The following is a 57671-nucleotide window of genomic DNA, read 5'->3' on the forward strand; positions in this document are numbered from 1 at the left end:
CCGCTGCCGCTCGACTTGCATGTGTTAGGCCTGCCGCCAGCGTTCAATCTGAGCCATGATCAAACTCTTCAATTAAAGTTTTTTGAACCACTCTTTGTTACAAGAGAAGTTCGGCTCAACGAATTCTGTTCGAATCAATCTTGCGATTGACTCTTTGTACATATTGCTATGAACACTCATCACTCTCGTGAAAGAATTGGTTGATTTAAATTTTGATTGTCTCGTGAGAGACAATTTCGATTAACTCAACACCTGTGAGTGTCCACACAGATTTGCTTGATAAATTGTTAAAGAGCGTTGACCTTATTCACTGCGTGGCAATGGGTCGGGGCTGATGCTTCATCAGCTCAGGGTCGTGCATTTTACGCATTTCCCGGTTGGCGTCAAGGAGTTTTTTCAACTTCTTTTCCGCCCATCTACTTGATATACATCAGTCGATGAACTGTCACTGCTATTTGCTTAACGCCTCGCGTTTCGCTGTCTGCCGTGTCAGTGGATGCGCATTATAGGGAGTTCCAGCGGCCGCGCAAGGGCTTTTTCTCAATGAAAAGCTCGGACGTCCAATTTTCAGGCATAACGAACATTTTTTGGCTCACCCGACGCCAAACGAGTTGTCAAAATTACGCTTTAAGTCAAAATAACACCGTTGAAGTTCATTTTTTCGTCAGCGCTCTGGTTTAAAAGTAAATAATTCATTACCATATAAGCTGCCATTAACAGTTAATTATCAATTTTCATTTCATTAGAGATCATCTTATGCAGAAGTCATTCCTTATAATATTGATTGTCACCATACTCGGAGCCTTTGCGATCTTTCAGTTCGCCCCAAGCCTGCCCGCCTATGTTGGATTCATCCTTGGCGCAGTGATAGCCAGCTTGGTCTTTGCATTCACGCCTGCCAAGACGGCAGATGATGAGGAAGAAGAATATGTCGGTCCAACCATGACCTTATATGTAGGTAACTTGCCTTATAAGGTACATGAAGGAGAAGTTAAGGATTTATTCCATGAATTCGGTCCGGTGAATTCGGTGCGTCTGGTGCGGGATCGTAAGACAGGGCGTCGTAAAGGTTTCGGCTTTGTCGAAATGTCTGAGGCCGGCGCGCAAAAAGCCATGTCCAAACTCAACGACTACAACTTCCAGGAAAGAACCCTTAAAGTCAGGGAAGCCAAGACCCAGGATTCTGATGCCGACCGAAACGGCGACAATTAATCTAATCGACTAGACGACATTGGCCCTGGTGGCAGCCGCTCAATTGTAGTGAAGCCATGAGAAGCCAATGTCGTTGTCAGTCCCTGGGTGAGTGCCTCACTGGTATGAAACGCCTGCAATAAGGGACCTTCCCCACTCAAGGCCGCTTCGGCCGGCAATAAATGACTCACCCTATTGGCTATCGCCTCCCCCGAATCCAGCAGGGTCACCTTGTTACCCAGATAGTCCTGTAATTCTGTCCTGAGCAGGGGAAAGTGGGTACAGCCCAATACCAAGACATCAATTTCTGTGGCAGCTATCGGCTGCAACACTCGGCCCAGCTCAACAGGATCCAGACGTTCCCTGGCGGCCTTGCGCTCGGCCATCAACACCAGCTCCGCCGAACCAAACAGCTCCACCCGACAATCATGAGCGAAACGCCTTATCAAGTCATGGGTATAGGCACGCTTGACCGTGGCAGGGGTTGCCAACAGGCCTATATGCTTGGATTGAGACAACAGAGCCGCGGGCTTGATCGCCGGCACCACGCCGACGATAGGCATGCTCAGTCTCTGCCTGAGCGCCGGCAGGACCAAGGTACTGGCGGTGTTGCAGGCGATGACGACGACAGCCGCATCTAGGCGCGTCGCCAACTCACAGACCAGCGCCACGCAACCGGCGATCAGCTCCTGCTCTTCGAGTGCACCATAGGGCAACCTGGCATTGTCGAACAGATAACAGTAGTCCTTGCCGGGAAGTTGCTTGCGGATCTCCTGCAACACAGACAGGCCACCTATACCTGAGTCAAACACGAGAATGGGACGCGACAAATGATCTCTCCATTAAAAAACGGCTACGACTCATAACAGCCGGACTGCGGCCGATTTTCCCATAGCTCAAGCCAAACCGCAAAAGCTAAGGTACTGGACATCTGCGTCACCTGGTATAATATTTGCGCCCCAATTTCCGGTCAAAGTGGATCAACTAATGAATTTAGCAGCAATGGACCCTCAAACCTACGACGCGCAATTGCAACAGAAGCGCATTAAGCTTGAGCAAGCCTTTGCCCAGTTTGAGCCCCCTGAGATTGAAGTGTTTGCATCCGAGCCTGCGCATTACCGTATGCGGGCCGAGTTCAGGGTCTGGCACGAAGGTGACGACCTGTACTACTACATGTTCGACAAAGTGCTCAACGCCAAGGTGCGTTGCGAACAATATCTGCCGGCGAGCGAATTGATCAACAAGATGATGTTGGCGCTGATGGCCGAGCTCAGACCCAATCCAACGCTGCGTCACAAGTTGTTTCAAGTCGACTTCCTATCCACCCTCAGTGGCGAAATCCTGGTGTCCTTACTGTATCACAGACAGCTGGATGACGATTGGCGCGCACAGGCCAATGCCCTGAAGCAGAGATTATCGGCCGAATTCAAGGTCAATCTGATTGGCCGTGCCCGTAAGCAAAAAATTGATCTAGATAAGGATTTCGTCGTCGAGTCACTCGAGGTCAATAACAAGACCTTCTTATATAAGCAGATAGAAAACAGTTTCACCCAGCCCAATGCCAAGGTTTCGGTCAAGATGCTCGAATGGGCTCTGGATGTTACCCAAGACAGCCGGGGAGATCTGTTGGAACTCTATTGTGGCAACGGTAACTTTTCGATTGCGCTGGCACAAAATTTCGAGCGGGTGCTGGCGACCGAATTGGCCAAGCCGTCGGTCGATGCGGCGCAATACAATATCGAAGTGAATGGCATAGAGAATCTGCAGATCATTCGCATGTCGGCGGAAGACTTCAGCGATGCCATGGCGAAGAAGCGCAGCTTCAGGCGCCTGGATGGCATAGATCTGGACAGCTATGTGTGTAATACCATCTTCGTCGATCCCCCGAGGGCCGGCATAGATCCCGACACTCTGGCGCTGGTACAAGGCTATGAACGGATACTGTACATTTCCTGCAATCCGACAACCCTGCAGCATAACCTCGAGGTGCTGAGCGCAACTCACAGAGTGGTCCGCTTCGCCCTGTTCGACCAATTCCCCTACACAGAACATATGGAGTCAGGGGTGTTGCTCGAACGACACCCATGCTGACCCGGCAACCGACTCAAGAATAAAGAAGGCGCATCGAGCGCCTTTTTTATTGGGTATGGATCCGCTAGCGAGTATGGCTATCTATGCTCCAGCTTGCGCTGCAAGGCTTCGGCGCCCGTGGCGACCATACGCAATTGCATCACCAGGTTATCGGCCAGCACTTTCCGGTCGGCACGCTTCATGTCCAATGCCGCCGCGCCGGCATTGAATACCAAGGTGACCAAAGCTTCGGCCTGCGCCCTGGCGAGCACCGGCGAGCGGTTGGCACTGGCTTCGGTATAGTGGGCCAGCTCGGAGATAAAGTGCTCTATTTCACGCTCGACTGCGGCCCGAAACGCCGCCGAGGTCCCGGAGCGCTCGTGCAACAGAATGCGAAACACATTGGGATTTGAGTCCAGTACTTCCATGAAGGTATCGACCGAGATACGGATCACACTGCCGCCGGCCTCTGCCCGCTGGCGGCCCTTGCGCATCATCTGCCTCAGGGTCAGCCCGCCCTCATCGACCATGGTCAGCCCAAGTTCATTCATGTCCTTGAAATGACGATAGAAAGACGTAGGTGCTATGTTGGCTTCCCGGGCAACTTCACGCAGACTCAGACTGGAAAAACTCCGCTCGGCACTCAACTGGTTAAAAGCAGCATCGACGAGTGCCCGCCGTGTTTTCTCTTTCTGCTGTGCCCTTATCCCCATGCCCATAACAAAAATCCATAACTGAATGTAATCCAGGGATAATAGCGCTTTTGCCCCGGAAACACATCTCCAACGCGCTTGACCCCATGCTGTTGCTGATATAGATTAGCTTACAGCTGTACGCTCAATGCGATATTTGGAACTCATAAATGAAAAAACCCCCTTTGATTTGGCTGAACGTCATACTCTTTGCCGTGACGTTTCTCGGCACCCTGGTCCTCATACCCTGGCGCGGGATGACCGACGGCTACGATGCAGTCGAATGGCTGGCCTTCATAGGCTTGGCCTACGCCAGCGGCCTGTCCATTACCGCAGGCTACCATAGACTCTGGTCACACAAGGCCTACAAGGCCAGTGCACCGGTGCGCTTCCTGTTCGCCCTCGGCGGTGCCCTGGCGTTGCAAAACAGCGCCTTGCATTGGGCTTCGGATCATAGAATTCATCACAAGCATGTCGACGACAACGACAAAGATCCCTATTCGGCGAACATGGGTTTCTGGTACAGCCACATAGGTTGGATGCTGCGCGAGTATCAGGCTCAGCGCTATCATGATTATAAAAATGTCCGCGACATGCAGAGCGACAAGATAGTCATGTGGCAGCATAAGCACTACCTGGCGCTGGCGCTGCTGATGAACATAGGCCTGCCGGCATTCCTCGGCTGGCTCAATGGCGATATCATCTCCATGTTGCTTATGGGTGGCCTGCTGCGTTTGGTGGTAGTACATCACTGCACCTTCTTCATCAATTCGCTGGCACACATCTGGGGCAAACAACCCTACACGGATAAGAATACCGCCCGTGACAATGGCATTCTGGCACTGTTTACCTATGGTGAGGGTTATCATAACTTCCACCATATCTTCGAAAACGATTATCGCAACGGCATCAAATGGTGGCATTACGATCCAACCAAATGGTTGATCAAGAGTTTATCCTGGCTGGGCTTGGCCAAGGATTTACGCACCAGTCCCCAGGAGCGCATTGAGAGCGCCAGGTTGCAGATGCAATTGCTGCATGCCAAGAATCAGATTGCCCATCTGCATAATTATGATGAGCTGCTCGAGCGTATTCATGCCGAATATGAGCTGATGAAGACCCACCTGCTGGAGTACTATCAGGCCAAGAAAACCCTGCTCGAGGCCAAGCGGCAGCAGCTGGTCGACACCCAGCTCAAGACCCAGGTCGAAGAGCTGAAGGCCCGCTTCCTGGCCCAGCAGAAAAACTGGAAACTGCTGACGGCGAGCTATTGCTGATCCGGGTTTTCAGCTAAAGTCCCACGGCCAGCTTGCATGGTGGCCGTATCTGACTATCATGATGTCCTACTATTCCAGATACAGGCCGTCGAGATCATGTCAGAGTCCAGCATTAAACTTACCGAGTACAGCCACGGCGCGGGTTGTGGCTGTAAAATATCCCCCAAGGTGCTGAGCACTATCCTGGCATCACAACTGCCCGTCTTTACCGATCCCGACCTGCTGGTAGGCAATCAGAGCCGCGACGACGCCGCCGTCTACAGACTCAACGACCAAACCGGCATCATCAGTACCACAGACTTCTTCATGCCGATAGTCGACGATCCTTTCACCTTCGGCCGCATCGCCGCCACCAATGCCATCAGCGATATCTACGCCATGGGCGGTAGCCCCATGATGGCGATCGCCATCTTGGGCTGGCCCGTGAGTAAGCTGCCGCCGGAAGTGGCGCAACGAGTGGTGGATGGCGGCCGTCAGGCCTGCGCCGATGCCGGCATCATGCTCGCAGGCGGACATAGCATAGATGCACCCGAGCCCATCTTCGGCTTGGCGGTGACGGGGCAAATCCCGCTCGGCGAATTGAAGCAGAACGATACCGCCAAGGCAGGTGACAGGCTGTACCTCACCAAGCCTATCGGCATAGGGATACTCACCACGGCGCAGAAACAGAAGAAGCTGCTGGATGAAGATGCCCATATCGCCATAGACGCCATGTGCCGACTCAATACCATAGGCACCAGCATTGCCAAGATAAAGGGCGTGAACGCCATGACGGATGTCACTGGCTTTGGCCTCGCCGGCCACTTGCTGGAAGTCTGCCACGGCGCCGGCCTGCAGGCCCGGCTGGCACTGGGCAGCATTCCGTTGTTGCCGAAGGCGGAAGCCTATCTGGCCATGGGCTGTGTCCCGGGTGGTACCCATAGAAATTACGACAGCTATGGCGAGCACTTACCCAAGTTAACCGATGAGCAGAAGGCGCTGCTATGCGATCCCCAAACCAGCGGCGGCCTGTTGGTGGCCGTCTCTGCCGACGCCGAAGCCGAACTGATCGCATTGCTGCAACAACATGACATAGCACCTGTCTGTATAGGCAGCTTGGTCGAAGGCACAGCTGCCAGCACCCTGGAACTCATCTGATGACACGCAACATCATTCCGGCCAGCGAGTACCGTCAGCTCCTGGTGAGCGACCACCCCATGATGGATGTCAGGGCACCGATCGAATTCGTCAAAGGCGCCTTTCCCGGCTCGACCAATCTGCCGCTGATGGTCGACAGTGAAAGGCAAAAGGTAGGCACCTGCTACAAGGAGCAAGGCCAGCAAGCCGCTATCGAACTGGGACACTCACTGGTATGCGGCAAGATAAAGCAACAGAGGATAGATGCCTGGCTGGGCTATTTTGCCGCCAATCCACGGGCCTATCTCTACTGTTTTCGCGGCGGCCTGCGCTCTCAGCTGACCCAGCAATGGCTCGCAGAGGCGGGCATGGCCATCCCCTACATCCAGGGAGGCTACAAGGCGATGCGCCAATACCTGATAGAGGTGATCGACGCGGCGCCCAGGCAAAAGCCCATCTGTATTCTCAGCGGCATCACAGGCAGCGGCAAGACAGAGCTGCTGCAACAACGCAGCGAAGCCGTAGATCTCGAAGGCATAGCCAACCACAGGGGCTCGAGTTTTGGCAAGAATGTCACCCCACAGCCGTCACAGATCAACTTCGAAAACCGCTTGGCCGTGGCACTGCTCAAGCATCAGGACAGAAACGGGCATTGCCTGCTGCTGGAGGATGAGAGCTTCCTCATCGGCCGCAATGCCATACCCAAGCCCTTCTATGAGAGCATGCAAGAGGCGCCCATTCTGGTATTGGAAGAGTCTGACGAGCTCAGGCTGCCGAGATTGTTGCGCGACTATGTTCAGCGGATGCATGCGGATCATGTCGCGCGTCTGGGAGAAGAGGCAGGTTTCGAGGCCTTCAGCCAATACCTGCTGCAGAGTATCGATGGGGTGAAGAAGCGTCTCGGTGGCAAGTTACATGGCGAGTTTCAGCAATTGATCGCCAGGGCTTTGGCGGCACAGTTGCAGCGCAATGATATCAGCCTGCATCTGGAGTGGATCTCCCTGTTGCTGGAGAAATACTACGATCCCATGTACCTCTACCAGCTGCAACAGAAACACCCCAGGGTCATTTTCAGCGGCGACCGTCGGGCCATCCATGAATGGTTGGATGAAAGGGCCAACAGCTGAATCCTGAGCCAAGGAGGCGCCTGCACTGCTAGCGACCCGGCTCGGCGCCAAGCGTGCCGGGTTTGATGTTCAGCCGAATCTTAGCGCCGAAGGCGAGCCCTGGGCCTCGCCCCTGGGTATCCGTCTCCCCGGCCATGAGCAGCGACAGAGAGATCACAGGCACAGACTCCCGCGCCAGCATGTCGGCGATCCCGGGACAGAGCTCATCTGGCCCGGCGCTCGCATCTGTACCGCCCGCAAACAAGAGACATACCAGCTCGCCCCGGGCTAAGACCTGGCGGATGGACTCAAGCGCCCTATGCTCTTCATCCTTTACCGACGAGCGAATGACGAGGGCAGCGCCACGGCGCAGAAGCGACGCACACCACAGGCGCTCCTCTCCAGCAGCATCGCCGGCATCAAGCTTGGCAGCACGCTCCAGTCTGGACCCGGGGATCACGAAACCTATCTTGCGGGCGGACGCCCGTAAAACCAACAAGGCAGCGGCCCCATCCCGACTATTGCAAATCATCACCCCCGCAGTCCCTTTGCTTGGGAGCCACTCGCGGCCCTCGACGCCGACCCTATACCAGAGGTGGCTGACAAGATAACCGATAAACCTCAGGGCAAACTCGGGCATCCTGGCATAGACAAACAGAGCCACCAGGGCATTGGCCAGCGCCAGCGCCAGAAATAGCTCGGGAATGCTCCAGCCCACCACCCCGAGCAGCAACATGGATAAGATGGCGGAACACACCATGAAGAAGGCATTGACTATGTTGTTGGCCGCTATCGCCTGGGCACACTCGCCTGCGGCGGCACGGGCCTGAATGAAGGCATACAGAGGCACTATGAACAGGCCGCCACTGACGCCGACCATCAGCAGATCCAGCATCAGCCGCCAATGTCCGGCCGTAGCAACAAACTCCAGCAGTCCGAAAAGCTGTCCGGCAACGGGTTCAGGGGTCGCCCAATAGACATCGCCACCGAAGAGACTCAATCCCAGGGCGCCGAACGGCACTAAACCGAGTTCCACCTGACCGGCGGAGAGACGGCTGCACAGCAGCGACCCCAGGGCTATGCCGATGGAAAACAAGGCCAGCAACACGGAAACCACTTCGGCCCCCGCCTGCAGATGCAACCTGGTAAAGTTGGGAAATTGCGTCAGGTAAGTGGCTCCCAGCAACCAGAACCAACTGATGGCGAAAATCGCCATCCAGATTTCCGGCGTGTTGCGGGCCTGCTTCAGGGTACGCCAGGTGCCGGCGAGAGGAGTGAAAGTTAGCCTCTGTGCCGAGCCTGGCGGCGGCAAGGATGGAATGCCACGGCTGGCCAGGTACCCGATCAATGCCAGCGACACCACAGTCAGCGCCGACCAGAGGGTCGCCCGCTCGCTGGCGACGATGAAACCGGCACTCAGGGTGCCGAGCAATATCGACAGGAAGGTCCCCAGCTCGACCCAGGCATTGCCGCCGACCAGTTCGTCTTCGGCCAGCGCCTGGGGCAGCAAGGAGTATTTCACCGGACCGAAATAGGCCGACTGGGTCCCCATCAGGAACAAGAGCAACAACATCTGCAGGTAGTCGTGATTGACTATGGCGATGGCGGCGCAGGACATGATCACCAGCTCGAGCAGCTTAAGGGAGCGGATCAGCTTGGCCTTATCCCGGTTGTCGGCAACCAGACCGGCATGAGCGGAAAACAGGAAGAAGGGCAGGATAAAGACCCCGGCGGCGAGATTGACGAAGACATCGACGCCCATGGGCAGAGCCCCCACCTGGGAATAGGTCACCATCAACAGCAACACATTCTTGTAGATGTTGTCGTTCAACGCCCCCAGACACTGAGTCACGAAATAGGGTAAAAAACGTTTACTCAGTAGCATATCGCTGCCTTATGACCTGATCTCGCGCCATGCCCTGGGCCAACACCCGCCCTGGGGCATGCCTGCCATTAACCCAAATCTTGGGCATGGAGACTCATGCTGCACAGTCCAGCCTATGGGTCATCACCAGCCTGGGCTCACCTTCACCGAAGTAATCGGCTTCGAAACCTGTTTCAACAAAACCCAGCCTGAGGTACAGATGCACCGCCGGATTGGCGGGATCCACTGTCAGCAGGATCTGGGTCGCGCCGGCGGGCACGGCCTGGAGCAGCGCCCGCACCAGGGCGGCGCCTATGCCTCGGCCGCGCATTTCCGGGCTGACGGCCACAGACAAGATCCACAACTGCCCCTGCCGCTCGGACGTCACGGCCAACAGATAACCCAACAGCCGTTGCTCGGCATCCAAGGCCACCAACAAGCCCGCAGGCCAGCAATCCAGTGATTGGCGAAAGAAAAAATCCGGGTAGCAGTGCTCGCCAAATACGACGCATTCGAGCCGATAGATCTGCGCCAATTCATCCCGGGTGGCGGGACGCACGCAAACGCACGGGGATGAGAGTATGACCGCCGACAAAATTACTCCCCTCTCAGTATCTTATCCCACTCCAGGTTCGGCGCGCCGACCACTATGAAGTTGGGATTTTCCAGGGTTTCACGCTCGTTGTAGGTCAGGGGCTGGAGCTCGATATCCATCAATTGCCCCCCCGCCTCTTCGACTATGATCTGCGCCGCGCCCGTATCCCACTCCCCGGTCGGACCTATCCGCACATAACAATCGGCGCGGCCTTCGGCCACCAGGCAACTCTTGAGTGCGGCACCGCCCATGACCACCAGCTCACAATATTTCGGCTGGTTGAATAACTTGAGCACAGACTGAGGGTCCTGCCGACGGCTGACGGCGAGTCTCAGAGACGCCTCTTCCCCTGTGGCTATCTGCCGACTGCTGATGCGCACTTCCTGCTTATCCATGCGCTTATAGGCTCCCAGGCCCGCAATCGCATAGTAGCAAACCTGAGTCATGGGCACATAGACTACCCCGGCAACGGGTCTGTTATGTTCGACTAGGGCGATGATCACCGAGAAGTCGCCGCTGCCGGCAATAAACTCTCCCGTGCCGTCGAGCGGATCCACCAGCCAATAACGTTTCCAGGTGGCACGCTCATCCAGGGGGATATCGGCCGCTTCCTCGGACAGCACCGGGATGTCCGGCGTCAATGCCGACAGGCCGCGATAGATGATGTCATGGGCGGCGAGATCGGCCGAGGTCACGGGGGTATTGTCGGCCTTGATTTCCCGCTCGAAACTGCCCTCCAGGTAAATATCACGAATGCGCTGACCGGCTTCGGTCGCTATATCTATGACTCGGTCGATTATATCTTCTGGCTTCATAACAACTCCAATCGCTGTACCGCTAACGCAGCTCCGGACGGTATCCCTCAGGACGCCAGAGAGTAAGGCATTACTTAAGTTCTAGATGTTTCTGCGCTAAAAACAACGCACTGACGCTCCTGGATTCGGAGAAATCCACCTCATCGAGCAGGGTTCGCCATTCGGACAGAGACCAGGGCACCACTTCTATGGGTTCGGGTTCATCGCCCTCGAGACGGCTCTCGTAGAGGTCCTCGGCGAGAAAGATCTGCATCTTGCTGGCAAAATACCCGGGGGCCAGGCTCAACTCCTTCAGCAGGGTCAGGCTGCGGGCGCCGAAACCTATTTCTTCCTGCAGTTCGCGATTGGCGGCATCACTGGGTAACTCGCCCGGATCTATCAGGCCCTTGGGGAAACCCAGCTCATAATTATGGGTTCCGGCGGCGTATTCCCGGGCCAGCAACAACTGCCCCTCATGCACGGGCACTATCATCACGGCACCACGGCCGCCGCCCTTCATCCGCTCGTAATAGCGTTCGACGTCATTGGAGAATCTGAGGTGAACCTGCTCTATCTGAAACAACCGGCTCTTGGCGACGATTTCTGTATGCAAGATTTCCGGCTTTTTCTGCCGCTGTGCCATAACAGCCCCTGATAAGATGAGGATAAGTGAGTGTTGATAAGTGACAATCTTACTACCCTGTTGTTAATCTACAACCTGAATTTACAAGTTTCAGCCCTGTGACGCCAGCCGTGCCACTCGGTCACTTTAACCCGCTTGGGCATCTTGCTTCCCCCTCCGTGCCTGAGCCGGCGCCTCAGGCATAAAAAAAGCGCATCGCTGCGCTTTTTTCTGTGATGCGGCTCATAAGCCGGGAATGCGTCCCGAATACTTGATGGGGTAATAGCCCTGACTGTCCTTGGTGCCCAAGAAGGCCAGCGACTGCTTGAGATCTTCCGGCTGCGCCGCCGTTTCCCTCACCTTGGCCGTGACTCTGACCATCTTATTCTCATCCAGCTGTATGACCCCGGCGACCCCAAGTTGGTTATGGGCTTCATCCAGCGTCAGCTGTACCTTGCCATCGACACAACCCAGGCCGACTTCGATATCGCCCAATGGATACTCGCCGAACTGATTGTTGACCTGGGTCCGATTGAGGAACACTTTGCCTTTCAAGGCCTCACACCAGGGCTGTCCCTGGACCAGGGTCTCGACAAAGAGACTCAGCTCGCCACTCACCTGGGTCTGAAAGGGCAATTTGGCCCGGCCAAGAATGAAGCTATCCGGCGCCTCGAACCTCAGGTCAGTGGCGCTTAGCCCAGCCATGGACCAGGTGAGCAAACCCTTGCCCGTGACTGGGCTAGTTCTGTCGCCCAGCTGGACCTCGGCGCTGAGCTTGCCGAGCAACAGGCTCCAGGGGCTCAATTCCCAGCTGAGGCGTTCCAGCCTGCGCTGCGGCAGACTCAGGCTCTCGATACGGCCGGACCAGATACTGCCGGTCACGCCGGAAACGCCGACATTCGCGGGCAAGGGCGCCAGCGACAGGGCCAAATGAGCCGGGAAGAGAGCCAACATAAATACCCAGTAAATCAGCACGGCCAATATTATTTTTTTCAGTAAACTCACAGCAACTTCCTAACTTATAACGACAACTGGATACGCCTGACTTTGACATACCCCTGGGTATCTGCCTCGGCCAAGTCCACACTCTCGAGCGACAACCCTTGCTGCTGCACCAATTCATTCAAATAACCCAGCAAGGCGTCGAAGGGCACGTCATCCATCCATACCTGGATCTTGTCCCCCTGGGGCTGCATGCGGGTGATCTCCAAGCCAAACTTGCCGGCGGCCTGATTCACCAGGGTGCTCAGGCTGCCTGTTGCCGCAACCTTGCCGCCGGACTGTTTCAGGCCGGCAATTTTATTGGCCGTCTGCTTCACGTAATCGAGTGTCTGCTGTTGTGCCTTGAGATTCGCCAGCGCATCTGCCTCGGCGTTGACTATCGGGGTCCAGATCCCCCAGTAGAAGACAGCTATCAGCAGGAAGACTCCGCCGAAACCGAGCAGTTGCTGCTCACGGGAGGCCAAGCCTTCCCACCAGATGCGTAACTCAGTCATCTTACTTGCTCCTCAGGGTCAGGGTACTGGTCACCTGATCTTCGCTGCTGTTCATGGCTCCCGCCTCCAGTTGGAAACGTCGGCCGACCAGCTCTTTGAATTTCTCTATCTGGGCATAAGTCTTGGCCGTCACCTGCATACGCATCTCGTTGCGGGCGGCATCGAATCTCAAGGAGTTGGGCTTGAGTTCGGGCACTTGCTTGAAGGCAGTCTCCAGGCCCTGGAGCATGGTGAAGAACTCGGCACCATTGCCGGCGCCCTGCAGGCTGCGCAACTGGGAGTCGAGCAGGGAACGCATGAGCTCCGCACGGCCATTTGGCACCAGTTGATGAAAGATAGCCTCGCTCTGTGCCTTCAACTCGGCGGCCTGGCCATTGGCCTGGTACAGGTTGAGGCCCTTGTTGACCAGCGCCAACACCAGGGCCAGCGCCAACACGATAGCGGCATTTTTCCATATCAGCAGCTGTTTGCTGTATTCACGCTTGGGCGCATAGAGGCCGCTAAGCAGGTTTATCGGCGCCTGGAGTATTCCCTTGGCCAACACTAGCATGGGCAACTCCAACGGCTGAGGTTGCACCTGGGTGCCCTCGAGCGTCATCTCGCTGTAGCCCGCCACAGTCACCGGCTCATCGACGGGTAACAATTTTGGCAGGACCACAGGCAGCCAGCTTGTCGGCACACTCTGCCCGGCCCCAGGCCCCATGCGTAACAGGCAGTCGTCACCGAAGCGCATCGCGGCCCAGCGACACTGCTCCAAGGGCAACGCCAGGCAATCTGGCACCAGACGTTTCACCTTGAGCCCGGCCTCCGCCAGCCAGGATAGCCAGGACTGCATCTGCTGATGGGCGACCGCAACCACACTCAGGTCGCCGCCACTGCGCGGGCCGACAACGAAATGCATGTTGTCCACATCGTCCGCCAATGTCTCTTCCAGCATGAAGGGCAAGGCGCGCAGCGCCTGACGCTGGCCCTTCTCCGGCAGAGAAACCTGAGTGAGTGTCATGGCCGAGGCAGGCACCAGGACATCCACGGGACGGTTGCCCGCGCGCTCGGCCAGGCTCGACAAGGCATTGGCATCGGCCAATTCACCCGAAGCAATGATTTCCTGTTCCAGCTCAGACCAGACCAGCCAGGAGCATGCTTGCTCCGCGGTTCTGCCTAAACGGATAAATAGCCTTTCAGTCACTGTATTTCTCCACCAAACTCGGGCGTCATCGCTTACCGAGCTCGTCTGCTATTATTTTTGTCCGCCAAACTGACGGGTGATGACCTGCATCTGGTTGCCCTTACCGCGTTTGAGCACGCTTTCCATCCTGAAGACAGCCTCATCGACCTTGGCGCCGGCTTGCAGCAGAAAGTACTGGCTGTCGACCACCAAACTCGACTTCTGCTGTTCATCCAGCTTGAGACCCGACAGGGACGAAGCCTCAAAAAACGCCTCCGCCTTCTCGTAACCGCTGGCGGGGCGCTGATTGATGATGCTCTCGGCCTCTCCAACCGAAATCAGATTCTCCAGCATGCCCGCCAATAGGGCGGCCTGCTCGACTTCCAGGGTGTTGACATTCAACAGCTGCCGGTCGTCACCCGGAATGACGCACACATAGGGCAACAGCTTGAGGTATATGTCTTGGGTAAATCCCAACACAGCCCTGAGTTCACTGCGGTGATTCAGCAGGGTATTCGCCGCCCTGTAGGGCACATCTCGGGACTCATATTCGGCATCTTCGGCACCGAAGGCCCCGGCAGTGGTGTCCTCGTCTATGTAATCTTTCAGTGTATGAGTCAGATGCTCGGCGGCGAAATCATCCATCCCCATGGCGACCAACATGGCCTTAAACTGTCTCGCGGCCAGGGGCAGCTTGGGCAGGCCATTTTCGACCTCCTTGCCGGCAACCGACAGGGCGTTGAGGTTGAAGCAGGCGCGCATGTCGCCGATCTTACCGCTAATGACCCCATGCTCGGCCGGAAACTGCACATCGGCCAGCGCCCAGTATTGCTGTCTATGCACCACGCCTTCGGCATCGTCCAGATCTTGCTTCAGTACCTTCTTGGCCAACTCCTCGGAAGACATGGCATACCAGTAGGCCTGATCGTATTGGGCCAGATTCAGGGTGCGGCGCATGGACAACTGATTGCGACCCGTGATGTTGGTGGCGATGATCGCCACCATGGCCACGATCAGCAGTACCACGATCAACGCCACCCCGCGCTGTTTAGCCGCCATGGCGGTCACGGGAAGCATCAGCTACCGCCTCCATCATTCTTGCCTGAGCCCGTACCTGAGCCTGAACCATTGTTTGTGCCCGAACCATTGGTGCCAGATCCCTGACCCCTATTGGTGCCCGAACCTGAGCCATTGTTTGTGCCCGAGCCCTGACCCGCATTCGAGCCGTTGCCGGAGCCATTATTCTGATCCTCGCTCGCGGTCAAATTCGCGCCTACGGGCAAGAGAAACTTGCGTTGTATCTTACCCAAGCCTTCGATCTCCACTTCCATGGCGATGGCCTTGGGCAGCTGGGTCGCCTCGACTTTGCGCTCCCACTTATCGTCGATGAAGAAGGAGTACTCGACCGACACCACCTTATCCATGAGCAACGTCTTCAGAGGTTCGGCACCCAACTCGGGCTCGGGATAAGGGTAATACCAACGCTCCAGCCTGCCCTCCTGCACCACATAGGCCACCGACTGCAGGCTGCCCCTGGGCAAAATGCCGTCTGGATTCAACCAGCCGAGGCGATAGAACACCAGGGCCTCGGTCTCTGAACCCAGGATGTCATTGCCGCTCTGCAGCACAGTGCTGCCACGTCCGCCCTCCAGCAATCTTGGGGTGCGTGCCACCATTTGTCCCAGGTCCCGCTCCATGGCACCGAATCCCTGCTGCAAGCCTTTGAGTCTGGCAGAGAAAGCCCTGGTAACTTCGTCGTTGGCCAGCACAGTGCCGAGCACGGCATTGGCCGCCAACCCCAGCATGGCGAAGATGGCTATGGCGATCAGCATCTCCAGCAGGGTGAAGCCCGTCTGTGACCGGGAAGGGCTATGCTTGCCGGTTTGAGCCTGGCCGTTAGCCGGCGCCAGGCTATTCTGTCTTAAGCACATAACTGCTCACTTGGGCCACGATGCGTTGCAATCTCTCGTCATCGCTGACACTGATACGTATCATGCGAAAATTGTCATCCGTGGTCTTAACCACTTCCTTGCGCCAGTACCAATCCTTGCCCGCCAGCTCGCTGCGGCCCTCTTTCTTGCCGACATCGGGAAACTTGGGATCCAGTCTGGCGTCGACCATCTGGTTATCCGCTACCCACTGGGCCAGGGTGCGCTCTTCCAGGATCGGCATGTTGGCCATCTGTTCCCCCAAGCTCTTGGTGATGGAGACGGCGGCGATGGAAAACACCGCCAGCGCCACTATCACTTCCAGCAAGGTCATGCCTTGCGCCCGGCCCATGCCGCTAATCCTGCTCATTTGGCCTTCCCAGGGTCAATCGACCCAGCGCGTCGCCCACCACCAGCACTTCGGTCAGCCGGCCCTGGTCGTCCTTCATCCTGAAAGCCAGCTCGAAGGCACTCATCTCGCCGCTGGGGAACAGCAGCACCTGAGGTTCTGGGTGCAGCTTCTTCTCCTCCGCACTTGCCTCGATCAGCGGCTCGTCGAACCAGGAAGTCTTTTCTTCATCCTCCTGCACCAGAGGCAAGCCATCGAGCACCAGATCCAGCTCGACACCCGGCTTCATGGTTTTCTCGGCCAACAGCCTGTCCTGTTCCAGCGGTTGCCACTTGCCTTCGTCGTCATAGACAACAAATTTATAGCTGTCCTTCTCTACCACTATGCCGAGAAACAGGCCGCTCAGTACCGTCTCGTCGAGCACCATCCCGGTGGCGGCGATAAATTGCTGCGCCGACCGCTCCAGCAGCTGCTTGGGGCCTGAGTTGCCCATGGACATGGTGACGGCAGCCGCCGTCAACCCCATCAGCAGCACCACCAGCAGCACTTCCATCAGGGTAAAGCCTGCCTGGCGCGAATTATTCATCTTATTGGAAATTCTGCAGATTCCAGTTGCCTATGTCATCTTCGGTGCCCGGCTGGTTGTCGGGACCGGCACTGAAGATGTCTATCTTGCCGTTCTCGCCCGGGCTCAGCAGCAGATAGTCGTTGCGCCATGGATCCTGTGGCAAACGCTTCACATAGCCACCTTCGCGGTAATTACGTGGCTCGGGAGAGATGCTTGGCTTCTGCACCAGCGCCTCGAGTCCCTGCTCTGTGCTGGGGTAAATGCCATTATCCAACTTATACATGTCGAGCGAATTCTCCAAGGCCACTATGTCAGACACGGCCTTCTGCTGATCAGCCTTGTCTTTGTTGCCCATGAGGTTAGGGACGACCATGGAGGCCAGGATCCCCAGGATCACTATCACCACCATGACTTCCAACAGGGTAAAGCCTTTCTGTCTGTTTGCGTTTTGCATTTACTACTTCCTCAATAAAAATAATGTCTTACTCAGTTTGCGTGGCGCTTGGGCTGAGGCTTATGGCCTCAACCACTGATCAGGTTATTCAGCGCCAATATGGGTTGCAAGATAGCCATCACGATAAACAACACCACCGCCGCCATGCTCACCACCAGCATAGGCTCAAACACCCCGAGGGCGATAGTCACATTGGACTCGAACTCTCTGTCCTGGTTGTCGGCCGCCCGCTCGAGCATCTGCTCCAGCTGACCGCTTTTCTCGCCCGAGGCTATCATGTAGAGCATCATGGCAGGAAATAGCTTGGTATTGGTCAGTGCAGTTCCCAGGCTGGTCCCCTCCCTGACTCTGGCCGTCGCCTCATCCACAGCGCTTTTGACCCGGACATTCTGCAACACCTCGCTGGCGATACGCATGCCGTCGAGCAGAGGCACCGAACTTGCCGACAGTATGCTCAGGGTACGGGCGAAGCGCGCCGTGTTCAGCCCTTTACTGACTTTACCTATCACGGGCATGTTCAGCAATGCACCGTCATATTTCATCCTGAATGCAGGTTGCAACAGCATGCGTCTGAACAGGGCGAAGAAGATCACCAGGGCCGCCAGCACCAACAAGCCGTAGGACTGTACGAAGGCGGAGGCGGCGATCAGGAACTGAGTGCTGCCGGGCAGCTCGGCCCCCATGTGCTCGAACTGGCCGACCACCTTGGGCACCACGGCCGCCAGCAGTATGGAGATCACCCCTATGGCGACTGTGGTCAGCACTATCGGGTAAATCATCGCCTGGGTCAGCTTGCTCTTGAGCTGTTGGCGCCGCTCCGTATAGTCGGCGAGCCGGTTAAGCACCACTTCCAGATGACCGGATTTCTCGCCCGAGGCCACCATGGCACGATAGAGATCGTCGAAGATATGCGGGAATTCCGCCATGGAGTCGGCCAGGTTATAACCTTCGACCACCCGGGAGCGCACCGCCATTATCATGCTGGCGAGGCGATCTTTCTCGCATTGCTGCCCCACCGCCTTGAGTGATTCTTCGATCGGCAGCCCCGCCGCCACCAGGGTGGCTATCTGGCGGGTGATCAAGGCCAATTCTGCGACGCTGATCCCCCGCTTGAACAGGCTGAAACCGCCACTCTTGGCCCGCGCTTCCTTCTCGGTCACAGGCTGAATATCCAGGGGCATCAGCCTTTGATCCCTGAGCTGGCTGCGGGCATGCCTGGCGGTATCGGCTTCGATCACCCCCTTCTGTTGCTTGCCCTTGGTATCCAAGGCCTTATATTCGAATGCCGGCATGGGTTATTCCTCGCGGGTGACGCGCAACACTTCTTCCAAAGTGGTGATCCCCGCCAGGACCTTGCTCATGCCATCATGCCTGATGCTGGGCACACGCTTGCGTATGTATTTCTCGATCGCCAGCTCGCCACGACCACCGTGAATAAACTCACGCACTGTATCGTCCACCAACAGGAGTTCATGTATGCCGGTACGGCCACGGTAACCGTTATTGCCACAGGCCTTGCAGCCATTGGCACGGAAAATATGGCGCTGATCGTCACTCGCCATCCCCAGCAACTCGCGCTCACGCTCGTCGGGTACATGGGCCGTCTTGCACTTGGGGCATAGGGTACGGATCAACCTCTGGGCCAGGACCCCGAGCAAACTGGATGACACCAGGAAAGGCTCGACCCCCATGTCCTGCAGACGTGTGATGGCGCCGGAGGCGGTATTGGTATGCAGGGTGGAAATCACCAGGTGACCCGTCAGGGATGCCTGCACCGCGATCTGCGCCGTTTCCAGATCGCGGATCTCCCCTATCATGACCACATCGGGATCCTGACGCAGTATGGCCCTCAGCCCGCGGGCGAAGGTCATGTCTACCTTGGTATTGACCTGAGTCTGGCCTATGCCCTCGAGTTCATACTCTATGGGATCTTCGACCGTGAGGATATTGGTGTCTTTGGAGTTGATCTCGGTCAGGCCGGCATACAGGGTAGTACTCTTGCCCGAGCCTGTGGGGCCTGTGACCAAGATGATGCCATGGGGCTTGCGTATCAATTCGTCAAACTGCACCCTGATACTCTCTGTCATCCCCAATTGTTGCAAGTCGAGATTGCCCGCATTCTTGTCCAACAGACGCAGCACCACACGCTCGCCATGGCTGGATGGCATGGTCGACACCCGCACATCGACGGCACGGCCACCGATACGCAACGAGATACGGCCATCCTGGGGCACGCGTTTCTCTGCTATGTCGAGCCTGGCCATGACCTTGATCCGCGACACCAGCAGTGATGACAGCTTGCGGTTGGGCTTGAGCACTTCCTTGAGCACCCCATCGACCCTGAAACGCACCACCAGCTGCTTCTCATAGGTTTCGATATGGATATCCGAGGCCTCTTCCTTGATGGCTTCAGACAACAAGGCGTTGATGAGCTTGATTATCGGCGCATCATCGTCGCCTTCGAGCAAGTCTTCGGTCTGGGGTAATTCTTCCGCCAGGGTGAAGAGATCCATCTCGTTGCCTATGTCTTCCATCAGCTGCTGGGCTTCGGAAGAGTTGGCCTGGTAGGCCTGGGTCAGCTTGGCTTCGAATTTATTGGCCTCAATTTTCACCAAGGGCAACTCGACGCCGGCGTAGCGCCGCACCTCCAGCAGGGCGGCGACCGGGGTATTATCCGTATAGAAGAGGCTGAGGGCATCCTGCTCGCCCCTGGCCAAGACCACTTCGTATCTGTGGGCGAAGGCGAAGGGCAAACGTTCCTTGCTGTTGGAATGAAACACTTCATCCCCTTCGGCATCCATCCCCAGCGTCAGCTCGTTGCTGACGGCGGCGAGATCCTCGCCTTGGGCTAGTTCTATATCACTCATGGGACTGATCTTTCACTTTAGTGTCGTTGATGACCTTCAAGGCGGGATCGGTTTCGCGCATATGGGTATCCAGGCCCTTACCCTCTTTATAGCGCTCGAGAATGTCATTCACTTCCGGCGGCAGATAGGCTTCCTGGCTCCACTCCGGCAGCACTGGCACCTGGGTATTAGGCATGAGGTTAATGCCGCGCTCCTGTTGCTCCAGCTGCAACGCCCTGAAATAGTTGTACTTACGGCCGGCGATGCCTTCCATGGTCATGCCGTCACGGATAATGGTCGGCTTGATGAACACCATGAGGTTCTTCTTCTTCTTGCCGCTGGAGGAAGACTTGAACAGATGGCCGATGAAGGGAATGTCACCCAAAAGCGGAACCTTCTGTATGCTCTCCTGCACTTCCTCGTTGATAAGCCCCCCCAGTACCACTATCTGGCCCGAGTCGGCCATCACGGTCGTGGTCAGACGGCGGGTCGCGAAGGTCACGTCGACCCCTGTCTTGCCGTTGATGCCGGACACTTCCTGCTCTATGGTCAGCTTGACCGCGTTGCCTTCGTTGACCTGAGGCACCACCTTGAGCTTGACCCCCACTTCCTTACGCTCGACCGTCTGGAAGGGGTTGCTGTTGCTGGAGCTGGCGGTAGAGCCGGTCAGAATAGGCACTTCGTCGCCGACGATGAAGGAGGCTTCCTGGTTATCCAAAGTAGTGATGGACGGAGTTGCCAGCACGTTCGACTTGGTATCGCTGGAGATCGCCTGGATCAACGCGCCGAAGTCCCCCCTGGCCAGGCCCCAGGCCATGCCATTGACCTTGCCGAGGGCTTGCGCCAGCAGGGTGATATCGCCCGGGGTATCAGGGTTGTTGGTACAGTTCTGATTATCGCCGGCACCGCTACAGGTCTGCGAGGCCTTCTTGTCTCTGGCACTCCACACGCCAGCGCCGACTTCGCCTATGGTTGGCCCCAGGTTATTGAACTGGGTGCCGCCGCCGGCAGTGGTCGCCCACTGTACGCCGAAGCCGACATCGTCGCCCTCGGCCACTTCGACTATGATGGCCTCGACCAGCACCTGAGCCCTGCGTATATCCAGCTGATTGATGACGCTCTCTATGGTACGCATCTGATCCGGCTCGGCACTGATCACCAGGGCATTGGTATCGACATGGGCCATGATGTTGATTTCGTTGCGACGCTTATTGCCTGCTTTGGCGCCGCCGTCTTTGTTGTCTTCCAGTTTCTGGGCAAAACCCGTCAGCACTTCGACCAGGTCTTCCGCCTTGGCATAGCGCAAATACCTTACCTTGGTATTGCCCGTGCTGGCCTGCTCGGCATCCAGCTTATGGATCAGCTCCACCACCCGCTGGCGGCTCTTCTCGTCGCCACTGACGATGACGGCGTTGATCCTTTCATCTGCCACCACCTTGGGAGCCTGACCCGGCATCTGTGCCTGGTTGGCTGAGGCACGGTAGAGGGTATCTATGATACGTACCATTTCCCCGGCAGAAGCGAACTCCAGCGGCACCACCTGCACGGCGGTATCGCCCTGCTTGTCGACCCTGCGCACTATCTCCACCAGCTTATTCACCACGGCGGCACGGCCGGAGATCATCAGCACGTTGGAGGGGTCATAGTTGACCACGTTACCGCCGCCGGCATTATCGTTGAGCTGGCGCAACAGGGGGGCCAGCTGTTTGGCCTCAGTGTTATACAAGGCCACTATGCGGGTCACCATCTCATCGCCTATGCCGGGCTTGGCATCGTCGGCAACCCGGATCGCCGCCGTCTTGGCATCCTTATCCTTGATGATCTTGATGATGCTGTTATCCACCTCGACCACGGCATAACCGTAGACCTGCAGCACATTGAGGAAGAATTGATAATACTGTTCATCGTTGAGCAAGTCATAGCTGCGGACGTTGATCTTACCCCTTATGGTAGGATCTACTATGATGGTCTTATTGAGGTTCTTGCCGACTATGTTGATGAATTCCTGAATGTCGGTGCCTTTGAAGTTCGCCGCATATTGCTCGGCCCACACCAGCTGCGAGGCGAGCATGCTGGCCCCGGCGACGACTGCGGCGATTAGCTTGCGGCGGTTCACTTTCTTGTTCATTATTCTTCTTCCCCTGCTTTATTGCGGCAAACTAAACATGATCTCGACCAGTTGTCCATCACGCTCGACCATGATGGACACTTCCGTCAATTCGGCCAACTGTGCCATAACTTCCAACGCCTGACTCATTTCGGTCAGATCGTAACCATTAATAGACTTGGCCAAGTCATTGGGCTGAAAACCGGCTTGCTTGAACAACGCCGCATCCTTACCCGGATTCAATCTGTAACCTACCAACTCATCCCCTTGTTTTACCGGGGATATTGCCAGGTAGTCGGTGATCTTGCTCGGGTCGGCCAACAGCTCTTCGCGGGACTCGGCCAACTCCTGGGAGACCTCGCCGTCACGGCGGCGATCGACCCGCTGCACCCTGTTGCCCTTGGCTTGCTGCAGTTGTTCGTTGACCTGGCTCTGACTGGTATACTTGAGGCCGTCGAGCATCAGGGTTTCATAACGCCCGGCGTTGGTGATGATGATGCGATCGGCATAGACTTCCTTGAGCGATGCCGAAGTGCCCTTGATCTTATCCCCCAGGCCATAGGTTTCCTGGCTGCCGGCGGACTCTATCACCGCCAGGCCCTTCTGCTCGGCGGTGGAGGCCACCACGCCGGTGAGCTGGATCGACAGCGAGGTCTTGGGCGCATCTGTCACAGTTTCTACCGGCTCGACCTTAGGTTTATCGGATTTGTCTGCCTTACCGAACAAACCCAATTGCAATACCTCCCCTATATCGACCTTAGTGCCCTGGCCCACGCTTTGGGGGCTTGGCGACCAGTTGCCTGTCTGTTGGGAATTGGGGACGAGCTTCCAGCTGATCTGGGCTGCCAGAAATAAGGCGAGAATGAGCCCCAGCCAGAACACGATCTGGCTCAAGGCTCTGTGGGGAACCCCGGCAGCTTTGGCGATAATCTTATCTAATATATCCATATTTATTTGGACCCTCGATACAGGTCTCTGTTCTGATTATAATAATTTAACAAATCCTGCCACATGCTAACCTAGCTGGCTTAGCGCAACAAGCCCATAACACCACTAGCATTGGCGATATTTAACCAATTATGCTAACTTTGCGCGCCATCGAGGCATGGGAAGCGTGATATCGTCAGAGCATGAGCTTTATGACTGAAAATCACGACCCGCCGGCCGCCACGGCAAACCGACACTCGCCCCGAGCCCGCTGGAGGAACCATGACCGACAATCATAACGATAGCACAAGTATCAGACTCGATAAGTGGCTCTGGGCGGCCAGGTTTTATAAGACCCGGGCCATAGCCAAAGAGATGATCAACGGCGGCAAGGTACACTATAACGGCCAACGCACTAAATCCAGTAAACTGGCCGAAATAGGCGCACGGCTCAGGATACGCCAGGGATATGACGAAAAAGAGATCGTCATACTGAATTTATCCCAGCAACGCCAGAGCGCCGCCGTGGCCCAGACCTTATACGAGGAAACGGCCGAGAGCCAAGTCAAACGCCAGGCGAACGCCGAGGCCAGACGGCTTAACATGCTGAACAACCCGGCGCCGGACCATAAGCCGGACAAGAAACAACGGCGACAGCTGACACGTTTTAGAGACATCTAACCAGTGAGAGTTCAAATGAGCAAAGATATTTTACACCGCTACCTGTTTGACAACGCCGATGTGCGTGGCGAACTGGTGCAGCTGGAGCAAAGCTATCAACAGATGCTGGCCGCCCAGGCGTATCCCAACGTATTGCAGACCCTCCTGGGTCAGCTGATGGCCGCCACCTCACTGCTCACCGCCACCCTTAAGTTCAGTGGCGACATCAGCGTCCAGCTGCAGGGTGACGGTCCCGTCTCCCTGGCGGTGATCAACGGCAACAACCTGCAGCAGCTGCGCGGTGTGGCGCGCTGGAGCGGCGAGCCGAGCGACGATGCCAGTCTGGAACAATTGTTTGGCAAGGGCTACATGGTGATCACCCTGACGCCGGATCAGGGCGAGCGTTATCAGGGCGTGGTCGCCTTGGATAAGGCAGATCTGGCCGCCTGTCTGGAAGACTATTTCACCCAGTCCGAGCAGCTGCCTACCCGCATCTGGCTGTTTGCCGACGGCAAGCAGGCCGCAGGCATGCTGTTGCAGGTACTGCCGAGCGAGTCGGATCACGCCGAGGACTTCGACCATTTGAGCCAATTGACCGCCACTGTGAAGGCCACAGAGCTGTTCGGCCTAGAGGCCGAAGAAGTGCTGCATCGCCTGTATCATCAGGAAGAGGTCCGCTTGTTCGATCCCATAGGGATCAGCTTCAAGTGCAGCTGCTCACGGGAGCGCAGCGCCGCCGCCATACGTACCCTGGATAAGGCCGAGATAGATGCCATTCTGGCCGAGGAAGGCAAGATCCGCATGGACTGTGAATATTGCAACAGCCAATATGCGTTCGACAGCATAGATGTCGAAGGCATCTTCGCAGATACGCCGGCACCGGCAACGAAACAGTAACCTTGCTCAACTGAGAGGACGCCATCTGGCGTCCTTTTTTATGGCCCCTGAACTTCCCGCTCACACATTCATCCCGCTTAAGTTACAATCAATTTCGCTACAGGAAGTCCCTGAGCGCAAACCAAAATCGGCAAGCAGACCGATATACTCACCTACATAAGATGGAGACCTTACTCATGGCGGATGAACTACACCGCGTACACCTTAACTCTTCGACGGCACAGCTGGTTGAGCTGGCGCTGCAGCGAGGCGAAGGCCAACTCACGGCCGATGGCGCCCTGGTAGCCAACACAGGCAGCCGCACCGGCCGTTCCCCCGGCGATCGTTTCATAGTCAAAGAAGCCGGCACCGAGCATGATATCGAATGGGGCCCGGTCAACCAGGCCTTCGATGCCGGTGCATTCGACGCCCTCTGGGGTCGGGTCGAGGCCTATCTGGCCGATAAGGAGTTATTCGTTTCCGAACTCGAAGTCGGCGCAAATCCCGCCCACTACCTGCCGGTACGGGTCACCACGGAATACGCCTGGCACCAGCTGTTTGCCCGCAACCTGTTCATAGTCCCGGAAAAGTTCAACACAGGGGACAAGGCTTGCTGGCAGATCATCAATGCCCCGGGCTTCGAATGCGTGCCAGAACGTGACGGCACCAACTCGGACGCCGCCGTGATCCTCAACTTCGCCGAACGCAAGGTGCTGCTCGCCGGCCTGAAATACGCGGGTGAGATGAAGAAATCCATGTTCTCGGTGCAAAACTTCCTGCTGCCCGCCAAAGGCGTGTTGCCCATGCACTGCTCGGCCAACGTCGGTGCGGATGGCGATACCACCCTCTTCTTCGGCCTGTCCGGCACGGGCAAGACGACACTGTCGGCCGATCCCAAGCGCTTCCTGATAGGCGACGACGAACACGGCTGGGCACCGGGTGGGGTGTTCAACATAGAGGGTGGCTGCTACGCCAAGTGTATCGACCTGAGCCAGAAGAACGAACCGGTGATCTGGGATGCCATACGTTTCGGCACAGTGCTGGAAAACGTGGTCATGGACGGCAAGCGGGTTCCTGACTATAAGGATGCCAGCCTGACGGAGAACACCCGCGCCGCCTACCCGCTGGAACACATTGCCCAGCGCAAGGAAGACAACTGCGGCGCCGAGCCCCATGCAGTGGTGTTCCTGACCTGTGACGTCTCCGGCGTCTTGCCGCCCGTGTCTATCCTGACCAAGGAACAGGCCGCCTATCACTTCCTGTCCGGCTACACGGCCAAGGTAGGTTCTACCGAGGTAGGCTCAACCTCGGCCATCCAATCGACCTTCTCTACCTGTTTCGGCGCGCCTTTCTTCCCACGTCCTGCCGGTGTCTATGCCGAGCTGCTGATGCAGCGCATAGCCTCTTTCGGCAGTCAGGTCTATTTGGTCAACACGGGTTGGACCGGCGGCCCACACGGCATAGGCAAGCGATTCGACATACCTACTACCCGTGCGATAGTCGATGCCATAGTCAATGGCTCGCTCAAAACCGCCGAGACAGAACACCTGGAGCAACTGAACCTGGCGGTGCCTGTGGCTATCCCGGGTGTCGACAGCAAGCTGCTCAACCCGATCAACACCTGGGAAGACAAGGCCCTGTATGCCGAATACGCTCAGCAACTGGCCGAAGCCTTCAGTAACAACTTCGCCAAGTATCAGGTGTCTGATGCGATCAAAAATGCCGGCCCCAAGTGCTAGTCACGCCCTGTAGATGTCAGTATTAACAATCCCGGCCACAGCGCCGGGATTTTTTATGGCTGTCATCCGGATCTATCGACGAGCTTGCCCATCCATCCTGAAATCTAACGCTGCAACAGTGAGTTGTGCGGATTGCCCAGACCAGGGCCTCAAAGCAGAATGAAAATTATCCTAAAAAACTCGGCACCGCCGGGAATTACTACCTACAATTTTTCTGTCCATGGACTGACCGCACGCTAGCGTCTTGCGGCCACAATCCTTGACGGCAACTCAAACAAACTTGCAAGCGTGACATGGTGTTACGTCGGACGTAAAACTTCCGGGAAATTGGAATTTTTACCTGGTCCACAACTCTAAAGGAATTAGCTATGAGTGAAATAAACTGGAATGATGGCGCAGTATCGACACTGACGGGTGGTGACACCTTGACCTGTGCCAATCTGAAGCAGGGACAGCTTTACGCGGTTTTTCTCTACAACTCGGCAGGCGAAGATGCCAACATAGGGGTCAACGTCAATATTGGTAACCTCTACCCACCAAAAACAGTGACTGTACCAGGCACCACGGGCAACATGGGCTTGGCGGCCCTGGCTCTGGTCTCAGGCACAGATACCCAAACGGTCTCTATTTCGATTACCAGCCAGCAGCAAGGTTCGAAAGTGACCGCTTGGTTAGGCAGCGTCGGCATGCCGACCAATACCTCGGGCCTGCACAATCAGTCCTTGCCTTTCAATGGCGAACAACAGCATTATGACAAGTGTTATCGTTATTATGCCGTGCCCAAGAGTCAATGGTACCAATTGACGCTCAACAGCCCCGTGACTCAGTTCATCTCGACCCAATTCACCGAAAACTACCTGAATGTGTTCATCAACAATCCTGTCGGTGATCCTGCCACCGTGATAGTGCCAACGGGCTCGGTGAAAGAAGGCGCGCCCGGCCTCGGTTCTTATCAGATAGTGAAGTCGGATTCGACACCTCAGACCATCACCTATCAAGATCAGGGCAATGGCCAGCAGAAGGTGTGGATGAATGCCGACAGCGGTCAAAATTCAAACAACTCCTCCATCGCGGCTCAGTACATGTAACTGACGTCTGTGAAAACGTGCGCCAATGAATGGATCAGGCATCGAAAAGGTGCCTGATTTATTTATGAAAAATCTAACCTTCCCCAAAGATGACTCGCGACCGGATATTCCGCGCCGAACCTTTCTGCGGCTTTCCCTGGGGCTGGTCGCCACCGGCATGCTGAGCAGCTGCCGCAACTATGACTTCCTCGATGCCTGGGCCATGCCCGCCATTCAAGACGACAATCTCATCGATTGGGACGATGGCCGGCTGATCAACCTTAACCGAGGCGAAACCGCGGTCTGCAGTACGCTCAAGTCGGGGCAATTGTATTGCCTGTTCCTGTACAACAGCTCGCCCAGTGATCACAATGTCGACGTCACCCTGGTCTGGAGCAACTCGCAGCCGCCGGTGACTGTCACTGTGCCCGGGACCGAGGGCAATCAAGGCCCCGCCTCTCTGGTGCTGGTGTCAGGCCGGGATACCACCACCATTTCGGCGGCGATCACTCAGACGAGCAGCGGCAGTATCGAGTGCTGCATTGGCAGCGTCGACATGCCGACCAACACAGAGGGCTTGCGCAACAGACGACTGCCGGATGATGGCAAGCCTTCGCCATTGCTGAAACATAACCGCGACTATGCGGTACCCGAAGGTTCCTGGTATCAGCTCACCCTAGAGAACAAATACAATCAATCCCTCGTCATTCAATTCCAGCAGCATAACGCAGTGATCTACATAGTTAACCCGGCTGTCGATGCACAAGCGTTCGTCACCTCACTCATCACTGCGCTCGGCTCCGTCAAGCGAGATCTGGATTATCGCGTCGAGCAGCCGTCACAGGGGGAATTGCCTCAATACCTCAGCATTCAATTCCAGGGCGATGGCGCCCAGCGGGTATGGATGAGTTTCAGCAGTGAACAAGACTCCCGGGATACCTTCATCACCCTACAGGCGCTCAACCCCCAGCCAGATGCCAAGCCGGCAGCCGCCCAGGCGCTACCCGGGGGCCAGGTTAACACGCAGCCTTTGCCCCATGCCGGCCCACAGCCGGTATCCGAGCAATAGCCGTTGCTTGACCTGTTTGCCGCATCGGCTGACACCAAGGTGCGCCCCATACGGGCATAGGCTATTTTCGAGCACGGACACGGCAAGCCCAGGCCGGATTCGGCGCGTCGATTTAAGCCGTATTATCCAGCCGGCTCCCTTGCACTCTCAGTGCTTTTAATGAAAGATATCAATCCAATATAACGCCATCACCGGACACCTGCCCATGCGCCTCTTCTCCCTCCCCATCCTGGTCGCGACCCTGCTTGCCTCTATCTCGGCGGCTGGCCCGGCCCTGGCCTCGGAAACCCTGGCCTCAGAAACCTTGGCCGCGAAAACCCGGGCGGCGCCGGATCTTGCCACAGTGCCGGCCGCAGCCCCCCTGCCCGACGCGACTTTCATCAATGATGCCATACTGCCGCCGCACTCAGAGTGGCATGGCGCCAGTGAGGCCCTGATGCTGGCACCGGAAGCGGCCTGGGCGACCCCATTCGAGCAAAGCCGCGGGCTGGAGAGCCCCAGCTATGATGACACCTTCGTCTGGCTGGATAAACTGGTCGCCCGGAGCGACAAGTTGCAGAAGGTCAGCCTGGGCAAGAGCCCCCAGGGGCGGGATATCTGGATGCTAGTCGCATCGAGCGAGGGCGCGGCCGACCCCGCCAGCCTGAAACGGCACGGCAAACCCAGTATCTTGGTCCAGGCGGGAATACACGCCGGGGAGATCGATGGCAAAGATGCCGGCATGATGCTGCTCAGGGACATGATTCTGGGGGACAAGGCCGGGCTGCTCGACAAGGCCAACCTGCTGCTGGTGCCCATCTTCAGCGTCGACGCCCATGAGCGCAGCGGCGCATACAACAGGGTCAACCAGCGTGGGCCGGTGAAACAGGGCTGGCGCACCACGGCCAACAACCTCAATCTGAACCGCGACTATGCCAAGGCAGATACCCTGGAGATGCAGCACATGCTGACGGCCATCAATCTCTGGCAGCCGGAGCTCTACATAGATGTGCATGTGACCGACGGCATAGACTATCAATACGATGTCACCTTCGGCTATAACCTGCCCAAGGGCCTGAGTCCGGCGAGTTACCTGTGGCTGGAAAATAACTATAGACCCGCTGTCGAAGCCGCACTGACGGCCCAGGGACACATCCCTGGGAGGCTCATCTTCGCCCTGGACAACGGCGATCTGTCTAAGGGCATGTCCCTGTGGCGCGCCGGCCCGAGGTTTTCCAACGGCTATGGCGACGCCCGCCATCTGCCCACCATACTGATAGAAAACCATAGCCTCAAGCCCTTCAAACAGCGGGTGCTGGGCACCTATGTCATGCTGGAGCAAACGCTGAAGACCGTCGGCGCGCAGGCCACCCGCCTCAAGTCGGCCATTCAGGAAGATAAGTACCGCGCCTCGCCGCTGGTCACCCTGAGCTGGAAGAGCGCCCCCCAGGAGCAGGGCTGGGACTTCAAGGGCATAGACTATCGCCTGGAGCAGAGCCCCATCAGCGGTGCCCCTGTGGTGCGCTGGCTCGGCACCCCCAGGCTCTACCCTAACTTGCCCGTGTTCGGTGATACAGTGGCCGACATCAAGATAGTCCGCCCATCGGCCTATTATGTGCCGCCACAGTGGACCCAGGTGATAGACAAGTTGCGCCTGCATGGCATACGCATGACGCCCTTGACCAAGCCACAGACGCTGCAATTGCAGCAGTATAGTCTGGGCGAGCCCAAATTTGCCCCCCGGGATTACGAGGGGCATCAAAGAGTCAGTGCCGATGTCAAACTCGAGCGGGTCACCCGCACCTTAGCCCCAGGGACCATGAAGATAAGCACGGACCAACCCCTGGGGGATCTGGCCATCATGTTGCTGGAGCCTCAGTCAGCGGATTCCCTGTTTCAGTGGGGCTTGTTCAATCCCGTGTTTACCCGCACCGAATATATAGAGGATTATGCGGTAGAACCTCTGGCGGCCAAGATGCTGGCGCAGGATCCCCGCCTCAGGCAGGAGTTCGACCAGGCACTGGCAGACCCCAGGTTCGCCGCCGATCCCAAGGCAAGGCTGCGCTGGTTCTATGAGCGCAGCCCCTATTATGATGCCCAGTACCTGACTTACCCTGTGCTCAAGGCACGTTGAGCAAGCCGGCGTTATGAGCCCGGCTCTCTGGGACAGCCGGTACTCTAGGTCCCTTGCATCAAGGCCAGCAGCCGGACTCGCTGCAGGTTACAGCAAGGCCAGCTTATGCCCCAGGGGACTGGCCTCGTCCCTGGTCAGCACCAAGCTGTAATTGCTGCTCCCATCCAGGGCTATGGCCGCGGATTGATATACCAGGGTGAGAGTGCCGTTGTCGGCCTTATGCACTATGTTGATCTCATAGTCGTCGGCCGGTAGCGTGATGCTGGCCTGCTCGGCGAAGTCCAGATCCCCCAGGCTGTAGGCGGCCGTGTCTATGGTTTCTGAGGCGCGCACGAAATACACCTTCAAGTCATCATAGTCGCTGGCAAGGTTGGCAATATCCACCTTGTACTCGAAGGCCCTGGGGCGCCAGTCATGGGCGATCACCATGCCTTGGGTCTGGCCATCGGCATCGACGTAGATCAACACAGACTTGCTCTCGTCCTGATTGAAGGTCACCAGCAGGTTATCGAACAAGCCAGCCTTGGAGTCACTGTCGGACACAGTGATGCCATAATCGTCGAACGCCGTCTGGCTGAAGTCGGTCACCGCCCCGGGTGCGACATCATAGAGGTATTGGCTTTCCTGCTTGCTGACGAGTCGCACATCTATCTTCTTATCCGCCAGACCGTTGTAGACCCGGTATTCGGCGACGGCTTCCAGGGCGGCATAGTTCACGGGGGTACTGGTGGAGTCGACACTGTCCAGGGTGATCTTGAGTTCACCCGCACCGAAACTGGCGCGTATCACCAGCTTGTAGACGGTTTCACTGCTGAAATCCATGATCCCTGTGGTATAGAAGATCTTGGTGCTGCCGGCCTCCGTCAGGTAAGCGACATAGTCGCCGGTATCGAACATCTGCTCGCCCGTGTAATCCTTATAGGCCAGGCTGCCCAACATCTGCGCCTGGGAGAAATCCGCCCCCGCGGGTGCGACATAGACATCGAACGCCGCGGCATCCGCTGCGGCGTTGACGGCCAGGAGCTGCATCTTGCTGTAGTCGTTGTCTGCATCGGCATTGAGCCTGTCCATCTCGCTGCGCGAATAGCTGACGTCCAGCAACTCGGGTGTCAGATAGTCACCCAATAACACCAGCAAATGGTTGCTGTCGCTGGCCAGGTTCAGCGTCTCCGAATACAGGCTCATCTCATCGGCGTCGGCATCCGCCCCCAGGATGCTGACCTCGGCATTGCCTGTGTTGTACTCATACCTTGGCATGGCATCGGCAAAGTCTATGGCGGCATACTCATAGTCGTCGAGCACCAGGGCTGTGGCCCTGCTGTTGGGTGACGCACTATAGTACTGGACATAGGCCACATCTGAACTGCCACTCTCACTGTCGCTGCCACAGCCGACCAAGGCGGCACAGATCAGAGGCAGGGCCAGATAACCGCAAACTGTTTTTCTTTTCATAATCACTCCATTAACCCATTAATTACATTTGCACTGCTATGACCCCGGTGGCGGGTAAATCAGTGTCAACCAATGTAAAAAGCCGCAAGACTTCCGCAGCCTGGTGTCAACAGGGCGCCATGCCGCAAATGGGCTAAAGGGGCAGCCAAAGACGGGCTGCGGCGACTCGGGCAAAGATGGGTAAAAAAGATGGGCAAATTCGCTAAAACTTGGTTTTTTGTCCCATGGATAGCTTGTTAAAACGCGACCAGACTCATGGTGAAGAATATTTATAGCGTTAAATCATATAGTTATATATTGGCACATTCTGTGCTTTAACCGAGAGAGAAACGACAGGGAACACCCGGGTGTGGGCATAGGCCCCATGCCCGGCACAGAATACAGAGGAATAACCCATGAAAGCTCCAGCCATACTAGCCGCCGCCATAACAGTGTCATTGAGTTCTTACCTGGCCAACGCCAACGCGGCCAGCGAACACCAGCAGCGCGAGCTGCAGCTGAGCGCCGCAGATATCCATGTGTTGGTCGCCCGGACGGGCGCCGGCAGCCTGGAGATCCAAGGCGTCGAGGGACTGAGTCAGATCTTGGTCAAGGCCGATATCTATAGCGACGACGGGGCAAAGATCGACTTCAGCCTAGAACGCCAGGCCGGCAAGGCCAAACTGGTCGCAGATGTTAAACAGGCCAAGGGTTTCTCCTTCGGCAGTCACGACTCTCCCTACATGGATGTGACAGTGCAGCTGCCTGCGGCCATGGCACTCGACCTGGACGACGGCTCGGGTGGCATAGCGATAGCAGGCATGAGCGCCGACATCAGAGTCAAGGATGGCTCGGGCGCACTGAAGATAGTCGGTGGCAACAACCTCAGGATAGATGATGGCTCGGGTGCCATAGTCATCAGCCAGATAACGGGTGACATAGAAATAGAAGATGGCTCGGGCGCCATAGACATAAGCCGGGTAACGGGCGACATAGAGATAGACGATGGCTCGGGCAACATGGACATACGCGACATTCAGGGCAAGGTCAAAATCCGCGACGGCTCGGGCAACATAGAGGTCAGCAATACCCTGGGGCTGACCATACTCGAGGCCGGCTCGGGCAAGGTCAGCTTCGACCAGATAAAGGGCGCCGTCAGCAGGCCCTGACAGACTTCCCGGCGCAGAGCGTGTCGGCCGCCCGGTTATGCCGGGTCACCGGCTCGCTTCTGCCCACCCCTTAGGCCGGGTCGAGCGCCGGCACGCTTCCCACCCCCAGCAGCGCCAGCTTCTTGGCCCTGGGCAATTTCTTCAGCGCCAGTTCCCGCCGCAGGGCATCGCCATGACTACCCACAGCCTCGCGGTACACCAGGGTCAATGGCCCCTTGCCACGCAGGTACTTGGCCGCCCTGGGCCCGCCACTGCTATGCTCGAGGAAGCGGCGTTCGACATCCGTGGTGATCCCCGTATAGAGATGCTCGTTGGCGCAACGTATCATGTATAGCGACCAGACAGCTGCGGTCATTCCTGGCCCGCTTCACTATCCGGGAATAACAAGCCGAGGAAGACGGCATACTCGAGCGCCGTGTCCTCATATTGGCGATAACGGCCACTCTTGCCGCCATGCCCGGCTTCCATGTCTATCTTGAAGATCAGCTGATGCCTATCCGTCTTGTATTGCCTCAGCTTGGCGACCCACTTGGCGGGCTCGAAATACTGCACCTGGGAGTCATGCAGGCCTGTGGTCACCAGCAGATGCAGGTAGGCCTGGCGCTTGACGCCGTCATAGGGGGAGTAACTCAGCATATAGTCGAAACTGGCCTTGTCGTTGGGATTGCCCCACTCGTCATATTCGTTGGTGGTCAGCGGCAGTGACTCATCCAGCATGGTAGTGACCAGGTCGACGAAGGGCACATGGGCGGCGATGGCAAAATAACGCTCGGGCGCCTGGTTGGCGATGGCGCCCATCAACAGGCCACCGGCACTGGCGCCGGCGGCCAGCACACGCCGTTTATCGCCATAGCCTTGCTCCGTCAATGCCTGGGTCACATCGATGAAATCGTTGAAGGTATTTTGTTTATTGAACATGCGTCCGGCGTCATACCAGGGACGGCCGAGCATTTCGCTGCCGCGCACATGGGCTATGGCATAGACGACGCCCCTGTCCAGCAGGCTGATGACGGAGGAGGAGAAGTCCGGTTCTATGGTGTGACCGTAGGCGCCATAGCCATATTGATACAGGGGATTGCTGCCATCCTTGCGAAACTTATCCTTGCGATACACCAGAGATACAGGCACTTGCACCCCGTCACGGGCCTGAATGAACAGGCGCTCGGAGCGATAATTCTGCGCATCGAAGCCGCCCAGCACCCGCTCCTGCTTGAGCTGGCGCCGCTCCCCGGGCCGGCCGAGATCGTATTCGAATATGGACTCTGGGGTGGTCAGGCTGGAGTAATAGATCCTCAGCTTGTCCGTGTCCTGTTCGGCGTTGACATCCAGCCCCAGCACATAGGCGGCCTCGTCGAATTCCAGCTCGAAGGGCGCCGCACCGTCCAGGGGATGCACCCTGATATGGCTGATGCCAAGCTCACGGGTCTGCAGCACCAGATAGTCTTTGAGCAATAAGACGTCTTCGATGCGAACATCGGCCGCATAGGGCAGCACCTGTTGCCACTTGGACTTGTCGGCGCTGTCGCTCGCCGCCACCTTCAGCAGGCGGAAATTGGTGGCCTGCCAGTTACTCAGCACATAATAGTCGTCGCCCAATTTGGCGATGGAATATTCATGGCCCGCTTCCCGCGGCAGGAAGGGTTGGAACTCGCCCAGAGGATTGTCGGCATCGAGCAGCGAGACTTCGCTGCTGGTGGTGCTCTCATGCAGCAGGACCAGCCGGGTGCCATCCAGGCTCTTGCCGAGGGAGATGTAGAAGGTATCGTCCTGCTCTTCATAGACGAGTACGTCTTCCTTCTGGGGGGTGCCCAGTTGATGGCGAAACACTTGGAACCCCAGCAGCGTCTGGGGATCTTTGGCGATATAGAAGAGATGCAGATTGTCATTGGCCCAGACGACCCGCCCCTCTGTGCCTTCGAGCACGTCGCCCAGCAGTTCGCCCGTGTCGAGATCCTTAAAATGGATCTGGTAGATACGCCGGCTGAGGGTATCTTCGCCGAAGGCCAGCAGGCGCTCATTGGGGCTGACGGCCACCCCTCCCAGGCCATAGAATTCATGCCCGGCGGCGCGCAGATTGACATCCAGCATCAGCTGCTCAGGCGCCTCCAGGCTGGTCTTGCGTCCTATGAGGGGATATTCGCCGCCCGTCTGATAACGGCGATAATACCAATGCCGCTGCCAATGATAAGGCACGCTCGACTCGTCTGTCTCCAGCCGCCCGACCAACTCGTCGAACAGGCGTTGCCGCAGCCCCTGGAAGGGCGCCAGCTGCTGATCGGCGTAGCGATTCTCGGCCTCCAGGTGGGCGATTACCGCCGCATCTTGCCTGGCGTCGTCCCGCAGCCAATAGTATTCGTCGTTGCGGGTTACCCCATGCAGACTCATGGGATGGGGCCTCTGTTCCGCCCTGGGAGCGGCCACTGTCGCTGGGCCGGAGGTAGTGCAAGCGCTTAAGGACATAATGACACCCGATATGACTGAAAGTGATATGACAAAGATACTAGTGTAACGTCTCATTGAACCTTCCCTGTTGCGGCCCCAAAGCTTAGGGCAAAGTGTTTGCCTCTGTCCCTGTTCATCATCGAGGCCCGTATGGCAGCCCGGCCACATGGCCTTGGTATGACGCCCATGATAGAGGCCGGCGGTGCCCGAGTGCAATCCGTCAGGCAGAAATTACAGTCGAGGCAACCCATACCGCCATTAAAAGTCCCCCTTGCCTTGTGATCCCCGGGGATAAGGTGCACCATATGCGCGCTTTATCCTGCCCGAATGACATCATTCGGACTGGCTGGAGCACAATTCTCAGGGCGGGGTGAAACTCCCCACCGGCGGTAAATCAGGCTGCAACTTAAGTTGCAGCCATGAAAGCCCGCGAGCGCCCAGGCCTTGCCTGGGGTCAGCAGATCTGGTGCCTCACCCGCAGACTCGGGTGCCATTCCAGAGCCGACGGTAATGCTCAGCAGTCCTGCTGACCGAGTCCGGATGGAAGAGAATATGAGATGCCAGCCGAGCCCGCCACCTGGGCCAACCCGGCTGCCCAGCTCTTATGATACGCAAACGCGGCCCGGCCGTCGCTGCGCTATTCCTGCACGCCCTGATCCTGGAAATTCCAATGTCGTATTAAAGAGGATATTAATCATGGATCAGTCTTTACACAGCCCCTCACTGCTCGCCGCCTTCGGCACCGCCATAGAAAGAGTCGAAGCGGGCTTAGCTGCCTTGCGCCAAGGCCAAGGTATCCTGGTCGTCGACGATGAAGACAGGGAGAACGAAGGCGATTTGATCTTCGCCGCCGAATCACTCACCAACGCCCAGATGGCCATGCTCATCCGCGAATGCAGCGGCATAGTCTGCCTCTGCCTGCCGGATGAAAGAATCAAAGCCCTGGACCTGCCGCCCATGGTCGAGGATAACTCCAGCCAGTACGGCACCGCCTTCACCGTCAGCATAGAGGCCAAGGTCGGGGTCACCACCGGGGTATCTGCCGCGGATCGCGTCACCACCATCAAGGCGGCGATTGCCGACGATGCCACCCCAAGCAGCCTGGCGCGTCCCGGCCATGTGTATCCGCTGCGGGCCCAGCCCGGCGGCGTGCTCAGCCGTCGCGGCCATACCGAAGGCACCATAGACATGATGCAACTGGCCGGCCTCAAGCCCGCCGGCGTGCTGTGTGAAGTCACCAACCCGGACGGCACCATGGCCCGTCTGCCGGAGATCATCGCCTTCGGCGCCCTGCACAATATGCCTGTGCTGACCATAGAAGACATAGTGGTCTACCGCGAAGCCCTTGGCCAAGAAGCCCTTAGCGCAAAGCCCCTTGATCAAGAGTCACTGCTGGCCAAGGTCGGCTAACAAGCCGCCGCAGTAACGCCGCCATGACAAAATCCCCCGCTAATGCCGGGGGATTTTTTGTCAGCTCACTTGGCTAAAGCATATCAATCGCTACAGTCCCCCACCCCCGAAAACCTGCTTATTGGCCTTAATCAACCCGATTTTCACATTCTCATCTGTGGCAGCAACTAACACTTAATCGAATAACTTCGGAGTTATGCCTATCCTGGATTTTATTGAATCCGGCCTCCTTAGACTCTAGCATCTTGCTTGTTCCAAACTGCGTTTGGATTAAGATCGTGGGCCTTCAGCCCACACCCGAGCAAGGAGGACTGCTCGTCCTATCCTCCTTGCATCCACCATGACGCCCCGACGAAGCGGACAACTCCTCTGGCTTATGGGCATCTGAGCTAGCGCCTCATATTCGCCGTCCCTGGCTCACCTGAGGCTAGCTCGGCATCCTTGCCTCGCTCACGCTCATCTGCTCCAACGCCTTTCGGCCGCTTCGATGGGGAGGGTGTATTTCTGTGACCTCAGTGTTTACTGAAGCATTCGGGTTTCAAAATTGTTTTGCCTGTCCTGTCTTTATTTTTTTGTACTGAATGGCTACATTGACTTTTTATAGTTAACTAAACAATTAGGTCAATTTGTTTTTTTGTATTTATCTCATTTATTAAGCTTACTATTTCATTTGGGATTTCCGTATTAAAAATTGTTACCCAGTGACTATCCCATCCTTCAGAAAGCGAAAATGATTTTTTATTGGACAATGAATTTAAAGTCTTATAACTAATCCATTCTTGAATCATGATTTTTTCATTTCTAAGTGCGCGAGATACATTGTTGGCAAACTTTTGATTGTGCTCATCAACTAAATATCTATTAATCACAAAAGTTAATTCAGCCCCTGTTGATTCAGAGTACCCCAGGATCGCTCTAATAACTAAACCAATGAAAATTAGGGGAATATATTCGGTATTACTGACCTTATAGCTTTCTAGTTCATCCGGCTTTATTGAATTAATTGCATTATCAACATTTGTAAGCCTACCGTTAATTACCTTATATTTTTCAATAATATTTTCTTGTGTTTTCCTCCAAGAAGATAGAGAACCTTTTTTCCCCGGTGTCGGCTCAATTATCGACCTTGACTTAAGTTTCAGGAAGACATTTTTCATACCGTTCTCACTTTTAATTCCAGTGAGATCTCTTGCTATTTTATTGGTAATTTCATCATGCTCTTTTAGATATTCCAACACCAATTCCTCTGGGGAAGCCAGAGGTTGGTGAAAGATTGATACCAATACAGAATTGTCTTTCTCCTCAATTTTAGGAGCCATTAGACGAAGATCTTTCATAGCCCGAAATGCAGTATCCAGTCCCTCCCCAACATCCTGATTTGGTGGGTTTGGAAACTTATTTATTAGTCTAACCAGTCTTGGATTTCTTGCACTTTGAGTATCGAGAATGTTTTGAATAGTCACATGACCAGGGAGTTTTCCAGGACTTTCTACTTCCACTCTATTATCGAATATTCTGATTTGGACGTCAGAAACAATACTGTAATCTCGGTGAAGAATTGCATTGGTTATTATCTCATGAAGGGTGTCATGAGGATATTTTATTTCTTCCAGCCCTTTATTACCTAACTTTTTAATGCCTTCTATAAGTTTTTTAGTCTTTAGTACGGCCTCGAATATTAATGTATATGCGTCACCTTCAATAGTATGAGGGATCTCATTTAAAAACTCTCTCCCCATTTCATCTTTTGTCTTATAACGCATTATTTTCACACTACATCTCTTCGGAATATATACTGCTGGCTCATCACAAAAAAGTAGTATCCCGGCAACCTTTGCTTTTTCACTTTCGATTAATTGTTGATTTTTAAGGTATGTAAATGGTTCAGAGTTAGGAACAACGTTGACCATAAACCTAATTATTGAGAGACTGTTCTCTATACTTTCCACATTAATCTTTACTAATTCATCCTCAAAGGTAGATATTCCCTTGTCTAATTCAAGACGTTTCATCTGCTCACCGGTAATTATCTTTATTTTCCCAGCGTTTGTACGGACAAATACTTCTCCTTTGGTAGATTTTACTATTTCTTTAACTTTTGAAACTGTGATATGTAGGACAAAACCTTGGTAGCCTAGACTGGAAAGGAATTCAAATGAGATATGATTGGCGAAAGGGTGAGCTTGTACAAGAGCATGAATCAAGTCATTGGCTTCCTCAACACTATCATACCCAACCCAACCTCTTGAATTATCATTGTTTTCAGTTATTCCTATGTAGAGGTCTCCACCTCCGGCATTAGCAAAAGCTGAAACGGTTTCAGATAGTTTAGATGGTCGTATTTCCTTCGATTTTACATCGACTAAAAAGCTTTCTCCAATATTTCGAATCCTTTCAGCTTGTTCGTTATTAAGCTCATAAGTTTGAAACATTCAACCATACTCCTTTTGATATTCCTTATTAAGAAAACTTGGCCCCGCAGGGAGGTTGGTGATAATTTTATCTATGTACCTAAAAACAGAATAGACATGCACATCCATTCACATGGTTCCAACATAGCGGCAAACTAATATTTGAGCAATAAAAAAGAAAAACAAAGACACTCAGCATAAGTAGCCTGATTTGGCAACCTCTACTGGACTAAATTAAGTTGTCAATGTTCGAGTCACATTGACCTTTCCCTAGATTAATACCAGTAACCCTGCAAGAATTCCCTCATTGTGCCATCCGTTTTGCAAACTCACTTAGTGACAGATAATTCTGTGAGCTGTGCGGTTACACTTCATTATAATATGTCCGCCAATGCGCTATTTCCTGTCTCGCTTCGTTCACCCCCTTAAACCAATGTTGGTTGAGGCAGGCATCCCGAAACTTACAGTTAAAACTTTCTAATAAGGCATTTGTGTTGGCTTACCCGGCGGCGAACAGACTCCCCCCACACACCATGCTTCCCAAAAACAAGACAACAAATGGCCTACGTGGCCACAGAAAACACCAGTCCCCTTTGAAGTTGCTGCAGAGCCTTGGCATGACGAGAGCCTGTGCTGCTCATGAAGAGGCACAAACACACATGTGTTCAGCCGTAAAGTTCGACACTCGAATTCAATGCTTTACACAACAGTAACTTGTGATAACTTGGTGTTCATTGGAGCTATGCACAGATGCGCATTCGCACTATTGAAATGTTAGGCATGAGATGAGTCAAAGTCCTGAGTTATTGCGAAGATTGTTGCGCTCGAAAGATCGCATGGATGGCGCCCCCCACGAGGATTGGACGGTCGAGCGCTTGGCCCAGGTGAGCGCGGTTTCGGTGGCGCACTTTTCACGAGAGTTCAAAAAAGCCTTCGGCTTGCCTCCACACCGTTACCTGCTCACACGCCGCATAGAGCGAGCCACTGCGTTACTCAGGGACACAGACCTGCCCATTACAGAAATTGCTTTTCGAACCGGCTGGAACAGTGTCGGCACCTTTGGGCGCATTTTCAATGACATTACCTGCGAGAGTCCAGGAGAGTTTCGAGCGCGTACAAGTTCGATTTCAGACGCTCGCCAAGACATGCCCGAATGCGTCATGCGCGCCGTCGATCGCCCGAACCTCAATATAGCAGTTTTGGAGAAGCGCCGACTTAAGTCTGCTGGCAAGCTATGAGTCCAATCTAAGGGAGGGGGTGTTATGACTAGAGGTGCTATGACTAGAGGTGTAAACACGGCAGGATTGTATGTGCGGGATCAGGATGAAGCACTCGCATTCTACGTCGGGAAATTGGGGTTTATCCTTCATACGGATGTTCGCAATGGCGACTATCGATGGCTGACGGTTCAGCATCCAGAGCAGCCTGCTTTCCAGCTGGGTTTGTTTAAACCCGGCCCACCTGTGCATGATGCGGCAACAGCACAGACTCTGAATGAAATGGTCGCCAAGGGTGCCATGCCACCTCTGGTACTCGCGGTGGATGACTGCCGCGCTGCTTACGCACGCATGAGTGAGTGTGGCGTGGAATTTACCCAGGAACCCGTGGAACGCTATGGCAGGGTGGATGCCGGCTTTCGGGATCCGTCCGGCAACGGATGGAAGATGATAGAAACTGCTGCCAAGCCGCAATCAAGGAGCTCGAAATGAACTGGAATCTCTGGATCCGCCAAAGCCACCGTTGGCTATCTATCCTGTTTACAATGACAGTGATCGCCAACTTTGCAGCCAGAGCCGTAGATGCTGCAGAGCCCTCGCCGTGGATAACATACTCGCCACTCCCCCCACTGTTTTTAATGCTGCTTACCGGTCTATACCTGTTCGCACAGCCTTACCTGGCCAAGCGACAAGACAATACCAGCAGCTAACCCTATGGGTGCTGCCGCAGGTGCATGGGCGAATGAAATCTTCGATTTCGAGCTTATGAGCGAGAGGCAAGAGGGGATTGCTGTTGATCCCCTCTTGGTCGGCTCTGGATTTAAACCAAGGGGGCAGAAAGCCCACGACTGTCTCGGCCGTAAGGCCGCTCATCAATGATAGAACTCTCGGCAGAGAAAGTGTGACCCACAAGCCTGGTGTAGCTGCAAAGTGAGTTAGCACCCCATCACCTGCCGTGGGTGCAGTGCAGGGATGCACTAATGTCGCGATGACAGGGATGCCATAGAGCGACCTTTTGCACTGCTCTTATATCAGGCGCAACAGTGCCCTCTCTGGTGTGTTCCTTCGACTTTTGCGTTCACTCAGAAACAAGATAACAAGTGATCGACATAGACCCTGAACTTGACCCTTTGCTAACTACTGGAGTGCTGGGCAATCGGCTTCGCTTTCGTAGCCCAGATAATAATATGCACTCCAGAGTTTTTCGCTGGTGTATGGCGACTTGCTCCACATGCTGTAGTGGACGCCCTCGTTGCTTGAACAATAGGTAAATCCCGCCAGGTTATTGTTTAGCGCGGCCACAAGCTTCTTGTTTTTTGCAGCGGCAACTATGGCGATGGCCAGGTTTATACTGGCATCGGCCTTCACTGTATAGAAGGTGTAGCCGGCGCTTTGATTAATGTCGCGACGATCTTCCATAAGCGCGTAGCAGGATGTTCCGTCTTGCGCTTTTCCCGATATCCTGGCCGCGGCCTTTGCCGGTTCATTTTCAAGTAAAACGATATTCAATAGATCGTTACTTTTCAAAGCGTCATTTTGAATCGCCAGACAGTTTCCATGCAGCCAGCCAACAGCACTCTCTATGGGGAGTGCATTGACGTTTTGAACACTGCAGCTGGCAATGAATACAAATAATGAAATAAAGATCAATGATTTAATTTTCATGTCCATTACCTTCCGTTATGCGACCAGTGAGGAGCGTCGGTTTTCAGCTTTTTAACACTGTAGGAATCGCCTACCGCATGCAGAATCAGGTTGTTATTTGCGTTAGGGAAGTAGGTCACTTCAGCTTCCTTCCCGTCTTTCTTCTTGACCTTTATCTTTCCAGCCCAGGTTATGGTCATGTCGATTGCCTTGCCATCAATGTGATTGCTGGTTAAGGATGGTGCATTGATGCTTTTAGGCGGCACGGCAAGGCCAAATCCATTCACCATCTCTAAGGCGCCAGCTTTGCTTTTTGCAATATCACCATGATCCCACTCTATATCTACACCCACCATTTTAGGCGCGTCGGTGGGTTTGCATTTCCCCTGGGATATTTTCCATGACCAATGGAACAGGTACGCCCGTTTCTTGCTGCGCTTTGTGGTTGAAATAACGATTTTCGCGCCAGCATCTTCGAGTGCCTTTTTAAATGCCTTTACGTTTGTTTTAAAAGTGGTGTCGAGGTCATCAATATTGGTGCTGTTTTTGGCGTTGGTGTTGGCCCAGGTAACCCAATATTTTCCGCTTTTTGTTGCCATGTTCAATCTTCCTTGTTTAAACCAGCGTTGCGTAAGACCCCGATGCTATAGCAAATGATAATGACTATCAATGTTGCGTTCGGCGGCAGAGTGAGCATCCCATGGGTTCGACGCTCTGTAAAAGCTGAGGAGCCGAAGGCCCATGACTTTCCCGGCCGCCTCCCCACAGGTTTTGGTTGCTCCCAAAAAACAAAAAAGCAGCCTCGGCTGCTTTTTTTATTGCTGTATCTTGCTCAAGACGGCTAGAGGCTGCCCTGGCCATTCATTATGCTTTCGCCGCTCTCGTTAGCCAGCTGGGCCAAATCTTTATCTATGAAGAACAGCGCCTTGCCATCCTCACCCACCAGACGGATCTTGTCGACTATCGACTTGAACAGCTTCTCTTCTTCATGTTGCTCGGCCACATACCATTGCAGGAAGTTGAAGGTCGAATAATCCTGGTTGCTGAAGGCGGCATGGGCCAAGGCGTTGATGTTGCGGGTGATCAGTTGCTCATGTTCATAGGTATGCTCGACCAGTGCCAGCAGGGAAGCGTACTGTGCCTGGGGGGCTGCTATGGCCCCTATCAAGGGCAGGCCTCCCGTCTCGCTGACGTAGGTAAACAGGCGGCGCATGTGGCCCATCTCTTCGTCGGCATGCTTGCGCATAAACTTGGCAGCGCCCTCGAAGCCTTGATCCTCACACCAGGCACTCATCTGCAGATAGAGATTGGAGGAGAAGAACTCCATGTTGATCTGCTCATTCAACTTATCGATCATGGCTTGTGCCAGCATAATAAATCCTCACGGCCTTAGGCCCATTCAAAGGGGGACTATTGTATAAACCCAGGCCGTAAAAGCAACAATCTTTAGCTAACAAATTGATTGATAAATATAAATTATTCGCATTAGGATTCATGCAGCCCATGGATACCGGGCGCCGGCCACGTCACCGGCCTCCTGTAACATTTGCTAACCAAAAGAGACAGAAGCCGACGCCAATAGGCACTAGAATTCGACATTCTTAACACCGGCTCAACAGGATAAGCGGACTCTTTTACCATGGATTTGACCAACATAAGCACACGCAACCCCGCCGGGACTCTGGTCAGCCTGCTGTTGATCGCCGTTTTCGGCATCCTCGCCATCGCCAAGTTACCCATACAGCTGTTGCCGGATATCCAGAGGCCACAAATTTCCGTCTCCAATAACTGGCGCAGTGCCGCGCCACAGGAGATGGAGTCCAACATCATAGAACCCCAGGAAAATGTGCTGCGCCGGGTGCCTGGGGTGATAGAGATGACCTCGAACATTTCCCAGGGCTTCGGCGGTGTGACCCTCACCTTCGAAGTCGGCAGCAATATGCAGGAGGCGATGATCAATGTGATCAACGCCCTCAATCAGACCCCGCCGAGACCACTGGACGCCAACGAGCCCTTCATCAATGTCGGCGGCGGCAACGGCGCCCCGAACCTGGCCTCCATACTGATCCGCATGGCACCTGATAACCCGGCAACAGATTTCGGCCAATACCAGAAACTGATCGACGATGTGGTCGAACCCAGGCTGAGACAGATAACAGGGGTAGGTTCGGTACGGCTGCAGAGCCGCTTGCCCAAGGAGCTGCATATCCGCTTCGATCCCTATCGCGCCGCCGCCCTGGGGATCGGCCTGGATCAGCTGCGCAATACCCTGTCCCGCGCCGCAGATATCTCGGGCGGCACGGCCAACGTCGGTCGGCGCCAATATACGGTGCGCTTCGTCGGCCAATATACCCCGGAGAATCTCGGCAACCTGATAGTCACCTACAACGATGGCCGGCCCGTCTATTTGAACGAGCTGGCCGAGGTGGAGATAGGCAACGCCGAGGTACAGGGCTTCACCAAACGCAACGGCTATCCCGCCTACTATATGACGATAGAAGGCACCTTCGACGCCAATACGGTGGCCGTGCTCGATGGCGTCAATGCGGCGATTGCCGAACTCAACGAGACCAGCCTCAAGCAGCTTGGACTCGTGATGGATCTCTCCTTCGATGCCTCTGTGCATATCAAGCGGGCCATACTGCTGGTGAAGGGCAACCTGGGGATCGGGGTGTTGCTGGCGCTGATCATACTCTACGCCTTCCTGCGGAACCTGCGGGCGACCCTGATGATCGCCTCCACCATACCCGTGGCCCTGTTGATCGCCTTCATGGCGCTGGATGCCATGGGCCGCACCCTGAATGTGATCTCCCTCGCGGGTCTGGCATTTGCCGTCGGTCTGGTGCTGGATGCGGCCATCATAGTGCAGGAAAACATAGTGCGCCTGCTGCAACAGGGCAAGGGCAAGACCCAGGCGATACTCGAAGGCACGGCCCAGGTCAGGGGCGCGCTGCTGGCTTCGACCGCCACCACTGTCGCCATCTTCCTGCCCATACTCTTCATGCCGGGGGTTGAAGGCCAGCTGTTCGCCGATCTGGCACTGACCCTGTCGGTCGCAGTGGTCTCTTCCTTCTTCAGCGCCATCACACTGATCCCAGTATTCAGCCTGCTATGGCTCAAATTACCGCTCAAACCGGAAAACGAACGCCTGTGGCAGCGGCTCACCCTGCTGGTCCAGCGCCTGACCTCGACCCGCAGCTTAGCCGCTTTCTGGTGTGCGCTCCTGGTCATAGGCGCAGGTGCCTTGGCTGCCTGCCTCATGCCCAGGCCTGACTTCTTGCCCCAGGCCAAGTCCGACGGCATCTTCGCCTTCTTTTCCCTGCCACCCGGCGCCAGCGTCAAGACCCTGGAGAAGGAAATAGGGGATACCATCATCGCCCGCCTCAAGCCCTATTACGATAAGGAGAAGCAGCCCTACATACATGGCTACAACTTCTCCATGTATGCGGCCTTCAACGTGCTCTTCATCTACCCTGAGGATCCCACCCAGGCCGATGCCATGATCAAGCTGCTGAACGATGAGATCCTCGTAGGCCTGCCCGATACCCAGGCCTTCACCAACAGAGGGTCGCTGCTGCAGTTTGGCTTCAACGGCGGCCGTGCCATCAATATCGATCTGCAGGGTTCGGACATGGAGGCGCTGATGGCCTCGGCCGCCAGCGGCATGGAGCTGATCAAAAGCGCCCTGCCCGGCGCCGTGGTCCGGCCCATTCCCGGGCTGTCCATGGCCCAGCCCGAGCTGCAGCTGGTCCCCAACGAACGCCGCCTGGCACAGGCAGGAGTCGATCGCAGCCAGATAGCCAACGCCATGCGCGCCTATACCTCAGGGCTGTTCGTCGGCGAATACTTCGATGGCAACGAGCGCATGGACGTGCTGCTCAAGGGCCCCAAGTGGACAGTGCCCGAGCAGCTGGCCGCCACCCCGATTTACACCGCCTCCGCCGGCATTCAGACCCTGGGCGAACTCGCCGGCTTCAAGCGCACCGTAGGCCCGACCCAGCTGCAGCGGGTGAACGGTAAACGCAGCGTCAGCCTGCTGGTGTTCCCGCCCGACGATATGTCGCTGGATGAGGCCATGGAGATACTCCGCGGCCAGACCCTGAAGGATCTGCAGGCGACCCTGCCGCCAAACAGCGCCGTCAAGTTCCGCGGCAGCGCCGACAAGCTGGATCAGACAATCACAGACATGGGCACCAACTTCCTGCTGGCCGTGCTCATCCTCTTCCTCCTGATGGCCGCCATGTTCAAGTCGGCCAAAGACAGCCTGCTGGTCCTGTTGTCCATGCCACTGGCACTCAGTGGCGGGGTCATCAGCCTGCGGCTGCTGAATCTGTTCAGCTTCCAGAGCCTGGATCTGCTGACCATGATAGGCTTCATCATTTTGCTCGGCCTGGTGGTCAACAACGCCATACTCCTGGTAGACCAGACCCGCCAGGGCAGCCGCGAAGGCCTGGATTTGGAACAGGCCATCTATCAGGCGGTTGCGACCCGCGCCCGCCCCGTCTACATGAGCACGCTGACCAGCATCTTCGGCATGTTGCCACTCATGCTGGTGCCCGGCGTCGGCAGTGAAATTTATCGCGGCCTGGCCGCCGTCATAGTGGGCGGCATGAGCTTCAGCGCCCTCTTTACCTTAGTCCTGATGCCGAGCCTGCTGCGCCTGACCCACAGGCCCGGGCCGCAGTCTCTCGATTTAGTCCAAGGAGTTACCCCATGAGCCCCAGTTCCTTTCCCCTGCGCGGCCTGCTGGCCTCCCTGTTGCTGCTCGGTGCCGGCGTCCCGGCGCTGGCCGCCGAAGCGCCGCGCCTGGTCAGCGTGGTTCGGGTCGAGAATCGCCCCCTGTCACCCAAGATCATGGTCATAGGCTCGGTTCACTCGCGTAACAGCGCCGAGCTGACGGCCGGGGTCGATGGCCGCCTCGAATGGGTTGCCGAGGCCGGCACCAGGGTGCAGGCCGGCGAGACGGTCGCCCGGCTGGACCAAAGCCGTCTGAGGTTGCAACAGGCGGAGCAAGAGGCACTGATCGAACGGGAAAGCATTACCCTGGTGCGACTGGAGCGTGATTACCGCCGCCTGCAGCAGCTGCTCGCCAGCAAGAATGCCTCGCAGACTGAGCTGGACAAGGCCGAGACCGACAGGGACATGGCGGCGGCTAACCTCAAGTTGGCGCAGATCCAACTCAAGATAATAGAAGACGATTTGAGTCGCACCCGGATCAAGGCGCCCTTCGGCGGCATAGTCACGGCCAGGCAGCATCAGGCGGGTGAAGACATAGGCCGCGCCGAAGCCGTACTGGCGATGACAGATCCCGAGCAGCTGGAAATCCGCCTGCATGCCCCGCTGAAACACAGCCGCAGGGTCAAGGTCGGCGACAGCCTGCAGATCTACCATAGCGAGGGGGAATTCGAGGCCCGCATCCGCAGCCTGATCCCCGTCTCGGATGTCCGCTCCCAGACCTTCGAAGCCAGGATAGACTTGCCGCTGGAGATCCAGGATGGCTTCAGTGTCGGCGAGCTGGTGTCGCTGGCACTGCCGATCGCCCCCAAGCAACTCACCACCCTGGTGCCAAGAGACGCCATAGTATTGAGATCCAGCGGCGCCTTCGTGTTCAAGATAGACGAGGACGCCAAGGCGTTGAAGGTGCCTGTGACCCTGGGCGACGGCGCCGGTGACTGGATTGCGGTCCAGGGCGCACTGACAGAGGCCGACAGCGTGGTAGTCCGCGGCGCCGAGACGCTGCAGGATGGCCAGCAGGTGCAGCTGCAAGCCCCGGCCGTGGCAGCGTCCTCGGCCGGCTAGCGGCGAAGCGTGCCGGCCATTGGCCATGGTTACTAAAAAATAGCCTATGGAACATAGTCTTCTTCGACGAGACTGGCATAATGGACTCAAGTCATTTATCGCGCCGGCGCCCATGGGATGACCCGGGCGCGGGCCACCATCAAGGAAGCCAGATGCCAACAGATCCCTGCGCTCAACCCAGCCTGATGCACCCGGACCAGGCGCTGCCGCTGCTGCTCGAAAGAGTCCAACCGCTCACCGAGACCCAGGTCTTGCCGCTGGCCCAGGCCCTGGGACGGGTGTTGGCGGAAGATCAGGCCGCCACAATAGACCTGCCGCCCTTCGACAACGCCTCCATGGACGGTTATGCCTTTCGCTTCGACGACTTAGTCCACAGCCAAGGGCAACAAGAGGCTAGTCTCACCCTGGTCGGCAGCGCCTTCGCCGGCCATCCCTATGCCGGCACTTGCCCCCGAGGCACCTGTATCCGCATCATGACGGGCGCACCTCTGCCGCCCGAGCTGGATACTGTGCAGATGCAGGAACTGATCCGGGTCGAGGGCGAGTGGATCCGGATAGAGGCCCCCCATGCCAGGGGCGCCAATGTGCGCCGTCGCGGCGAGGAAGTGGCCGCCGGCACCCAGGTGCTCAATGCTGGCACCAGAATCAACGCCGCCGAGATGGGGGTGCTGGCCACCATAGGCGTGGCCCGGGTGCGCGTCTATCGCCGCCTCACTGTGGCCTTCTTCTCCACCGGCGATGAGCTGCGGCCACTGGGCAGCCCCCTGGCAGCGGGACAGATCTACGATTCGAACCGCTATGCCATCCAGGGGCTGTTGAGCCGCGCCGATGTCGACTGGCTGGATCTGGGCGTGGTCGCCGACGAACCCGAGGCACTGCGCCAGGCCTTTCGCAGCGCCGCGGCCCAGGCCGACATGGTGCTGACGTCGGGCGGGGTCTCGGTCGGCGCCGCCGATTACACCAAACAAATACTGGAAGAAGAAGGCAAGATAAGCTTCTGGAAACTCGCCATCAAGCCGGGCAAGCCCTTCGCCATGGGGCAGATAGGCGACGCCATCTTCTGCGGCTTGCCGGGCAACCCTGTGTCCTCCATGGTCACCTTCTACAAGCTGGTCTGGCCCCTGCTCAACAAGATGCAGGGTCTGACCCAGACCCTGCCACTGTTGCTGGATGCCACCCTGAAAAGCCAGATCCGCAAGCAAGCCGGACGGGTCGAATACCAGCGCGGCATCCTGAGCCGCAATGCAACGGGTGAACTCGAAGTCACAGTCACGGGCGCCCAGGGCTCCGGCATGTTGACCTCCATGAGCCTGGCCAATTGCTTCATCATTTTAGCGCAGGAACAAGGGGATACCCCCATAGGCGCCAGGGTCAGGGTCGAACCTTTCAACTCTGTGCTATGTTGAGAGAGACAGAGTCATGACAGGGCAAGAGATCCTCAGCGATGCCGAACTCATCAGGTACAGCAGGCAAATCTCCCTCAAGGGCATGGATATCGACGGTCAGGAGAAGCTGAAACAGGCCAGGGTGCTGATCCTCGGGCTCGGCGGCCTGGGCTGCGCCGCCGGCCAATATCTGGCGGTGGCCGGGGTGGGTCACTTGACCCTGGTGGATTTCGACACCGTCGAGGCCTCCAACCTGCAACGCCAGGTGCTGCATGGCGACCAGGATATAGGCAGGCCCAAGGTCGACTCCGCCAGGGACAGCCTGAGCAAGCTCGCCCCCCACCTCCAGCTGGAGACAATCAACGCCCGGCTGGAGCAGACGCAACTCGACGCCCTGGTCGCCGGGCATGAGCTTGTGCTCGATTGCAGCGACAATATGGCGGTGCGGGAGCAGCTCAACCTCAGCTGTTTGCGGCAGAAACTGCCGCTGGTGTCGGCCGCAGCCATCCGCATGGAAGGCCTGGTGACAGTGTTCGACTTCCGCCAGCGGGGGCAAGCAGTCGCCAGCCCTTGTTACCACTGTTTCGCCAGCCTGTTCGGTGAACAGCAGCTGAGCTGCGTCGAGGCCGGGGTATTGGCACCTGTGGTCGGCATGATAGGCTGCCTGCAGGCGGTCGAAGCCATCAAGCTGCTGACCCATATGGGCAGGCCACTGACGGGACGCGTCTTGCTCTTGGATGCCATGACCATGGAGTTTCGCGAGCTGCAGCTGCCCAAGCGGCCCGACTGCCGGGTATGCGGCAAAGCGGCCAGCCAGGATGAATAGGATCTGCTAAAAGAGAAGGAACACCAATGCATAACGAAGACAGTGTTTTCGAGCGTCGCAGCACCACAGACCCTCTGATAGGGGCCGGCCTCTATAACCTGGTCATAGGCCTGACCCTGGCCTGGGGCTTTGGGGTCAACTATTGGATGCTGACCAACATAGCCCCTGAGGCCATAGCCGGGGTGAATCCCTGGATCTTCTTCCTGGGTTATTTCGCCTGCTGTTTCCTCGGCATCTATCTGTTTCGCAGCTCGGATAAACCCGCCGTCAGCTTCCTGGGGTATAACCTGGTGGTGGTGCCCTTCGGCTTCATCATCAACCTGGTGGTCAGCCGCTACGATCCCGCCCTGGTGGTGGAGGCCATCAGGCTCACCGGCCTGGTCACGGTCGGCATGCTGTGTCTCGGGAGTCTGTTCCCGGCCTTCTTCCAGAAAATTGTCGGCGCCCTGACGATAGCCCTGCTGCTGGTGATAGTCATAGAAGTGGTCGAGATCTATGTGTTCAAGATGCATCACGACATACTGGACTGGATAGTGGTGTTCATCTTCTGCGGCTACATAGGCTACGACTGGGGCCGCGCCAACCAGATCCCCAAGACGCTGGACAATGCCGTAGACAGCGCCGCCGCCCTCTACATGGACATAATCAACCTCTTCCTGCGTATCCTGCGCATTCTTGGCAGAAAATAACCTTTGGCCGATACTCATTAAGGGAATGCCAACCCGAGGAAAGCGCATGCCGGATACATGTTATGCGGCGGCTATGCCGCCTATCTTGTTACTCTTGCTGGTAACACTCGGCGGCTGCGACAGCCAGGAAGAAGCCGGACCCGGGCTGAAGCGAGCCAATCCTGCGACCGAGTATTGCCTGGCGTTGGGGGGCATTCTGGACCTGGCGACTCGGGCCAATGGCGAGACGGGTATCTGTACCTTGCCCGATGGCGAGAAAATCGAGGAGTGGCAACTCTATCGCAGGGATCATAAGCTCAGCTAGGCTAAGCCCGATACCTGGCGAGAAACATCTCCACATTGGCGGCGATTATGTCCTGCCGCCGTTCGTCATGTTCGCCCAGATGAAACACTTTCGGCCAGAAGGAGAAGGCTTTCATCAGGCCCCAGAACTGGGTCGTCGCCAGCTCTATATCTTCTATCTTCAATGCCCTGTTGTTGACCGCGTCCTTTAGCCAGGTTTCCAGCCCGCCCTCCAATTGCGCCATTTTTTCCATCGCCTCCGCCGCCTGCTGCGGGGTGCGGATAAATTCCGCCATCACCACCCGCGCCAATTCGAGAAACTCGCGCTGGCGATACAGCTCCCAGCTGTTGTGGGCTATCCGGCTCAGCTGGCTTTCCAGACTGAGTGAGGGATCGAACTTGAGGGTCGCTGCCTCCTTGATCCGCGACCATAGCTCCAGGGTACTGCTCTCGAACAGGGCGTCTTTACTGGGAAAATGATTGTAGACGGTGCGCTTGGACACACAGGCACGCTCGGCGATCCTGTCCATGCTGGCACCGGCGAAGCCGTTGAGCAAAAACTCCTCCCTTGAGGCCTTCAGTATGGCGGCATGTTTACGCTGTGAATGTGTCTGCCCGTCTTGCTTGTCTATCATGGGATGTCCCGGGTTGCCTGTCCTGGAGATATTTTACACTAAGGAGTTTACTTTTACACGCCAGCAAGTAAACTACACTGTGTAGTTTACTTTTGTGATAACAGACAGCATCCAGGCTGGGCTATCATCCGGATATTGAGGGTATCATCATGCTGACATCTCATGGCACACAGGCACACAGGACCCACGTCGAGGGTAGCGGCTTTCGCAACGAAGCCGAGCGGGTCGACAGCGGCGCCGGCAAGCTGCTGCAGATCCTCTGGCGCTACCTCACGACACGGGTTGTGGACAAGACTCCCGGTAAGCAGATCCCGGTGCGCCGGCTGCAACTGTCGCGGCAGCCGAGCACAGAGCCGGCCTTGTACAAGATCAGCCATTCCACCCTCTTGCTGCAACTCCGGGGGCATTACTGGCTGACGGATCCCGTGTTTGCCGAGCGCGCCTCCCCCAGCCAATGGCTCGGCCCCAAGCGCTTTCATTCGCTGCCGCTTGAACTGGCCGACATACCGCCGCTGGCCGGGATAATACTCTCCCACGATCATTACGATCACCTGGACAAACACAGCATACAGGCGCTGGATGCGCGCACCGGGGTATTCATAGTGCCGCTCGGGGTGGACAGGCATTTGCGCGCCTGGGGCGTAGCGGCAGACAAGATCATCGCCCTCGACTGGTGGCAAGACACCACACAGCAGGGCGTCACGTTTACCGCCACCCCGGCGCAACATTTTTCCGGCCGAGGCCTGAGAGACGGCAATCAGACCCTGTGGGCCTCCTGGGTGATAGAGGCCGCGCCGCTGAAGCTGTTCTTCAGTGGCGACTCGGGTTACTTCGACGGCTTCAAACGCATAGGCGACAGGCTGGGGCCCTTCGATCTGACCCTGATAGAAACCGGCGCCTATGACGAGCTATGGGCCGATATCCACATGCTGCCTGAGCAATCCCTGCGGGCACACCTGGACTTGAGGGGGCGTTATCTCATGCCTATCCACAACAGCAGCTTCGCGCTGGCGCTGCATAGCTGGTATGAACCCCTGCAACGGCTGCAAGCCGCCGCCAATGCCTATGATGTGCCCTTGCTGACCCCGGAATTCGGTCAAGCCATAGCACTGGACAAGCTGGCGCAGAGCCCGGCGCTGGATCATGGCTGGTGGCAGCATCAACTGCCGGCGTTCGCGCCTGAGCCTGTGAGCATTCCGGCTCAGGCCTGACCCGGCCAGCCGCTAGATCCAGACGGCATAGTCAGGTGCGGCGGCGCCGGCACTGGCTCTGACTCTGACTCTGAGTCAGGTAGAGGAGCCTCAACCCCGGCTTCCGCAACCCCGGCGTCCAGTTCCAGCTTGGCCCGCTCGGCCTTGGAGATGTATTTTGGCTTGTTGCTGCTATGCAGCTTGGCATTGGCCTTCTTCGCCTTGCTCTTGAGGGTGTCGTTGATCTTCTTCTTGCGGTTCATGCTTAGTCCCATTCGGCCTACCTTAGGCGGCGCGATTATAACTCCAGTCAGACTAAAGACTGGACTTTATTTGCGCATCTACATACAATCCGCCCGCTAATAAAAATCATTATCATTCGCACCGAAATTTACCGCCTATGGATGGCCTGCACGGGATGGAGACAGAGGTAAATTGCCGGCGCTTCAAGGGATCTTGTATGAAGTTAAACATGTCATTCACCGCATTGGCCGTCGTTGCCGCGCTGGCGCCACCCGCCTTGGCCGCGAGTCAGCCACAGGAAATGGAAAAAATTACCGTCACCGCCAGTCGCATGGACAAGCCTGTCAGCGCCATCCCCAATACCGTGACCATAATAGATCAGGAGGCGCTGCAGCAGCAGTTCCGCACCGGCAGGGATCTCTCCGCCATCATAGGCAACCTGGCTCCCAGCTTCTCCCCCAGCCGGCAGAAGATGAGCAACTCGGGCGAAACCCTGCGGGGCCGTGCGCCGCTGATCATGATCGACGGCGTGCCTCAGACCAACCCGCTGCGCAGCGGCGGTCGCTCGGGCCAGACCCTGGATCCCGCCATGATAGAGCGCATAGAGATCATCCATGGTGCCAACGCCATGCATGGCATGGGCGCCCAGGGCGGCATCATCAACTACATCACCAGGAAGCCAGGCGCCGACGGCGAGCAGCAAGTCAGCCTGGACGTCACTGTCCCCAATAAAGCCAACGCCAGGGGGACCAGCTTCGGCGCCAGCTATGGATTCTCCGGAAAGACAGAGCTGGTCGATGTCATAGGCTCGCTCGGCTATCGCAACAACGGCATCTATTACGACGCCAAGGACAGGGTGATAGGGGTAGATACCACTCAGGGCGAGTCCATGGATAGCCAGAGCAAGGATTTCTTCATCAAGCTGGGCCACGACTTCGCCCGCTCACGCCTCGAGCTGATGGTGAACCACTATGACATGGACAACAACGGCGACTGGACCGGCGTCAACGGCGACAAGGCCCAGGACATTCCCACCGGCGCCATAGAGCAGCGGCAACCCTGGGAGGCCGCCAACAATGAGGTGACCACCAGCAGCCTGACCTACAACCATACAAACATCGCCGGCCAGCAGCTGCATCTGCAGTTGTTCAACCAGAACTTCCAAGCCGTCTATGGCGGTGGCTGTTTCGACAGCTTCTACGATCCCGCCTTCGAAGGCAGCGACCGGGTGACCCTGTGCGGCAGCGGCAAGCAGGGCGAGAACCTGTTCTACGAGCAGTCGCGCAACAAGTCCAACAAGTGGGGGCTGAAGACCACCCTGGTTGCCAAGACTGTCGCCGGCTTGCCGCTGGATCTGGCCTACGGGGTGGATCTGTTCCGCGACACCACGGAGCAAGATCTTGTGGTCACGGGCATGTCCTGGGTGCCCCAAAGCCGCTATGACAATATCGCCCCCTATGCCCAACTGGACCTGGAGCCGCTAGCCGACCTGACCCTGTCGGCCGGGGTACGCTATGAGCATGCCAGGCTGAAGGTGGACGATTACAAGACGCTTTGGGGTTACGGCGACAAGCAGATAGCCGGCGGCGCCACCGACTTCAACGAGACGCTCTTCAACCTCGGCGCCTCCTACAACCTCAGCCCGAGCCTGAGGCTCTACAGCAGCTACAGCCAGGGCTTCGGCATGCCGGACATAGGCAGGGTATTGCGTGACGGCAAGAGTTTCCCCGGTACTGCGCCCGGCATAGCAGATTCTGTGGCGCTGAGCCCGATAGTCACGGACAACCTGGAACTGGGCGCGGCTTATCAGGGCGAATACTTCAGTGCCAAGCTGGCCTATTACCACTCGGCGGCGGATTACGGTGCACGTCTGGCATTGAATGCCGACGGTTTCTACAACGTGAAACGGGAAAAGAGCCTGGTGGAAGGCATAGAGGCCAGCCTGACGGCTTATCTGACGGATAAGGACGACTTGGGCATGAACCTGGCACTGATGCAGGGCCGCTACGACTCGAACGACGATGGCAGGCTCGACACAGATCTCGACGGGGCCAACATAAGTCCGAACCGCATCAACCTCTTCTGGACCCACAATTTCGACAACGAGATGTCGAGCCGCATTCAGGCCAACGTCTTCCTCGACCGGGACTTCAACAAGGCGGATGGCCGCGAGTACGCCAACTTCGACGGCTACACGAGTATCGACGCCTCACTCGCCCTGCCACTGCTGGGCGGCAGCCTGAGCCTAGGCATACAGAACCTGCTGAACGAGGATTTCTATACCTACCATGCCCAGACCGTCGGCACCAACGCCCGCTACTTCAAGGGCATGGGGCGCACCCTCAACATGGGCTTCAGCCTGGCTTTCTAGCCCGCAAGCAGGGCCGGACACACAAAGCGCAACCTGGGTTGCGCTTTTTTATCGCCTGGATGCCGGCTAATCCCGGGTCACGACCCACAGGGCGTGCAATACCCCTGGGATGACAAACAGCAGACAGAGTATGATGTTGATCACTAGGTCTTTGCCCGCGCCAGCCTTTAAAAACACCCCGACAGGGGGTAAGAGTATTGCAATAATAATCAGCAGTAACTTGTTGGTATCCATTATTTTATGCTCCGTTATGCAATTTTGCCTTTGTCAGACAATAACTTCGCAGTAAGCGCGGTCGGATGCAACTCTTTTAAGGCTCAGCGCCTGTCCGGCCACGCCAATTCGGCCGGCCTATGCCAGAGGTGCAACTGCTCGGCGACCGCGGCGAGTCGAAAGCCGTCCCCCGCCGTCGGCGGCGCCAGGTATTGATATTCGCGACCATCCAAGCTGAACATCAGGCTATAGGCGTGCAGATAGCAGCGGTCGGCCGGTTCGCCGCCATAGAGTTCATCTCCCAGTATGGGCACCCCCAGGCTCGCCAATGCCACCCGCAGCTGGTGGGTCTTGCCGCTGTGGGGCTTGAGCAGATACAGCCTCAGTCCCTCGGCCACAGACTGGGAAAAAAACTGGGTCACCGCCGGGTTGTCTGTGCTGCGCAGCAGCTTATACATGCTGCGCCGCGACTTGGCCATGTCGCCTATCACCCAGCCCTGCTTCTTCTTGGGTTTCCCCTTGGCCAGCGCCAGGTAATATTTCTGCACCTGGTGGGCGCTGAACAGCTCGGTGAAGCGGCTCGCCGTCCCGCTCGACTTGGCGAACAGCAGTAATCCCGAGGTGGGGGTGTCGAGTCTATGCACGGAAAACAAGGGATAACCGAGATCCGCCGCCAATTGGGCGGCCACGCCGGCACTGCCGTCCTGACTGTGGAAGTGCACCCTGGGGGCCTTGTCGATCACCACGAAATCGGCTTCGTCGGCGACTATTTGGTACATGGGGCTATGCATAGAAACTGCCTAATCTGAGCTGGCTACTGAAAGGTTAGGCTGATCACCAGCCCTGGATGATTATCCGACAAGAGGATCTTGGTATTATGCCGCGCCAGAATGGCTTTCACCATAGACAACCCCAGGCCAGTGCCCTGCTGATGCCGGCTGGGATCGAGTCGCACCAGACGCTCGAATACCTTTTCCCTGGCATCGTCCGGGATCCCTGGGCCATTGTCGCGGATCTCGACCCTGCGCCCCTCCTGGATTATCTCTATCCTGGCGCCCTCGCCCGAGTACTTGATGGCGTTGTCGACCAGATTATACAGGGCCTGAAACAGCAGATGTTTGTCGCCCTGTACCTCAAAATCCTTGCCAGTGGTCAGGGTCAGGGTCTGTTGCTTGAGTTCGGCCACGGCCTCGGCCATTTCCGCCAGATCTTCACATAGGCCGCGCAGGCTCAAGGGCTGCAGCTCCAGCGCCTGCTGGCCCTCCTCTATCCGGGTCAGCGACAACATGGCATCGAAGGTCGCCAGGCATTGATCCAGTTCCTCGATCAGCGCCGCGCTGGCGTCGGCGCATTCGGCGGCACTCTTCTGCGGCAACTGTTCCAGGCCGATGCGCAGGTGCGACAGCGGCGTGCGCAAGTCGTGGGCTATGTTGTCTGTGACACCGCGCACCGCGGTGAGATTGGTCTCCAGGGTATCCAGCACCTGGTTGAACTGGCACGCCACCATGTCGAACTCGTCCTGGCGCCAACTCTCGGGCAAGCGGGTATCATAATGCCCCTTGGCTATCTGCTCGCTCAGGCGCCGGTAATGCACCAAGCGCCGCAAAATAGCCTTGGAAAACA

Annotated in this window: 54 protein-coding genes, 1 rRNA gene, 1 pseudogene and 1 riboswitch (1 of these 57 running past the window's edge); of the genes and pseudogenes, 24 read left to right on the plus strand and 32 right to left on the minus strand. The window is 56.5% G+C overall.

Going from position 1 to position 57671, the window contains the following annotated elements; translation table 11 throughout:
* Nucleotides 1-75 (minus strand): 16S ribosomal RNA (locus tag HC757_RS13320); the annotation flags it as partial.
* A 681-nt stretch (nt 76-756) separates the two neighbouring features.
* On the opposite strand from HC757_RS13320, the gene HC757_RS13325 reads away from it, so the two are divergent.
* Entirely contained in the window at nt 757-1212 is a 456-nt protein-coding gene (locus tag HC757_RS13325; RefSeq protein ID WP_169564874.1) for an RNA recognition motif domain-containing protein, read from the plus strand.
* Here HC757_RS13325 and murI read toward each other — a convergent pair.
* A complete protein-coding gene (gene murI / locus HC757_RS13330; protein WP_169564875.1) occupies nt 1209-2021 on the minus strand; it encodes a glutamate racemase in 813 nt (270 codons plus the stop codon). The genes HC757_RS13325 and murI overlap by 4 nt on opposite strands.
* 157 nt (nt 2022-2178) lie before the next feature.
* Here murI and trmA point away from each other — a divergent pair, with 157 nt between their 5' ends.
* Complete coding sequence (gene trmA / locus HC757_RS13335) at nt 2179-3282, plus strand: tRNA (uridine(54)-C5)-methyltransferase TrmA (protein ID WP_169564876.1); 1104 nt, start codon at nt 2179-2181, stop codon at nt 3280-3282.
* A gap of 77 nt (nt 3283-3359) precedes the next feature.
* Here trmA and fabR read toward each other — a convergent pair whose 3' ends face one another.
* Nucleotides 3360-3974, minus strand: a complete 615-nt coding sequence (gene fabR / locus HC757_RS13340; RefSeq protein ID WP_169564993.1) for an HTH-type transcriptional repressor FabR — start codon at nt 3972-3974, stop codon at nt 3360-3362.
* A gap of 149 nt (nt 3975-4123) precedes the next feature.
* On the opposite strand from fabR, the gene HC757_RS13345 reads away from it, so the two are divergent.
* The 3 genes from HC757_RS13345 to mnmH all read left to right on the plus strand — a co-directional run bounded on the left by HC757_RS13345 (nt 4124) and on the right by mnmH (nt 7473).
* Nucleotides 4124-5230, plus strand: a complete 1107-nt coding sequence (locus HC757_RS13345; RefSeq protein ID WP_169564877.1) for a fatty acid desaturase — start codon at nt 4124-4126, stop codon at nt 5228-5230.
* Nucleotides 5231-5326: 96 nt separating this feature from the next.
* Complete coding sequence (gene selD, locus HC757_RS13350; protein ID WP_169564994.1) at nt 5327-6367, plus strand: selenide, water dikinase SelD; 1041 nt, start codon at nt 5327-5329, stop codon at nt 6365-6367.
* Entirely contained in the window at nt 6367-7473 is a 1107-nt protein-coding gene (gene mnmH / locus HC757_RS13355; RefSeq protein ID WP_169564878.1) for a tRNA 2-selenouridine(34) synthase MnmH, read from the plus strand. Before selD ends, mnmH begins: the two co-directional genes overlap by 1 nt.
* Nucleotides 7474-7501: 28 nt before the next feature.
* On the opposite strand, the gene HC757_RS13360 is transcribed toward mnmH, so the two are convergent.
* The 16 genes from HC757_RS13360 to gspC form a co-directional block, all read right to left on the minus strand.
* On the minus strand, nt 7502-9337 hold the full coding sequence (locus HC757_RS13360; protein ID WP_169564879.1) for an MFS transporter: 1836 nt from the start codon (nt 9335-9337) through the stop codon (nt 7502-7504).
* Between the two features lie 94 nt (nt 9338-9431).
* Nucleotides 9432-9911 carry a GNAT family N-acetyltransferase gene (locus HC757_RS13365; RefSeq protein ID WP_211164415.1) on the minus strand — a complete coding sequence of 160 codons (480 nt, stop codon included), beginning with the start codon at nt 9909-9911 and terminating at the stop codon, nt 9432-9434.
* 2 nt (nt 9912-9913) lie between these two features.
* A complete protein-coding gene (gene cysQ, locus HC757_RS13370) occupies nt 9914-10726 on the minus strand; it encodes a 3'(2'),5'-bisphosphate nucleotidase CysQ (protein WP_169564880.1) in 813 nt (270 codons plus the stop codon).
* Between the two features lie 70 nt (nt 10727-10796).
* Complete coding sequence (gene nudE / locus HC757_RS13375) at nt 10797-11348, minus strand: ADP compounds hydrolase NudE (protein WP_169564881.1); 552 nt, start codon at nt 11346-11348, stop codon at nt 10797-10799.
* Nucleotides 11349-11570: 222 nt separating this feature from the next.
* Nucleotides 11571-12332, minus strand: coding sequence for a type II secretion system protein N (locus HC757_RS13380; RefSeq protein ID WP_169564882.1), 762 nt, complete (start codon nt 12330-12332; stop codon nt 11571-11573).
* A gap of 14 nt (nt 12333-12346) precedes the next feature.
* A complete protein-coding gene (locus tag HC757_RS13385) occupies nt 12347-12823 on the minus strand; it encodes a type II secretion system protein M (RefSeq protein WP_169564883.1) in 477 nt (158 codons plus the stop codon).
* Between the two features lies 1 nt (nt 12824).
* A complete protein-coding gene (gene gspL / locus HC757_RS13390) occupies nt 12825-14009 on the minus strand; it encodes a type II secretion system protein GspL (protein WP_169564884.1) in 1185 nt (394 codons plus the stop codon).
* 51 nt (nt 14010-14060) lie between these two features.
* On the minus strand, nt 14061-15065 hold the full coding sequence (gspK, locus tag HC757_RS13395; protein ID WP_244623548.1) for a type II secretion system minor pseudopilin GspK: 1005 nt from the start codon (nt 15063-15065) through the stop codon (nt 14061-14063).
* Entirely contained in the window at nt 15065-15820 is a 756-nt protein-coding gene (gene gspJ, locus HC757_RS13400) for a type II secretion system minor pseudopilin GspJ (RefSeq protein WP_244623555.1), read from the minus strand. The genes gspK and gspJ overlap by 1 nt, the downstream gene beginning before the upstream one ends.
* 79 nt (nt 15821-15899) lie before the next feature.
* On the minus strand, nt 15900-16268 hold the full coding sequence (gspI, locus tag HC757_RS13405; protein WP_169564997.1) for a type II secretion system minor pseudopilin GspI: 369 nt from the start codon (nt 16266-16268) through the stop codon (nt 15900-15902).
* Nucleotides 16269-16272: 4 nt separating this feature from the next.
* Nucleotides 16273-16851: a type II secretion system minor pseudopilin GspH gene (gene gspH / locus HC757_RS13410; RefSeq protein ID WP_169564886.1), complete on the minus strand. Its 579-nt coding sequence runs from the start codon at nt 16849-16851 to the stop codon at nt 16273-16275.
* Between the two features lies 1 nt (nt 16852).
* Nucleotides 16853-17287, minus strand: a complete 435-nt coding sequence (gene gspG, locus HC757_RS13415; protein ID WP_169564887.1) for a type II secretion system major pseudopilin GspG — start codon at nt 17285-17287, stop codon at nt 16853-16855.
* A 68-nt stretch (nt 17288-17355) separates the two neighbouring features.
* The gene (gene gspF / locus HC757_RS13420) at nt 17356-18579 is read right to left on the minus strand and encodes a type II secretion system inner membrane protein GspF (protein ID WP_169564888.1); all 1224 of its coding nucleotides are present in this window, start codon (nt 18577-18579) and stop codon (nt 17356-17358) included.
* Nucleotides 18580-18582: 3 nt separating this feature from the next.
* Nucleotides 18583-20154 (minus strand): type II secretion system ATPase GspE, encoded by a 1572-nt coding sequence (gspE, locus tag HC757_RS13425; RefSeq protein ID WP_169564889.1) that lies wholly within the window; start codon nt 20152-20154, stop codon nt 18583-18585.
* Nucleotides 20147-22261 carry a type II secretion system secretin GspD gene (gspD, locus tag HC757_RS13430; RefSeq protein WP_169564890.1) on the minus strand — a complete coding sequence of 705 codons (2115 nt, stop codon included), beginning with the start codon at nt 22259-22261 and terminating at the stop codon, nt 20147-20149. The genes gspE and gspD overlap by 8 nt, the downstream gene beginning before the upstream one ends.
* 18 nt (nt 22262-22279) lie before the next feature.
* A complete protein-coding gene (gspC, locus tag HC757_RS13435) occupies nt 22280-23188 on the minus strand; it encodes a type II secretion system protein GspC (protein ID WP_169564891.1) in 909 nt (302 codons plus the stop codon).
* A 261-nt stretch (nt 23189-23449) separates the two neighbouring features.
* Between gspC and hslR the strand changes: the two genes are divergently transcribed.
* The 6 genes from hslR (at nt 23450) to HC757_RS13465 (ending at nt 30691) form a co-directional block, all read left to right on the plus strand.
* Nucleotides 23450-23848, plus strand: coding sequence for a ribosome-associated heat shock protein Hsp15 (gene hslR, locus HC757_RS13440; RefSeq protein WP_169564892.1), 399 nt, complete (start codon nt 23450-23452; stop codon nt 23846-23848).
* Between the two features lie 15 nt (nt 23849-23863).
* Nucleotides 23864-24724: an Hsp33 family molecular chaperone HslO gene (gene hslO / locus HC757_RS13445; RefSeq protein ID WP_169564893.1), complete on the plus strand. Its 861-nt coding sequence runs from the start codon at nt 23864-23866 to the stop codon at nt 24722-24724.
* 110 nt (nt 24725-24834) lie between these two features.
* A complete protein-coding gene (locus HC757_RS13450; RefSeq protein ID WP_280520983.1) occupies nt 24835-26442 on the plus strand; it encodes a phosphoenolpyruvate carboxykinase in 1608 nt (535 codons plus the stop codon).
* A gap of 368 nt (nt 26443-26810) precedes the next feature.
* Nucleotides 26811-27530, plus strand: a complete 720-nt coding sequence (locus tag HC757_RS13455) for a hypothetical protein (RefSeq protein WP_169564895.1) — start codon at nt 26811-26813, stop codon at nt 27528-27530.
* Nucleotides 27531-27594: 64 nt separating this feature from the next.
* A complete protein-coding gene (locus HC757_RS13460; protein WP_169564896.1) occupies nt 27595-28578 on the plus strand; it encodes a hypothetical protein in 984 nt (327 codons plus the stop codon).
* Between the two features lie 205 nt (nt 28579-28783).
* Entirely contained in the window at nt 28784-30691 is a 1908-nt protein-coding gene (locus HC757_RS13465; RefSeq protein WP_169564897.1) for a M14 family metallopeptidase, read from the plus strand.
* Nucleotides 30692-30778: 87 nt separating this feature from the next.
* Here the strand turns inward: HC757_RS13465 and HC757_RS13470 are convergent, their stop codons facing one another.
* Nucleotides 30779-32143: a hypothetical protein gene (locus tag HC757_RS13470; protein ID WP_169564898.1), complete on the minus strand. Its 1365-nt coding sequence runs from the start codon at nt 32141-32143 to the stop codon at nt 30779-30781.
* A gap of 395 nt (nt 32144-32538) precedes the next feature.
* Here HC757_RS13470 and HC757_RS13475 point away from each other — a divergent pair, with 395 nt between their 5' ends.
* Nucleotides 32539-33291, plus strand: a complete 753-nt coding sequence (locus HC757_RS13475) for a DUF4097 family beta strand repeat-containing protein (RefSeq protein ID WP_169564899.1) — start codon at nt 32539-32541, stop codon at nt 33289-33291.
* 70 nt (nt 33292-33361) lie between these two features.
* Here the strand turns inward: HC757_RS13475 and HC757_RS13480 are convergent, their stop codons facing one another.
* Nucleotides 33362-33646, minus strand: a complete 285-nt coding sequence (locus tag HC757_RS13480; protein WP_169564900.1) for a GIY-YIG nuclease family protein — start codon at nt 33644-33646, stop codon at nt 33362-33364.
* A complete protein-coding gene (locus HC757_RS13485) occupies nt 33643-35751 on the minus strand; it encodes a S9 family peptidase (RefSeq protein ID WP_244623550.1) in 2109 nt (702 codons plus the stop codon). Before HC757_RS13485 ends, HC757_RS13480 begins: the two co-directional genes overlap by 4 nt.
* A gap of 334 nt (nt 35752-36085) precedes the next feature.
* Nucleotides 36086-36289, plus strand: a riboswitch (FMN riboswitch).
* 140 nt (nt 36290-36429) lie between these two features.
* Between HC757_RS13485 and ribB the strand changes: the two genes are divergently transcribed.
* Nucleotides 36430-37143, plus strand: coding sequence for a 3,4-dihydroxy-2-butanone-4-phosphate synthase (gene ribB, locus HC757_RS13490; protein WP_169564902.1), 714 nt, complete (start codon nt 36430-36432; stop codon nt 37141-37143).
* A gap of 608 nt (nt 37144-37751) precedes the next feature.
* Here ribB and HC757_RS13495 read toward each other — a convergent pair.
* Together HC757_RS13495 and HC757_RS13500 are read right to left on the minus strand one after the other, a co-directional pair.
* Nucleotides 37752-39575, minus strand: a complete 1824-nt coding sequence (locus HC757_RS13495) for an ATP-binding protein (protein WP_169564903.1) — start codon at nt 39573-39575, stop codon at nt 37752-37754.
* 346 nt (nt 39576-39921) lie between these two features.
* Nucleotides 39922-40044, minus strand: a pseudogene (locus HC757_RS13500) (integrase core domain-containing protein); the annotation flags it as partial.
* A gap of 295 nt (nt 40045-40339) precedes the next feature.
* On the opposite strand from HC757_RS13500, the gene HC757_RS13505 reads away from it, so the two are divergent.
* From HC757_RS13505 to HC757_RS13515, 3 genes are read left to right on the plus strand one after another with little or no spacing between them, the layout of a single operon-like run.
* Nucleotides 40340-40792, plus strand: coding sequence for a helix-turn-helix transcriptional regulator (locus HC757_RS13505; protein ID WP_169564904.1), 453 nt, complete (start codon nt 40340-40342; stop codon nt 40790-40792).
* A gap of 39 nt (nt 40793-40831) precedes the next feature.
* Nucleotides 40832-41263 (plus strand): VOC family protein, encoded by a 432-nt coding sequence (locus HC757_RS13510; protein WP_169564905.1) that lies wholly within the window; start codon nt 40832-40834, stop codon nt 41261-41263.
* Entirely contained in the window at nt 41260-41481 is a 222-nt protein-coding gene (locus HC757_RS13515) for a hypothetical protein (RefSeq protein WP_169564906.1), read from the plus strand. Before HC757_RS13510 ends, HC757_RS13515 begins: the two co-directional genes overlap by 4 nt.
* Nucleotides 41482-41908: 427 nt before the next feature.
* Here HC757_RS13515 and HC757_RS13520 read toward each other — a convergent pair whose 3' ends face one another.
* The 3 genes from HC757_RS13520 to ftnA form a co-directional block, all read right to left on the minus strand.
* The gene (locus HC757_RS13520; protein ID WP_169564907.1) at nt 41909-42436 is read right to left on the minus strand and encodes a hypothetical protein; all 528 of its coding nucleotides are present in this window, start codon (nt 42434-42436) and stop codon (nt 41909-41911) included.
* A 5-nt stretch (nt 42437-42441) separates the two neighbouring features.
* Nucleotides 42442-43014 (minus strand): hypothetical protein, encoded by a 573-nt coding sequence (locus HC757_RS13525; protein WP_169564908.1) that lies wholly within the window; start codon nt 43012-43014, stop codon nt 42442-42444.
* Nucleotides 43015-43256: 242 nt separating this feature from the next.
* Entirely contained in the window at nt 43257-43787 is a 531-nt protein-coding gene (gene ftnA, locus HC757_RS13530; RefSeq protein WP_169564909.1) for a non-heme ferritin, read from the minus strand.
* Nucleotides 43788-44054: 267 nt separating this feature from the next.
* On the opposite strand from ftnA, the gene HC757_RS13535 reads away from it, so the two are divergent.
* From HC757_RS13535 to HC757_RS13560, 6 genes are all read left to right on the plus strand, one after another.
* Nucleotides 44055-47132 (plus strand): efflux RND transporter permease subunit, encoded by a 3078-nt coding sequence (locus HC757_RS13535; protein ID WP_169564910.1) that lies wholly within the window; start codon nt 44055-44057, stop codon nt 47130-47132.
* A complete protein-coding gene (locus HC757_RS13540; protein ID WP_169564911.1) occupies nt 47129-48214 on the plus strand; it encodes an efflux RND transporter periplasmic adaptor subunit in 1086 nt (361 codons plus the stop codon). Before HC757_RS13535 ends, HC757_RS13540 begins: the two co-directional genes overlap by 4 nt.
* 152 nt (nt 48215-48366) lie before the next feature.
* Entirely contained in the window at nt 48367-49620 is a 1254-nt protein-coding gene (gene moeA / locus HC757_RS13545; protein ID WP_169564912.1) for a molybdopterin molybdotransferase MoeA, read from the plus strand.
* 13 nt (nt 49621-49633) lie between these two features.
* Nucleotides 49634-50425, plus strand: coding sequence for a molybdopterin-synthase adenylyltransferase MoeB (gene moeB, locus HC757_RS13550; protein WP_169564913.1), 792 nt, complete (start codon nt 49634-49636; stop codon nt 50423-50425).
* 26 nt (nt 50426-50451) lie between these two features.
* Nucleotides 50452-51114 carry a Bax inhibitor-1 family protein gene (locus HC757_RS13555; RefSeq protein WP_169564914.1) on the plus strand — a complete coding sequence of 221 codons (663 nt, stop codon included), beginning with the start codon at nt 50452-50454 and terminating at the stop codon, nt 51112-51114.
* Between the two features lie 46 nt (nt 51115-51160).
* Complete coding sequence (locus tag HC757_RS13560; protein WP_244623551.1) at nt 51161-51418, plus strand: putative hemolysin; 258 nt, start codon at nt 51161-51163, stop codon at nt 51416-51418.
* A gap of 1 nt (nt 51419) precedes the next feature.
* Here the strand turns inward: HC757_RS13560 and HC757_RS13565 are convergent, their stop codons facing one another.
* Entirely contained in the window at nt 51420-52031 is a 612-nt protein-coding gene (locus HC757_RS13565) for a TetR/AcrR family transcriptional regulator (protein ID WP_169564915.1), read from the minus strand.
* A gap of 149 nt (nt 52032-52180) precedes the next feature.
* On the opposite strand from HC757_RS13565, the gene HC757_RS13570 reads away from it, so the two are divergent.
* On the plus strand, nt 52181-53242 hold the full coding sequence (locus HC757_RS13570; protein WP_169564916.1) for an MBL fold metallo-hydrolase: 1062 nt from the start codon (nt 52181-52183) through the stop codon (nt 53240-53242).
* Here the strand turns inward: HC757_RS13570 and HC757_RS19070 are convergent.
* Complete coding sequence (locus HC757_RS19070; RefSeq protein ID WP_425313969.1) at nt 53233-53496, minus strand: DUF2986 domain-containing protein; 264 nt, start codon at nt 53494-53496, stop codon at nt 53233-53235. The two genes, HC757_RS13570 and HC757_RS19070, sit on opposite strands and share 10 nt — an antisense overlap.
* A gap of 185 nt (nt 53497-53681) precedes the next feature.
* On the opposite strand from HC757_RS19070, the gene HC757_RS13580 reads away from it, so the two are divergent.
* Nucleotides 53682-55835 (plus strand): TonB-dependent receptor, encoded by a 2154-nt coding sequence (locus HC757_RS13580; protein WP_169564917.1) that lies wholly within the window; start codon nt 53682-53684, stop codon nt 55833-55835.
* 66 nt (nt 55836-55901) lie between these two features.
* Here the strand turns inward: HC757_RS13580 and HC757_RS13585 are convergent, their stop codons facing one another.
* The 3 genes from HC757_RS13585 to HC757_RS13595 form a co-directional block, all read right to left on the minus strand.
* The gene (locus HC757_RS13585) at nt 55902-56069 is read right to left on the minus strand and encodes a YqaE/Pmp3 family membrane protein (RefSeq protein ID WP_169564918.1); all 168 of its coding nucleotides are present in this window, start codon (nt 56067-56069) and stop codon (nt 55902-55904) included.
* A gap of 83 nt (nt 56070-56152) precedes the next feature.
* Entirely contained in the window at nt 56153-56827 is a 675-nt protein-coding gene (locus tag HC757_RS13590) for a TIGR01621 family pseudouridine synthase (RefSeq protein WP_169565000.1), read from the minus strand.
* 35 nt (nt 56828-56862) lie between these two features.
* Nucleotides 56863-57671, minus strand: partial view of an ATP-binding protein gene (locus HC757_RS13595; protein WP_169565001.1) — the 3' portion only. 451 nt of this gene lie beyond the right edge of the window; only the last 809 of its 1260 coding nucleotides appear in the window; its start codon lies beyond the right edge, outside the window; it ends in the stop codon at nt 56863-56865.

This window comes from Shewanella salipaludis (genome assembly GCF_012911865.1).
GTDB classification, from domain to species: domain Bacteria; phylum Pseudomonadota; class Gammaproteobacteria; order Enterobacterales; family Shewanellaceae; genus Shewanella; species Shewanella salipaludis.

Excerpts from the sequence above, each read along its gene's own strand:
- HC757_RS13455 (WP_169564895.1), top strand. The coding sequence starts at position 26,811 with ATGAGTGAAATAAACTGGAATGATGGCGCAGTATCGACACTGACGGGT.
- HC757_RS13515 (WP_169564906.1), top strand. The coding sequence starts at position 41,260 with ATGAACTGGAATCTCTGGATCCGCCAAAGCCACCGTTGGCTATCTATC.
- HC757_RS13585 (WP_169564918.1), bottom strand. The coding sequence starts at position 56,069 with ATGGATACCAACAAGTTACTGCTGATTATTATTGCAATACTCTTACCC.
- HC757_RS13565 (WP_169564915.1), bottom strand. The coding sequence starts at position 52,031 with ATGATAGACAAGCAAGACGGGCAGACACATTCACAGCGTAAACATGCC.
- gspF (WP_169564888.1), bottom strand. The coding sequence starts at position 18,579 with ATGCCGGCATTCGAATATAAGGCCTTGGATACCAAGGGCAAGCAACAG.
- HC757_RS13525 (WP_169564908.1), bottom strand. The coding sequence starts at position 43,014 with ATGGCAACAAAAAGCGGAAAATATTGGGTTACCTGGGCCAACACCAAC.
- HC757_RS13540 (WP_169564911.1), top strand. The coding sequence starts at position 47,129 with ATGAGCCCCAGTTCCTTTCCCCTGCGCGGCCTGCTGGCCTCCCTGTTG.
- HC757_RS13325 (WP_169564874.1), top strand. The coding sequence starts at position 757 with ATGCAGAAGTCATTCCTTATAATATTGATTGTCACCATACTCGGAGCC.
- HC757_RS13535 (WP_169564910.1), top strand. The coding sequence starts at position 44,055 with ATGGATTTGACCAACATAAGCACACGCAACCCCGCCGGGACTCTGGTC.
- moeA (WP_169564912.1), top strand. The coding sequence starts at position 48,367 with ATGCCAACAGATCCCTGCGCTCAACCCAGCCTGATGCACCCGGACCAG.
- HC757_RS13475 (WP_169564899.1), top strand. The coding sequence starts at position 32,539 with ATGAAAGCTCCAGCCATACTAGCCGCCGCCATAACAGTGTCATTGAGT.
- cysQ (WP_169564880.1), bottom strand. The coding sequence starts at position 10,726 with ATGAAGCCAGAAGATATAATCGACCGAGTCATAGATATAGCGACCGAA.
- HC757_RS13460 (WP_169564896.1), top strand. The coding sequence starts at position 27,595 with ATGAAAAATCTAACCTTCCCCAAAGATGACTCGCGACCGGATATTCCG.
- gspG (WP_169564887.1), bottom strand. The coding sequence starts at position 17,287 with ATGCAAAACGCAAACAGACAGAAAGGCTTTACCCTGTTGGAAGTCATG.
- hslO (WP_169564893.1), top strand. The coding sequence starts at position 23,864 with ATGAGCAAAGATATTTTACACCGCTACCTGTTTGACAACGCCGATGTG.
- HC757_RS13385 (WP_169564883.1), bottom strand. The coding sequence starts at position 12,823 with ATGACTGAGTTACGCATCTGGTGGGAAGGCTTGGCCTCCCGTGAGCAG.
- HC757_RS13480 (WP_169564900.1), bottom strand. The coding sequence starts at position 33,646 with ATGACCGCAGCTGTCTGGTCGCTATACATGATACGTTGCGCCAACGAG.
- gspH (WP_169564886.1), bottom strand. The coding sequence starts at position 16,851 with ATGAATAATTCGCGCCAGGCAGGCTTTACCCTGATGGAAGTGCTGCTG.
- HC757_RS13570 (WP_169564916.1), top strand. The coding sequence starts at position 52,181 with ATGCTGACATCTCATGGCACACAGGCACACAGGACCCACGTCGAGGGT.
- HC757_RS13510 (WP_169564905.1), top strand. The coding sequence starts at position 40,832 with ATGACTAGAGGTGTAAACACGGCAGGATTGTATGTGCGGGATCAGGAT.
- ftnA (WP_169564909.1), bottom strand. The coding sequence starts at position 43,787 with ATGCTGGCACAAGCCATGATCGATAAGTTGAATGAGCAGATCAACATG.
- HC757_RS13560 (WP_244623551.1), top strand. The coding sequence starts at position 51,161 with ATGCCGGATACATGTTATGCGGCGGCTATGCCGCCTATCTTGTTACTC.
- HC757_RS13590 (WP_169565000.1), bottom strand. The coding sequence starts at position 56,827 with ATGTACCAAATAGTCGCCGACGAAGCCGATTTCGTGGTGATCGACAAG.
- HC757_RS13580 (WP_169564917.1), top strand. The coding sequence starts at position 53,682 with ATGAAGTTAAACATGTCATTCACCGCATTGGCCGTCGTTGCCGCGCTG.
- selD (WP_169564994.1), top strand. The coding sequence starts at position 5,327 with ATGTCAGAGTCCAGCATTAAACTTACCGAGTACAGCCACGGCGCGGGT.
- gspJ (WP_244623555.1), bottom strand. The coding sequence starts at position 15,820 with ATGCTGATCGCCATAGCCATCTTCGCCATGCTGGGGTTGGCGGCCAAT.
- HC757_RS13345 (WP_169564877.1), top strand. The coding sequence starts at position 4,124 with ATGAAAAAACCCCCTTTGATTTGGCTGAACGTCATACTCTTTGCCGTG.
- mnmH (WP_169564878.1), top strand. The coding sequence starts at position 6,367 with ATGACACGCAACATCATTCCGGCCAGCGAGTACCGTCAGCTCCTGGTG.
- HC757_RS13555 (WP_169564914.1), top strand. The coding sequence starts at position 50,452 with ATGCATAACGAAGACAGTGTTTTCGAGCGTCGCAGCACCACAGACCCT.
- HC757_RS19070 (WP_425313969.1), bottom strand. The coding sequence starts at position 53,496 with ATGGGACTAAGCATGAACCGCAAGAAGAAGATCAACGACACCCTCAAG.
- gspK (WP_244623548.1), bottom strand. The coding sequence starts at position 15,065 with ATGCTTCCCGTGACCGCCATGGCGGCTAAACAGCGCGGGGTGGCGTTG.
- gspI (WP_169564997.1), bottom strand. The coding sequence starts at position 16,268 with ATGGGCCGGGCGCAAGGCATGACCTTGCTGGAAGTGATAGTGGCGCTG.
- ribB (WP_169564902.1), top strand. The coding sequence starts at position 36,430 with ATGGATCAGTCTTTACACAGCCCCTCACTGCTCGCCGCCTTCGGCACC.
- HC757_RS13495 (WP_169564903.1), bottom strand. The coding sequence starts at position 39,575 with ATGTTTCAAACTTATGAGCTTAATAACGAACAAGCTGAAAGGATTCGA.
- nudE (WP_169564881.1), bottom strand. The coding sequence starts at position 11,348 with ATGGCACAGCGGCAGAAAAAGCCGGAAATCTTGCATACAGAAATCGTC.
- HC757_RS13465 (WP_169564897.1), top strand. The coding sequence starts at position 28,784 with ATGCGCCTCTTCTCCCTCCCCATCCTGGTCGCGACCCTGCTTGCCTCT.
- HC757_RS13360 (WP_169564879.1), bottom strand. The coding sequence starts at position 9,337 with ATGCTACTGAGTAAACGTTTTTTACCCTATTTCGTGACTCAGTGTCTG.
- moeB (WP_169564913.1), top strand. The coding sequence starts at position 49,634 with ATGACAGGGCAAGAGATCCTCAGCGATGCCGAACTCATCAGGTACAGC.
- HC757_RS13485 (WP_244623550.1), bottom strand. The coding sequence starts at position 35,751 with ATGTCCTTAAGCGCTTGCACTACCTCCGGCCCAGCGACAGTGGCCGCT.
- fabR (WP_169564993.1), bottom strand. The coding sequence starts at position 3,974 with ATGGGGATAAGGGCACAGCAGAAAGAGAAAACACGGCGGGCACTCGTC.
- HC757_RS13505 (WP_169564904.1), top strand. The coding sequence starts at position 40,340 with ATGAGTCAAAGTCCTGAGTTATTGCGAAGATTGTTGCGCTCGAAAGAT.
- hslR (WP_169564892.1), top strand. The coding sequence starts at position 23,450 with ATGACCGACAATCATAACGATAGCACAAGTATCAGACTCGATAAGTGG.
- HC757_RS13520 (WP_169564907.1), bottom strand. The coding sequence starts at position 42,436 with ATGAAAATTAAATCATTGATCTTTATTTCATTATTTGTATTCATTGCC.
- gspC (WP_169564891.1), bottom strand. The coding sequence starts at position 23,188 with ATGGATATATTAGATAAGATTATCGCCAAAGCTGCCGGGGTTCCCCAC.
- HC757_RS13470 (WP_169564898.1), bottom strand. The coding sequence starts at position 32,143 with ATGAAAAGAAAAACAGTTTGCGGTTATCTGGCCCTGCCTCTGATCTGT.
- trmA (WP_169564876.1), top strand. The coding sequence starts at position 2,179 with ATGAATTTAGCAGCAATGGACCCTCAAACCTACGACGCGCAATTGCAA.
- gspE (WP_169564889.1), bottom strand. The coding sequence starts at position 20,154 with ATGAGTGATATAGAACTAGCCCAAGGCGAGGATCTCGCCGCCGTCAGC.
- gspD (WP_169564890.1), bottom strand. The coding sequence starts at position 22,261 with ATGAACAAGAAAGTGAACCGCCGCAAGCTAATCGCCGCAGTCGTCGCC.